Origin of the sequence: Arthrobacter sp. H5 (genome assembly GCF_000520595.1) — a bacterium.
GTDB lineage: Bacteria > Actinomycetota > Actinomycetes > Actinomycetales > Micrococcaceae > Arthrobacter_D.
Map to the genome: position 1 here is coordinate 55324 of NZ_KI914978.1, position 45752 is coordinate 101075.

Below are 45752 nucleotides of genomic sequence, written 5' to 3' on the forward strand. Positions count from 1 at the left end.
AAGTGCGGCTGCTGCCCGCTCCAGGCCCGCCTGCGTATCAATAACCAGCGGTACACCATCACGGGGTTCATCGAGAAGCGGCAGCGGGGCGGGGGCCTCCTCAATGGCCGGGCTGTCACCTGCGGTATCGACGTCGGGCTCAGGTTTCTGCGGGGTCATGATGGCTTCAGTCTATCCGGCCGCACGGCACACGCAGCGCTGCCGGTTTCGGCGGGTCAGTCCGTCGGGTTAGTTCCGTCGGGTTAGTTCCGGCGGCGGTTTGGCAGCGACGCAACCCCATCAGGAAGTGGTGGGAGCCCGGCAAAGGTGCACACCATGTCCGCCCACGCTTCCAAATGGTTCTGGATCCTGTCGGTGTCAGGTGTCCAGGACGCGCGAAGCTCGATGTCAATGGTGTCAACCCGGTCGGCCAGCGTGCCGTAGCTCTCAGAGAGGATTCGGGTGGCGGTGCCTCCGGCCGCCCGGTGTCCGGCGCCGTGGTTGGTCAGCGCTTCCACCAGCCAGGTCCAGGCGACTGAACCCAGCAGCGAGTCGTTGCCCATGTCGGGCTCCAGTTGGGCGCGAATGTACGTCACCACCCGGAAACTGCCGTCCCAGACTTCTGAACCATCCGGATCATAGAGGAGAATGAAGCGGCCTGTTGCCAGTTCCTCGGGCTCTTCCTGTGCGAAAGCCGCCATGGCGGGACCATGGACCGGCAACCGGCCGGGGCGTGCATCGCGAAAGACCTCGGCACCCAGAGCGACTGCGAAGGGTGCAAGACGCGATGGCGCCGGGATTTCGTCCAGCCGGATTTCGCTGCGGCACTTCGCACTGCGCAGCTCGGACAGTGCGTTCAGGAATTCAGGAGGAACCTGTGACAGGTCGCCTTTTGCGCTCACCTTGGAAGGCTATGCCACAAGATGCTTACGCCCCGGCAGGCACGCCGGGCCGGTCGGTTACGAGGCGGCCACCTCGCGCCTGATCGCGGCAGCGAAGTTATCAACGTCTTCACGCGTGGTGTCGAACGAGCACATCCAGCGGACCTCGCCGGTCTTTTGGTCCCAGTCATAGAACCGGAACGACTCCCTGACCCTGTCAGCCGCTCCGGGGGGAAGGACGGCGAACACGGCGTTTGCGGCGGTCTCCTGGGTCAGGCGGACGCCCTCGATGTCCTTGACCGCTGCTGTGAGGCGGGCAGCCATGGCGTTGGCATGTGCTGCGGATCGTAGCCATAGTCCGCCTTCCAGCAAGGCGATCAGCTGTGCCGAGACAAAACGCATCTTCGAGGCCAGCTGCATGTTCATCTTCCTGAGGTACTCAAGCCCCTGAGCGGCCTCCGGGTTCAGCACAACCACGCACTCACCGAACATGAGGCCGTTCTTGGTGCCGCCAAAAGACAGGACGTCGACGCCGGCGTCCCGGGTGAATGCGCGAAGAGGCAGGTCCAACGCTGCGGCAGCGTTAGCAACGCGTGCACCGTCCATGTGCAGGGACATTCCGCGTTCGTGGACATGATCGGCGATTGCACGGATCTCCGCAGCCGAGTAGAGAGTGCCAAGTTCAGTGGTCTGCGTGATGGACACGGCGAGCGGCTGCGCCCGATGCTCATCACCCCAGCCCCAGGCCTCTTGGTCAATCAGTTCCGGCGTGAGTTTTCCATCCGGAGTGGGGACCGGAAGGAGCTTGATGCCGCCCACACGCTCTGGTGCGCCGTTCTCATCCACGTTGATGTGGGCGCTCTGAGCACAAACCACGGCGCCCCACCGCGGCAGCAGGGATTGCAGGCTCAGGACATTGGCTCCGGTGCCGTTGAAGACCGGAAACGCCTGCGCGCCGTCGCCAAAGTGCCCGCGCATCAGTTCTTGAAGGCGCTGGGTGTAGACGTCGTCGCCATAGGCGGTTTGGTGGCCGCCGTTGGCAGCCGCGAGGGCCGCAAGCACCTCGGTGTGAACACCTGAGTAGTTGTCCGAGGCAAAACCCCGGAGGGTGGAGTCGTGGAGGGAGGTATGGGTGGAGATGGTTTCAGTCACGGTATCCAGTATCGCTTACGTGGTTGTCAGGGAAGATCGGCGAGCATCACGCGGCGACCGTTCAGCGCTGCGGCGTCCTCAGTGAACAGGCCGGCCATGGTTGTTGCTACGTGGCGCACATCGGTATGGCCGGGGAAGCGTCGTTCCGGGCTGCCTGCCCGCATCGCGTCGTCCACGAGGGCCTTGACCACCACAATGCAGGCCGCCGCAGTGGCTGGTGTGTCGTCGTCGTTCCCGCTGTGCCTCGGGCTGAACTGATCTGCAATGGCCCTTACCCAGGCCTCGGCAGCGGACTTGACGGCCGCATAGGACGCATTGCCCGCAGTGGGGCGGTCCACGGCGGTTGCCGAGACGATGGCGAGTCTTCCCCGCGTGGAGGCGGCGAGGTCCGGCAGGAACGCCCTGCTGGTATTGCGCAACGTCGTGACCACCTGACGGTGCAGGAAGTCGTAGTCTCCATCGGATTGGCCGGCAATTCCATCGCCTCCACGCCAGCCACCTACCAGATGGATTAGCCCATCAGGCATGAGCCGGTCCTCCCGCAGACCTGCCGCGAGCTTCTGGACGTCTTCGGCTTGGCTCAGGTCACACGTCTTCAAGACCACGCCGTCGACGTCGCTCAAGGCACCTTCCAACCGCCCCGCATTGGACCCGACGGCCACCACCCGTGCACCGGCTCCGGCAAACTGCCGGGCGCAGGCAATGCCAGCCGGACTGGATGCTCCGGCAATCACGATCGTGAGGCCCGAGAGGTCCTGCGCCGCATCGCTCATGCCGCGTCCCCGGTAATTCCAGCGGTGGACTCGATGACCGGCTTCAGTTTGCGGTTGAGCGCTTCAAAAAACATGGACAGCGGAAATTCATCATCAAGCACGGCATCGGTCAGCCCGCGCGGGGGACCGTCGAGCGGCAGCGACTCCGGGCCTTTCGCCCACACCGACGCAGGATTTGGTGTAACTGTCTCGGAGACGAGTTGATACGCAGCCAGCCAATGTGCTGTCTTAGGGCGGTCGATGGAGCGCCAGTACAGTTGCTCGATCCTCTCGCCAAGTGCAATGACGACGCCGGGAATTTCCGCCCAGTCAATGGTCAGCTTGGTGTCCGTCCAGTGCAGAACGTGGTTCTGGTGCAGCCAGGCGAAGAGCAGCTGCCCGCCCAGTCCGTCGTAATTGCGCACCCTGCTCCCGGTGATGGCAAAGCGGAAGATGCGGTCGAAGATCACCGCGTACTGGACCAGGCGCGCGTGGCGGCGGGCGTCGTCGGACGCATTCTCGTCCTTGGCGATGCGCACCGATTCACGGAAGGCGGTAAGGTCGCAGCGCAGTTCCTCCAGCGAGTAGAGAAAATACGGCATGCGCTGTTTGATCATGAAGGGGTCAAAAGGCAGGTCACCGCGCATGTGGGTGCGGTCATGGATAAGGTCCCACATGACGAACGTCTCCTGGGCCAGCGTCTGGTCCGCCAGCAGTTCGAGTGCCTCATCAGGCAGGTCGAGCTTGGTGGTATCCGCCGCGGCACGAACAACACGACGGAAACGCGCTGCCTCACGATCGGCGAAAATAGCGCCCCAAGTGAATTGCGGGGTCTCACGGACTGCGACCGTCTCCGGGAACAGGACCGCGGAGTTGGTGTTGTAGCCCTCGGTGAAGTCAAGGAAGCGGATGGGAACGAACAGCTTGTTGGAGTAGTCCCCGGCTTCGAGTTCGGCAATGAAATCCGGCCAGACGACCTCGAGCAACACGGCTTCCACCAGCCGGTTGCTGCTGCCGTTTTGGGTGTACATCGGAAAGACAACCAGATGACGTCGGCCGTCAACGCGGTCAACTTGTGGCTGGAATTTCAACAGCGAGTCCAGGAAGTCCGGCGTGCCCAGGCCGGCGTCTTTCCATCGCCCGAAGTCCACGATCAGCGCGGAGAGGTACTCCGAGTCGTGGGGAAAAGCGGGGGCCAGTTCGTGGATCGCTTCGATGATGGCCTTCACATGGGCCGTCGCCGCGTGATGATCAGCGCTTTCCGGAACCGAGCCGTCCTTGGCCTGCAGGGCCTGCATTGAGGAGGCGGCGTCCTTCAGGCTTAACCACGACCGGAGCTGTTCCGGAGCGTCAGTCCACACTGTTTGTACCAGCATACCTTGGATTGTCTGAGTCATGGGATGCCCCACCTGCTCTCTCTTCATCAGTTGACCGGCAGACCGACACGCGGCTGCCTCTACTGATTCGAGCGTAGCAATGGCTCAGTTATTCTTACTACTCAGACCACTGGGCATAAGATATTCTGGCGCTTAATGGGTGCTGTCGATGAGACAGCCCAAGCCGTGGTTGAGCTTCGCTCGACTACTCCTCGGGCACCAGCTTCATGGAGATTGAGTTGATGCAATACCGCTGGTCGGTAGGCGTGCCGTAGCCTTCACCCTCGAACACGTGTCCCAGGTGGGAGTTGCACCGGGCGCACCTTACTTCCACCCGTTCCATCCCCATTGCCCGGTCACGGATGTACCGGACGCGCTCTTCGGCCAGAGGCGACCAGAAGGAGGGCCAGCCGCAGTGGGAATCAAACTTTTCATTACTGGTGAACAACTCGTGGCCACACGCCCGGCACTGGTACACCCCTTTGGTGTGGGTGTCAGTGTATTCGCCGGTGTAGGGACGCTCGGTTCCAGCCTGGCGCAGCACGTGATACTCCGCCGGGCTCAGCTCCGCACGCCATTGATCCTCCGTTTTCTCCACTGCGTCCGCGGCAGCAGCGGTCTGGGTGGTCTCAGATGCATTCTCAGATGTGCTCATGGTTTCTTCAACGCCTAGGAGTCGCCGATAAATCCCGACCCCGAGTACAAATGGAGTACGGGGATACCAAGCTTGTCCTGGGCCTGGTTTGCCCAATCCGTGTGAAATGTGTCGGCTACTGCGTGCGGCCTGGTGACCACAACCGCCTGCCCAGCGGCTAGCTCCGAGACTGCATCCACCATTGCGGCAACGGCGTTGTCCCCTACTACCCGCCCGTGTGCAGTCAGTCCCGCGGAAGCGGCTGCCTCGAGTGATGCAGCGAGCGCCGCATCGGCCGATACCCTTGACTCCTCCGCGCTGGGCTGCCCGTGCGAGAGCTCCCGAAACGCATCGGCGAACTCAAAAAGGCTCAGATGGTGGAAAAACTCTCCGAGAATATTCTTATGCCGGTCCTCGGGTATCAGAACAAGGAACTGTGCAGACTGATCACCCGATAGTGACACCAGATTGCGCACGTCGGTTTCATTCAGGCTTTCTTCCGTCAACACCACAATTGTCTCGCCCATGTCTCACAGACTAGTGCGGGATGGGGCCCACACCTAGGGCCACGCGCCGACACTCCACAGCGCCAATGTCGACGACGCACCCGCTGCCGCGCAAGAATGGAGCATGCCGTTGAATCCCGATGCATCAGTTGCGCTCCGCAGCCCGGTCCCCTGGCTCAAGTGGACTGCGCTTGGGATCGGCGTCGGTGCCGCGGGTACCTCGGCGGTTGCCGCGGCTACTTCGGCACTCGCTGCGCATTTCGCACGCCAAGTGGTGATCCCTGCCCGCAAGCGGGACGAGAACCTGGAGATTCTGGCAGTGGTCGGTGCCGGTGACAGTATGCAGGTGATCCTTCCGGCCAATGACGACACGACGGTGGAGGGCACCTACAGTCTCTATTTCGACGGCGGCGCCGGACACGCGCGCATTGGCGCGATCCGCTCCTACGTACCCCGGGAGGGAACTGTTCAGCGTGAGGTCGAGGCTGTTTATACAGGAGAGCTGCGTCACGCCACCAGGGGATGGTGGAGCGGAGCCGTCTACCCCACGCCGTCCGCGCTTGGTTTTGCCAACGAGCAGGTGGAAATCCCCGTTCACGGAGGAGCGGCCCCGGCCTGGCTCATCCGCGCGGAGGCTCCGTCCACCACCTGGGCAATCATGGTTCACGGCAGGGGAGTGCAGCGCACCGAAGGCCTGCGGGCGGTTCGCACAGCCCGTTCGCTGGGCATGACCAGTCTGCTGGTTTCCTACCGGAACGACGGCGAAGCACCCTACGCGCCGGACGGCAGGTATGGACTCGGAATGACCGAGTGGCAGGACATCGAGGCGGCAGTGGACTACGCACTGGGTCATGGTGCGGAAGATATTGTGCTGTTCGGCTGGTCCATGGGGGGAGCCATCTGCCTGCAGACCGCCGACCTCTCCCGGCATCGCGGCCGGATTGGTGCGCTGGTGCTGGACGGCCCTGTAGTCAACTGGATTGAGGTCCTGGCCTACCATGCCCGGCTGAACCGTATTCCCGCTCCCGTCGGAAGGCTTGGACAGTGGTTGTTGTCCAACGACACCGGGCGGAAAGTGACCGGGCTCGCCGCACCCCTGGACCTCAAGAGTATGAACTGGGTTGCACGGGCGGACCAGCTGAGAATCCCCACCCTCATTGTGCACAGTGAGGACGATGAGTTTGTCCCGGTGGGTCCGTCAGCGGAGCTGGCCGAAAAGAATCCGGGATTTGTCAGCTTTGAGCGGTTTCACCGGGCCCGGCACACCAAGGAGTGGAATGTGGACCCGGTCCGATGGGAGCGAACGGTTGCGTCGTGGCTTTCACGCACACTGCTTGGCCGGGTGTCGCCGGGAAAGTGGACTCAGGCGGCGGGGGATTCACGGATCTGACGTTTGATCCGGCCTAGCATGGCTGCCATTCCACGCATGCGCAGCGGCGTGATGGCCCGGGTCAGCCCAAGCCGCTCCGGCACATCGTCCGGTACGGCCAGAATTTCCGCCGCAGGCAACCCGTTCAGGCCTTCGAGCAGTACGCCGGCAAATCCACGGGTTGTGGGAGCTTCCTGCGGTGCCGAAAAGTACAGCGATACAATCCGTTCCGGCAAAGGCGCAAACTCCAGTGTCAGGAACAGGGGGCTTTGGCACTCCACCACCTGCTCCAGGAGCTCCGGATGCTCCCGGAAACGCTCCGGGAGCTCCGGGAGTCCCCGCGAAAATTCAAGTAGCAACTGCAGCCTGTCGGGCTCGTCCAACGCCTGGAAATCGTCCACGATCTCCGCCAGCTGCTGAGGTATTGCGGTTGTCTCCACGGTTGTGATCCTTGAAAGTGTTTGTCGGATGGCTTGTGGTTAATGCTACGCCCGGGCTGGTACTTCGCCGGGTGCGTCGCCCTTGGCGATCGGGACCCGCACCGCGTTGCCCCACTCGGTCCAGGAGCCGTCGTAGTTGCGGACATGCTGGAACCCGAGGAGATGCTGGAGCACAAACCAGGTGTGGCTGGAACGTTCGCCGATCCGACAGTAGGCAACGACGTCGTCCCCGTCTTTCAAGCCGGCTTCGCCCCGGTAGATGGCGTCCAACTCGTCGCGACTGCGGAACGTTCCGTCCTCGGCGGCAGCACGCGCCCACGGCACGGAGGCCGCAGAGGGAATATGACCGCCACGCAGGGCGCCCTCCTCAGGGTAGGCAGGCATGTGGGTGCGTGCGCCGGTGTACTCGTCAACCGAGCGCACATCGATCAGTGGATTGCCGAAGTGCTGCAGAACGTCGGTCATATAGGCCCGAATGGGTGCGTCGTTGCGCTCGATGACTGGATAATCAGTTGCCGCAGGCTGTGGTGTGTCAGTGCTGACGCTCCGGCCCTCCGCAATCCACTTGTCGCGGCCGCCGTCCAGCAAGCGTATGTCCTCGTGTCCGAACAGGGTGAACACCCACAGCGCATAGGCGGCCCACCAGTTGCTCTTATCCCCGTAGATCACCACGGTTGAATCGCGGGAAATACCCTTCGCAGACATTAACCGCGCAAAACCTTCACCGTCAACGTAGTCCCGGGCCACCTCGTCATTGAGGTCCGTGTGCCAGTCAATCTTGACTGCACCGTCAATGTGCCCCGTCTCGTACAGTAGTACGTCCTCGTCGGACTCGACCACCACCAGTCCGGGGGTTCCAATGTTTTGCGCGAGCCAGTCGGTCGATACCAACCGCTCGGGGTGTGCGTAAGCGGCGAACTTCTTGTGGGGATCTGTTGCAACACTCATCCGTGGCGCCCTTTCAGCTAAGACAATAGTGACCATGGTCGTCCTCACCCAGCCTAACCATGCAGCCGATCGATTGCTTCCGGAAAGGTCACGGAAGGCCACAATGACCGTGTGCGGTGGGTCACTAGACGCCCTGGGGACCACCACGGTGGCGTATTCTTGCTTTGCTTAGCGGGCACAGCCGGGCGAGAGCAGGTCAACCCGCAACCTTCCACCAAGAGAGACGGCCTGAATCGTGGCAACTATCGAGCACTTGACGCAGCGCACGCCCAAGGTCTCTGTCGATGAGCTTCTCGATGGCTTTTTCCCATCTCCCCGGTTTGGCTCGGTGTCTTTTGACAGCTACCGGCCGGATCCCGGTCAGCCGTCTCAGGCACACGCGGTCAAGGCACTGCGGGCCTTTGCCGGAGAAGTCAATGTACCGGTCCCGTCCGGGTTTCGCAGGCTCTTCGGGGCCAAGCGGCCGACGGCCAAGGCCGGCATCTACCTTGACGGCGGCTTTGGAGTGGGGAAGACCCACCTGCTGGCATCGTTGTGGCACGCAACGGAGGGCAGAAAGGCCTTTGGAACCTTTGTCGAGTACACCAATCTGGTGGGCGCCCTGTCATTCCGCCGGACAGTGGAGGCACTCAGCGGCTACCAGCTGGTGTGCATTGATGAGTTTGAGCTTGACGACCCGGGAGACACCGTCCTGATGTCGCGCTTGATGCGGGAACTCGCCGACGCGGGGGTGAAGCTTGCAGCCACGTCCAATACCCTCCCCGGATCACTTGGCGATGGACGGTTCGCCGCGGTCGACTTCCAACGCGAGATCCAGGTTCTGTCAGACCAGTTCGAGGTAAGTCGCATTGACGGAGAGGACTTCCGGCACCGGGGACTCCCCGATGCGCCGGCGCCGCTGAGCGATCCGGAGCTTCGCCGGCGAATCAGGGCAGTGCCGCACGAGACCACCGTAGCCGAGGACCATTTTGATGATCTGGTTAACCATCTGGCGGGAGTGCACCCGAGCCGCTACCGCCAACTGATCGAGGGAGTGGAAATAGTTGCCTGGCACAATGTCGGGACCATTACCGAGCAGGCTGTTGCGTTGCGCTTTGTGGTGCTCGCTGACCGTCTGTATGACAGGGACGTGCCCGTCATAGCGAGCGGCGTGCCGTTCAGCGAGCTTTTTACCCCGGAGATGATGTCCGGCGGCTTCATGAAGAAGTACCACCGCGCCGTGTCCCGGCTGACCGCACTGGCCCGGCAGGGCGGTCCGGCTTCAAACTAGGCATTGGCCTGGAGCTACACCGCAGGCGGCACATTGGAAACTCGCGCATCACCTGGGCATACGACAAAGGTGCCGGCCCTGCCTCGCGGCAGGGCCGGCACCTCCTTGTCGTGCTAAAGGCTGCTAGGCGGAGGGCCTGTAGGGGTCAACCGGTCGGTTGTCTTCGTCACGGTCGACTTTGTCGACCAGATCGGAGGCCTTGGACTGCGCGGAGTCGATCTTGCCGGAATACTTGCCACCGGTCTTGCTGTCAACAAAATTGCCAGCGTGCCCGATGCCGTCCTTGATTTTCTCCGAATGCTCGCCCACCAGTCCGGCTGCCTTGCCCTTCAGGACTTCGGCCTTGCCTTTGAGCCCGTCAAATACAGACACAGGCACCTCCCTTCTTATCCGGGAACCTGTTGTTCCCTCCGCATTACATCTTAGGCGCCGGTGGTTACGAGTGGCCATGGTTTCACCTGTGATTCTGCCGAGAGCGCTGCCTGCGCCGCCGGATTGCCGCCCGCGCGCAGATGTGACAGCCTTAATGGAGCCAGAAGGCACCCGGACGAGGTGCGCCGTACCCGATCAGCGAAAAGACGGCGCTCAGGAGTGAGACTGTCATGGCATGGATTGTGCTTGTTGTATCTGGCGTACTCGAGGCCGTCTGGGCCACCGCGTTGGGGAAATCTGAGGGTTTTACCAAGCTGTGGCCCAGCGTGATCTTCGGTATCGGGTTGATTCTGAGCATGGCTGGTCTGGCCTGGTCGATGCGGACCCTGCCGGTTGGCACCTCTTACGCCGTGTGGGTGGGGATCGGAGCAGCATTGACCGTGGCCTACGCGATGATCTTCGACGGCGAGGCCGCTTCGCTGATTAAGGTGCTGCTGGTACTTGGGATTGTGGCATGCGTTGTGGGACTCAAGCTCATTCACTAGGAGCGGCCCACGGGCGGTGGATCATTTCCCGCAGCGGCTGATCTTTTTCGGAGCGGACGACGGGATTCGAACCCGCGACATCCACCTTGGCAAGGTGGTGCTCTAGCCAGCTGAGCTACGTCCGCGAAAAAGCGCCTCTTACGAGGCGCTTTGAGTGGGCGATACTGGGATCGAACCAGTGACCTCTTCCGTGTCAGGGAAGCGCGCTACCGCTGCGCCAATCGCCCGGAAACCGTGTGTCAAACCTCGGCTGCCTTCACCTTACTGGAGGTGGGGACGGGATTCGAACCCGCGTAAACGGCTTTGCAGGCCGCTGCCTCGCCTCTCGGCCACCCCACCGTGACCCCGATAATGCAGGACCGCTGGCCGATACCAGCTCATACAGTGACTTGCGAGCGGACGACGGGATTCGAACCCGCGACATCCACCTTGGCAAGGTGGTGCTCTAGCCAGCTGAGCTACGTCCGCAGAAGGAATGTTCACGCTGACGCCGCAATTTTTTGGCAAATTACGGCGCGGTTTCGCGCTCTCCAACGAGTAAAAACAATATAGGAGGATTTGGGGTTCGTCCAATCCGGGCAACCCCCGGCGCGCCTATTTGACCCTGCGAAACGCGCGGTGGAACTTTGTGCGATGAGACGGGCAGCCGTGACTGTCAGTGCGGGGTGACACACTGGACGGATGACTGAGCCTCTGCTTGCCCACGCCACCGAGCACGGGCGGATGTATTCCCGTTCCGTCACCGAGCCGCCTGCGGTGCCGTCCATCACCACGGTGATCTCGCAGGCGCCTTCACCGTCGTCACTCAACGGCTGGTTTGGCTATATGGCCGCGAACTCACTTGCGCAGGACACACGGCTGCCGGCATCCATCGGTGATCCAGCCAAGCTTCGAAGCGTCATTCAGGAAGCCTCGAGGGCAGCGGACCGTTACCGGGACAGCGCTGCGGAGCGCGGCACCCGGGTGCACTTCTACTGTGAGCAGGTGGCATTGCGGGCTTTGGACCGTGCGCACCTGGTCGAGGAGGCCAGGCTGGCCCTGTCCGAACACGGGGAAGAGGACTTCGCGTTTCGGTTCGACGAATGGTGGGACCTCTACCAGGTGCGGCCCATCGCGCCGGAGATCACAGTCTGGAACGCGGAACTGGGGTATGCGGGCACATTGGACCTCGTGGCAACCATCGGTGGGCGGCTGTGCATTCTGGACTTCAAGACTAAGGGCACCGATCGCGATGGCGGTGTCAAACAAATGGATGACAAGGTGGTCATGCAACTGGTGGCCGGCATGAAGGCACAGGAGAGTCTGGTTGACCCGCATGCGGGAACCTGGGAGCCCTGGCGCTCCGGAAATGATCTCATTCTGCTGGGTGTGGCTGTTGGCCAGACCGAAGTGCGGGCGATGAGGGCCAACCCCGAGGTCCTCAGGCACCACTGGTCCAGGTTCTGCGCGCTGAGGCGCTGCTGGGAAGCTGGCATTGCTGCTTCGGGCGCAGGGCGTGCCCTGCTTGCCGTGCCGCCCCCTCCGCCGCCTGTGGGTACTCATTCCGCCGGACCGGTAACCGCGCACAGCAGCTGAGCCGGGTCCGGCTGCGCACTTCCCGCGCCTAGAATGGCTGGGGGCGCATTCCGCCCCAACGGCACGAGTTTAAGGATTCCTCCCGGCATGACCGTATTAAGCATCAGGATCATCGGCGACCCCGTCCTGCGCACGAGGGCCGCTGAGGTGACAGAGTTTGGTCCTGGCACTGCACGGCTTGTTGAGGACATGGTCGAGACCATGCAGGATGTTCAGGGGGCTGGGTTAGCGGCGCCGCAGGTGGGTGTGGGGCTGAGGATCTTTACCTACAATGTCGACGGCGTATTGGGCCACGTGGTGAACCCGGTTCTTGAGATGGGTGCGGAGCAGCAAACGGACCATGACGAGGGTTGTCTGTCTGTTCCGGGTCTTGGGTTTCCTCTTGACCGGGCCCGGGAAGCAGTGGTGCGGGGTGTTGATTGTTTTGGCGTGCCGCTTGAAATTCCGGCAACCGGCGTCCTCGCGCGGTGCTTCCAACACGAAACAGACCATCTGGACGGGCGTCTCTACATCGACCGGCTGGATGGTGATCACCGCAGGGCGGCCATGCGTGCCATCCGAAGTGCGGAATACAGCAGCGTAGCGTTCCGCACGGCAGCTGAGCGGGCGCAGTCCACGGGATCCAGCTTCACCTCAAGTGCCGGGCCATCGTCTGCCGGCCCGGGCCGGCGGCATCAGCAAGTCCGTACGGGCGGGAACTTCCAATGAAACTAATCTTCGCAGGTACGCCGCAGGTGGCTGTTCCATCCCTGGAAGAGCTTCTGCGCGCAGGCTTTACGGTGTGCGCCGTGCTGACCCGTGAGGACGCTCCGGTCGGCCGAAAGAAAGTTCTCACGCCCAGCCCGGTCGCCGCGGCGGCCGAACGGCTGGGAATCCCCGTTATTAAGGGAAACCGGATCGATGTCCGCGTGATCGATCTCATCGCTTCCTACACGCCCGACGTTGCGGCCATCGTTGCCTATGGCGGGATTGTCCCCGGGAAAGCGCTGGATCTCCCGATCCATGGCTGGGTCAACCTGCATTTTTCGCTCCTTCCGTCATGGCGTGGCGCAGCACCTGTCCAGCACGCGCTCATGTCCGGCGATGACATCACCGGTGCGTCGACGTTCCTGCTCGAAGAAGGTTTGGACACCGGGCCGGTATTTGGATCCGTCACCGAAACGGTTCTGCCGACCGATACCAGCGGCGTGCTCCTGGAGAGACTGTCCCACAGTGGAGCCGTTCTCCTTGCGCAGACGCTCGATGCCATCGGCCAGGGGCGCGCACATCCCGTGACCCAACAGGGCGCCGTGTCTCTTGCGCCGAAGCTCACACTTGAGGACGGACGGATCCGTTGGCAGGAGCCCGCTGTGGCTGTGCGACGGCGCATCAACGGTGTCACTCCCGAACCCGGCGCATGGACACTGCTCGACGGCGAGCGGGTCAAGCTGGGACCCGTGACACCGCGGCCCGAGATCACGGAGCTACGGCCCGGAGCAGTGGAAACCAGTGGAAGGCGCGTTGTGGTGGGCACGGGATCCGGCGCGGTCGAACTGGGTTTGATCCAGCCCTCAGGGCGCAGGATGATGGACGCTGCGGATTGGATTCGAGGCGCCGCAAATCAGGAGTTGATATTCACGTGACATCGGATAAAGGACAGCGCGGCGGTCGCCGGCGAAACGAGCAGGGCCGTGAGCGCAACCGCACGGGAGCGCGTCAGTTCTCCGCCGCGGCACCGGCACAACGGACGCGCCGGGCTGATCCCGCGAGGCTTGTGGCCTTCGAAGTTCTTCGCGCCGTCGCCGAAGATGACGCCTATGCAAACCTTGTGCTTCCCAGCAGCATCCGAAAGCACCGGCTGCAGAAGCAGGACGCAGGGTTTGCAACGGAACTGGCGTACGGCGCCCTTCGTGGTCAGGGCACATATGACGCCATTCTGACCCGCTGTGTGGACCGGCCGCTCGATCAACTTGACCCGGCGATTCTCGATGCGCTCCGGATCGGCACACACCAACTGCTCGCTATGCGGGTGCCTCCCCACGCAGCCTTGGACCAGACGGTCGGATTGGCGCGGGCTGTGATCGGCGCCGGACCGTCGTCGCTTATCAATGCGGTGTTGCGGAAAGTATCTGTCCGGTCGCTCGCCGAGTGGACCGCCGAACTGACCGGTGGCCTGTCGGATGCGACCCGGATCAGTTCGCTGACGCACAGCCACCCTGAGTGGATTGTGCGTGCCCTTCGACAGGGCCTTGTGACACATGGCCGCAGCGCGGACGAGATCGACAGTCTGCTCGCCGCGGACAACGCCGCCCCGATAGTCAACCTCGTTGCGCTGCCGGGCATTGGATCCCTGGACGAGGCATTCGCGACGGGGGCGAAACCAGGCACCCTGGCCCCGGAATCGGCACTGTTCGCGTCCGGCGACGTTGGCCGTTTAGAGGGTATCCGAACCGGTACCACCAGGGTCCAGGACGCCGGGTCCCAACTTGTGGCGCGGGCACTGGCTTTGGTGGAGGTCGACGGCGGCGGAAGCGGCGGCCAGACCTGGCTGGACATGTGTGCCGGGCCGGGCGGCAAAGCGGCCTTGCTCGCGGCCATTGCTGCGCAGCAGGGTAACGTCCTGGTGGCCAATGAGCCGGCCGCCCATCGCGCGCAGCTGGTGCGGCAGGCGCTCCGTCCGGTTGACCCGGCAGCGTGGTCGGTCCGCGTCGGTGATGGACAGGATATTGCCGAGGACTATCCGGACGGATTTGACCGGGTCCTGGTGGATGCACCCTGCACGGGACTTGGCGCACTTCGCCGCCGCCCTGAATCGCGCTGGCGCCGGCAGCCCTCCGACCTTGCACTGCTCGGTCCGCTGCAGCGGAGCCTACTGCAGGCGGCCCTTGACACAGTCAAACCAGGCGGTGTGGTCGCGTACGTGACGTGTTCGCCGCATCCCGCCGAAACCACCGCTGTGGTCCAGGACTGCCTGCGCGGCCGGGATGACTTCCGGCTGCTCGACGCCGGTGCGGCTCTGGACAAGGCAAGCCTCGACGGCGGTCTGGCTGCCGGAAACGGCTCCACAGCCCAGCTGTGGCCGCACGTCCACGGCACGGACGCCATGTTCCTTGCGCTCATCCACCGCCAGCGCTGAACCCGACAACCCCGATAGTCCCAAGGAGTGCCTGATGACGTGCTGTATCAACCCCAGCATCCTTTCCGCCGACTTCGTCAACCTTGAATCCGAGCTGGGCCGGATCCGGACAGCGGATGCCGTTCACGTTGATGTCATGGACAACAGTTTTGTCCCCAACCTGACGCTCGGTCTTCCGGTGGTCAAGAGAATCCTGGCGGTCAGTCCCGTTGCAGTTGATATTCACCTCATGATCGACGACGCCGACCGCTGGGCTCCCGCCTATGCGGAAGCAGGCGCTTCCTCCGTGACCTTCCATGCCGAAGCGGCAGCGGCACCCGTCCGGCTTGCGCGCGAGCTTCGCAGCAACGGCGCAAAAGCCGGAATGGCGCTGCGTCCTGCCACCCCGGTGGAACCCTACCTCGACATGCTGCCTGAGTTGGATCTCCTCCTGATCATGACAGTGGAGCCCGGATTCGGTGGCCAGTCCTTCCTGGAAATGACGCTGCCAAAGATCCGGCGGGCCGCAGATGCTGTCCGTGGCTCAGGCCTTTCCGTTGCCATTCAGGTGGATGGGGGAATCACCGAAGAAACGATTGTGCGTGCTGCGGAAGCGGGCGCAACGGTATTCGTGGCCGGATCGGCTGTCTACGGGGATGCCGACCCTGAAGCGGCCATCGCGCGGCTCCGAAAGGCCGCAGCAGGCGCTTAGGTTCCGCTGGACGCTCTCAGCTCACCGGTATCCCCGTGATGTCGACGCGGATGGACCGCGCATCCACCGCGGCCTGCCGGAGCACGGCCAGACGGGGATCCGGCACCACCAGGAAAGGCAGTTTCGTGACCTGCGCGTAGTTGGCCAGCAGGTCCGACCCGAGCGCGTTGGTGGTCAGCGTGCGGTCGCCGCCCAACTGGATGCTGTCGATGGAATGGCCCGCGAAGATCTCTGCCGCCTTGCTGACGGCAGCATCCACCAGTGCGTCAGCCTGGTTGGACCGTCGGCGGGCGAAGCGTTGCTGGGACCATCCGCCGGCGGCCGTGCGGGACTGTACGTATTTGGTGCCCGTCTTCGACGCAGTCAGCGTGCCACCTGCTGCCACTCCGACGGCGTAGCCACCGCGCCTGATCAGCAGCAGTCCGATGACGCGGGGTGCGGCGGCGTTACTCAGGAGCGCTCCAAGGGGATCGGATACGGGCCCATCGTCACCCGGCCACGGCGGCGTGAGCATGGCGGTACAGCCGTTCTCTGCCGTGAGGGTCACGCCGTCGGGCCCGTTTTCAACGTCAAACGGGCCATTGCGTTCACCGAACCGGCGAACCCAGCCCTCCAGCCGCTCCGGCGGCACCAGAACCTGTCGGTTGTCTGCCACCGGTTCCTCCTTGCCGTGAGCGCCCAACGGGCAGTACCTCGTACGTCAGAGGTTCACAGTAGCCTTGGCTGTGTGAATGACCTATTCAGCGTGAGCAGTGACGAGTGGGATGACGACGACGCCGCGCCCGGCGGCACCCCGGGCCGGCCCCGGAGTCCACTTGCGGTCCGAATGCGGCCTCGGTCTGTGGAGGAGGTGGTTGGGCAACAGCATCTCCTCGGTCCTGGTTCACCCCTGCGGACGCTCGCCGGCGGCGCTGACGTGCCCCCGGGATCCGCGCCCACCTCGGTAATTCTGTGGGGTCCCCCTGGAACTGGGAAGACCACACTGGCGCATGTGATTGCCCGCGGTTCGGGACGCAAATTTGTGGAGCTGTCCGCCATCACCGCGGGTGTCAAGGACGTGCGGAGGGTGATGGATGAGGCGTTGACCTCGCGGGACCTGCACCGCACCACCACGGTGCTCTTTCTCGACGAGATCCATCGCTTTAATAAGGCGCAACAGGATGCGTTGCTCCCAGGCGTGGAGAACGGCTGGGTGGTGCTGATCGCCGCCACCACAGAGAATCCTTCCTTCTCAGTGGTGTCACCCCTCCTGTCGCGCTCCCTGCTGCAGACGCTGAAGCCGCTGACCGCTGAAGACATCGCGGACCTGCTGCGCCGCGCTGTCCGGGATGATCGTGGACTGGCCGGGGCAGTTGAGTTGGACGAGGCCGCGCTGGAGCATCTGGTTCGGCTTGCGGCAGGAGACGCACGGCGCGGGCTGACAGCCCTGGAGGCTGCCGCGGGTGTGGCGCAGTCTGGAACAGGCGTAGACGGCGGACCCGTGCGGGTCGAGCTTGTTCATGCGGAGAAGGCCGTGGACGTTGCGGCCTTGCGTTACGATCGGGCCGGTGACCAGCACTATGACGTGGCGAGTGCCTTTATCAAGTCTCTCCGGGGATCGGATGTGGACGCTGCACTGCATTACCTCGCCAGGATGCTGGAAGCGGGGGAAGACCCGCGATTTGTGGCGAGGCGGTTAATGATTTCAGCGTCTGAGGACGTGGGAATGGCGGACCCAACCGCGCTGCAGACAGCGGTGGCCGCGGCGCAGGCCGTCCAACTGGTGGGGATGCCCGAAGGCCGCATCATCCTTGCACAGGCTGTTGTCCACCTTGCCACCGCACCAAAGTCCAACGCGGCGTACAACGGAATAAATGCAGCCGTTGCCGACGTCAGGGCGGGCCGCGGGCAGGGGATACCTGCGCACCTGAGGGACGCGCACTATCCAGGCGCGGGACAGCTGGGCCACGGCAAGGGATACCTGTATTCGCACGATGCACCGCACGGTGTGGCCGCTCAGCAGTATGCGCCGGACGACCTCGTCAACACTGACTACTATGAACCCACGGAGTACGGCGCGGAGCGGGCAATTGCCGTACGGCTTGAGCGGCTGCGCGGCATTATCCGCAACGGCTGATTCCTGCTAGCATTGTGGGTTGACTGGCAAGTCGTATCGAATGCGCCTCCAACCCGCATGCCGTGACGGTATTCACGTGACTGTATTTCAGATCAATGATGCTGTAACGGATATTCGCTGGAGAAGTGTGTGTGTCGACTACGTACTGTAGTACCGGAAAGCGGCCCCTTCCGGCTCTCCGAACGTGGAGGCCAGCAACACAAAGAAAGTGCCTTTGCGCCGATGGCGCCAAGAGCTGCTTTGCCGCAGAAATCACAGTGAAAGGTTAACGTGGCTAACAACACACGTGCCCGCCGGAAGGTCCGCATTTCGCGTGCCCTCGGTATTGCCCTGACCCCTAAGGCCGAGAAGTACCTGGAGCGCCGCCCGTACGCTCCCGGACAGCACGGTCGTGCACGCCGCAAGCAAGACAGCGACTACGCGGTACGCCTCCGCGAAAAGCAGCGTTTGCGCGCCCAGTACGGCATCCGTGAAGCGCAGATGACCCGCGTCTTCGAGGAAGCCCGCCGCACCAAGGGCCTGACCGGTGAAAACCTCATCGAACTTCTCGAAATGCGTTTGGACGCACTGGTGCTGCGTGCAGGGTTCGCCCGCACAAGTGCGCAGGCGCGTCAGCTCGTAGTGCACCGCCACATCATGGTGGACGGCGCCCGCGTTGACCGTCCGTCCTTCAGGGTTGCCGAAGGGCAGCTCATCCACGTACACAGCCGCAGCGAAAAGATGGATCCCCTGCAGGTTGCCGCGGCCGGTGCACACCGCGACGTCCTGCCTGCCGTTCCCGGTTACCTCGAGGTTCAGCTGGACAAGCTCCAGGCACGCCTTATTCGCCGGCCCAAGCGTTCCGAGGTTCCCGTAACCTGCGAAGAGCAGCTTGTGGTGGAATACTACGCACGCTAAAGAAGCCACTGCCGACCACGGCGGTGCTGCATAACTGAAGCGTTCCTCGACAGAGCCCGTGGCACACGCCGCGGGCTCTTTCGAGTAGGTAAGGTACATAGGGAACCAGCGCGGCGGATGCTGCGCAAGCGAACAAACATACAATCCGTTCAGAGGAGATACCGTCCATGTCAGGTGGAGATATCGCCGGGCTCATTGCCGCCGGTGTATTTGCCGTACTGGTGGCTCTGCTGGCCATTCCGGTGTGGAAGCTCGGTAAGGTCTTTGACGAGTTGCGCCAGGCCATCCGATCCGTGAGTGATGAGACGACGCCGCTCATCGAAGAGGTAACGAGCACCGTCAGCACAACACACCAACAGCTAAAAAACGTTGACGGAATCACGTCGAACGTCTCGGATGCGTCAGCCAACATTTCAGCATTGTCCTCTCTGGTCGCCGCGACCGTCGGCGCCCCACTGATCAAGGTGGCTGCTTTTTCCTACGGCGTGAGGACCGCGATTGCCAGCCGGCAAAAGCCCGCCCGCCGCCGACGCAGCCGCTGACCTGTCGTAAGCCCCACATCACCGCCAGTACTACAACCTGAGGAAATCCATGATTAAGCGAGTTCTCTGGATGGCAGCCGGTGTTGCCATTGGTGTCATTGCAGTCCGCAGGGTGACCGAAGCGAAATCAGCATTGGGTCCGGCCGGCTTGAACCGGGCCGTCGCCCAGGTTTCCGACAGCATCGCCGATTTCGCCGACGCATTACGTTCGGGGATGCAGGAGCGCGAGACCGACCTCCGCTCGGCACTCGGCGTTGACGCTGACAACATCCGATAGCCCCTGCACGCCGCGAGCCCATTCCGCGCTGCGCCACGCACCACACGAAGGATCACACCCATGAAGTCCCAGGAGATCGCCCGCCGCTGGCTCGACTTTTTCGAACGCCGTGGTCACACCGTGGTGCCGTCCGCGTCGCTTGTTTCGAATGACCCGTCGCTGCTGTTCACGGTGGCAGGGATGGTCCCCTTCATTCCGTACCTCACTGCCCGCGAGGTTGCTCCCTGGGACCGGGCAACCAGCATCCAGAAGTGCATCAGGACCGGTGACATCGAGGAAGTGGGCAGGACCGCCCGCCATGGAACGTTCTTCCAGATGTGCGGCAACTTCTCCTTCGGGGACTACTTCAAGGAAGACGCCATCCGGATGGCGTGGGAACTGCTGACCACGGACGTGGAGGGTGGCGGCTTTGGGCTTCCCCCGGAGAAACTCTGGGTAACGGTTTACCAGGACGACGACGAAGCCCTCGCCCTATGGCGCGACGCCGTCGGCTTCCCGGTGGAACGCATCCAGAAGTTTGGAAACAAAGACAACTACTGGAACACGGGTCAACCCGGCCCCGGCGGTCCCTGCTCGGAGATCTTCTACGACCGCGGACCGGCCTACGGCGTGGAAGGTGGCCCTGCCGCCGATGAAGACCGGTACGTGGAAATCTGGAATCTTGTCTTCATGCAGTACCAGTTGTCTGCAGTGCGCAGCAAGGAAGACTTCGACGTCGCGGGCGAGCTGCCCAAGCGGAACATCGACACCGGCCTGGGGCTGGAACGGCTCGCGATGGTGCTTCAGGGCGTCGAGAACATGTATGAGACCGACCAGGTTCGCCCGGTCCTTGACAAAGCCGCCGAACTCTCCGGCAAGGAATACACCAGCGCCGAATCAAACGAAGACCTGCACCATGTGAACGACGTCAGGATGCGTGTGGTCGCCGACCACATCCGTTCCTCCCTCATGCTGATGTCCGACGGTGTGAGCCCCTCCAACGAGGGCCGCGGCTACGTGCTGCGCCGCCTGATCCGCCGTGCCGTGCGCGCCATGCGGCTGCTCGGAGTGGAGAGGGCATGCCTGCCCGACCTTCTGCCGGTTTCCCGCGACGCCATGAAGGGCGTTTACCCAGAGGTCGAACGGGACTTCGAGCGCATCAGCCGCATCGCCTATGCGGAGGAAAAGTCATTCCTGCGCACCATCGCCTCCGGGACCGCCCGACTCGAGGAAGCAGTGAAGGAGTCCAAGGCCGGGGGACACCCCCTTTCGGGCGAGGACGCCTTTGCTCTCCACGACACGTTCGGGTTCCCCATCGACCTCACCCTGGAGATGGCGGGAGAGGCTGGGCTTCACGTGGATGCCGAGGGTTTCCGTGCGCTCATGCTGGAGCAACGGCAGCGGGCACAGGCTGATGCCAAGGGAAAGAAGGCGGGCGGGCATGCGGACCTGTCGGTCTTCAATGAGCTGCTCGCGTCCGGCCAGACAGTGTTCACCGGCTATGACGAACTGACCAGCGACGCTGTGCTGAGTGGCATCGTTCGTGACGGCGTGTCGGTGCCCGTTGCGGGCCAGGGCGAGGAGATTGAACTCATCCTCGACCGAACGCCGTTCTATGCCGAGTCAGGCGGCCAGGCTGCAGACGTCGGACTGATCACCGGCAACGGTTTTGTTGTCGAGGTGCTCGATGTCCAGCGCCCGGTCAAGGGCTTAAGCGTCCACCACGCCAAAGTCCGCGAGGGGGAAGTTCCCAGCGGTGCAGCTGTGACCGCATCGGTCGACCGGCAGCGCAGGCACGCCGGGGAGCAGGCACACTCCGGTACACATATCGTCCACGCGGCGCTGCACCAGATCCTCGGTCCCGAAGCGCTGCAGCGTGGATCATTCAATAAGGCGGGATACCTCCGGTTCGACTTCGCGTGGGGCGAAGGAATCAGCACAGCAGCGAAGTCCGAGATCGAAGAAGTGTCCAATCTCGCGATCCGCAGCAACCACAGTGTTGAAACCAAGGTCATGCCGTTGAGCGAAGCCAAAGCCCTCGGCGCGACGGCCCTGTTCGGCGAAGCGTACGGTGACTCCGTCCGGGTGGTGGAAATCGATGGCGAATGGTCCCGCGAGCTGTGCGGAGGAACGCACGTTGAATCGACGTCGTTGATTGGCAGCCTGACCCTGCTCGGCGAGCAGTCCGTCGGCTCGGGTAACCGGCGCGTCGAGGCGTTTGTTGGCATGGACGCCTTCCGGCATCTGGCAGCGGAGCGTGCATTGGTCACCGAACTCTCCGAAATGCTCAAGGTGCCGTCGGCGCAGCTGCCTGAGCGTCTGTCGGCCACGTTGAACAAGCTGAAGACTGCTGAGAAAGAGCTCGACCGGCTGCGGAAAGAGCAACTCACAGCCGCCGCGGGCGCACTTGTGGGAACCGCCGTGGATATTGATGGGGTCAGGTTGATTGCGCACGACGCCGGCGCCGTGGGTGGTGCGGATGAGCTTAGAACACTCGCCTTGGACCTGCGCGGCCGCCTGGGCGCGGGTGCCTCGGTGGTGGTTGCCGCCGGTGTGAGCAACGACCGGCCGGTGGTCCTCGTGGTGGTGAACGACGCCGCCAGGCAGGCAGGCGTGAAGGCCGGAGCACTTGTTCGGCTGGCCGCCGGTGTGCTGGGCGGAGGCGGGGGCGGCAAGGATGACATGGCTCAGGGCGGCGGATCGGACGCCGCCCAGGTTCCAGCGGCGCTTGAAGCCATCCGCTCTGCACTGGCAACCCGCTGAACGGCAAGGAAGCGGTCAACGGATCCGGCACCACCTTGCCTCGGGGTGTCAAGGTCGGAGTGGACGTTGGAATGGTGCGGGTGGGGGTGGCGGCAAGTGATGCGGATGGGCTGATGGCCATGCCCGTGCACACCGTCCGCCGGGATCCGAAGAAGAATTCCGACCTCCGCCTGCTTGTCCGGGATATCCGGGATCGCGCCGCGGTGGAAGTGTTTGTTGGTCTGCCCCGCAACCTGAGCGGCTCCGAGTCCGCGTCGAGCCGGATGGCCCGGGATTATGCTTTTCTCCTGGCCGATGCCTTGGCCAAAGCCGGGATGGATGTGCCCGTTCGCCTGGTGGATGAGCGGCTTTCCACGGTTTCTGCTCACCGGAGTTTGCGGCAGGCTGGCTTGAATACCCGTGAACATCGTAAGGTGGTAGATCAGGTGGCAGCTGTCGAAATACTCCAACATGCCATTGACATGCAACGTTCGCGCGGACGGGACGTGGGGGAGCCGGTCGTCGTCCGAAGGCAGGAACGCTCACAAGGTGTTCCGCCCACCGCTATGGAGGAGCCAGACATTTCGCAGATTCAACGAGCCGGAGAGGACGGGGCACCGTGAGCCATCGACATCCACCGTCCCCGGCTGCCGGACACGGAGCCGACCAGCACCCCGATGATTTCCTCGACGACCACTATTCAACCCATCCGGTGCCGGTAGAGCAGTTCTTCGAAGAAGACCTGCCGTCCCGCCGCACCCGTAGGCCGTCAAAGATCCGTCAGCGCCGCCGGCGCCGCCGCACCATAGTGATGCTCGTCGTCGTCCTTGGATTTATCGGTGTAGTTGTGGCGATTTCCTTGTTCCTGCGGGACCTGCTCGGTGTGGGCGAGATTACCGACTATGCGGGGCCAGGCAATGGCTCCGTGGTGTTCACCGTTGAGGAAGGTGCTGGTCCGCTGCTGATCGGCAACCAGCTTGCCGAGCAGGACATCGTGGCCGATTCCGGTGAGTTCCTGGCTGCACTGTCCGCGGTGGCCGACGGGCGGGAGATACAACCCGGCGACTATGACATGTTGAACCAAATGACTTCCGAGGATGCTGCACTGGCGCTGCTGAACACGGAGGATTCCCAAGTGCATTACGCCGCGGTGGCACGCGACCTGCGGCAGGGTGAAGTCCTGGACATCCTTGCCGAATCAACGGGCATCCCGCGGGAGGAGTTCGAATCGCTCACCGAGGATCCAACGCAGTTCGGTATTCCGGCGAAAGCGCCAAGCCTGGAGGGTTACCTCTATCCCGGGGAATACCGTTTTGACCTGGATGTGTCAGCGGCCCAAGTCATCCAGCAGATGGTGGACAACACCATGGCGCAACTGGAAGAGGCCGGGGTCACCGAGCCGGCGGAGCAGTACCGCATCCTGACCATCGCGAGCATAGTTCAGGCGGAGGCGGGGCAGGCCGACTATCCGCAGGTGGCGGGTGCCATCATGAACCGTCTTGGCCCCGACAACACTGAGACGAACGGGCTCATCCAGTCGGATGCCACGGTGACTTACGGGCTGGGACGCAAGAGCTATAACCTCACCGACGAGGAGAAGGCCGACGAATCAAACCTGTACAACACTTATGCCATTCCGGGTCTCCCGGTTGGTCCCATCGGTTCGCCAAGCGCGGAGGCCATCGACGCCGCGGTCAACCCCGCTGATGTGCCTTTCTACTATTGGGTGACTGTAGACCTGGACACTGGGGAGACCGTGTTCACCGAAACACTGGCGGAGCACAGCCGTTACGTGGCTGAGTATCAGGCGTGGTGTGCTGACAATCCCGGCAGGTGCGAATAGATTGGCTTTGTCCCAACCGTCCGCCCGGTTCAGGGCGGGCGTAACAGGACACCCGATCTCCCATTCCAAATCCCCCGCTCTGCACCGGGCTGCCTACCGCGAGCTGGGATTCGACTGCGGCTATGATGCCTTCGATGTGCCGCCGGGCCACCTCGGGGGACTGATGGCTGAAATTCGCTCCGACCCAACCTGGTGCGGACTGTCGGTAACCATGCCGCACAAGGCCGCGGCCATCCCGTACGTGGACGGGATGCTGGGCAGCGCAGCGGACATCGGCGTGATCAATACCGTGACGGCTGGCTGGAATGCCGAAGGCGAACGCCGACTGGCAGGCCACAACACCGACGTCGCGGGTATTGTCAACGCGGTCAGGCATGCAGGCGCCACCCTGATCTCCCGGGGAGTCATCCTGGGCGGGGGCGGCACCGCGGCCGCGGCTATGGCGGCGATGCAGGCGCTCGGCGCGAATTTTGTCGATGTGTGTATGCGCTCCACCTCGCGCGCGGGTGGCCTCACCGCGGTGGCGGACCGGCTGGGCCTTGAGGTTTCGCTCCATTCCTGGGAGCAGGCAGCGGCGCTGCTGTCTACGGCTGACCTCGTTATTTCAACGCTCCCGCCCAACGGCGCCGATGAGCTCGCAGCGCACTTCATGGGAGACTTATTCGACCGACAGATACTGCTCGACGTCGCATATGAACCGTGGCCCAGCGCACTTGCGTCTGGATGGGAAGACCGGGGTGGAATCATTGTTCCCGGGCTGGAGATGTTGATCTATCAAGCAGTGGAGCAGGTCCGGCTCTTCGCCGGGGACGCTTTCACCTCCGAATCCGCCGTCATAAATGTGATGTGTGACGCTGTGGGTGCTCCCCGGCGCTGAACGGCCACGCCCGTCGTGGCAGGATTGGACGTATGTTGCGTTGGTTGACGGCCGGAGAATCCCATGGCCCTGCATTGGTTGGAATCATTGAAGGCATGCCCGCCGGCGTCGGTATAGACAGCGGGATGATCCAGTCTGCCCTTGCTCGCCGCCGTCTGGGCTACGGCCGCGGTGCGCGCATGAAGTTTGAGCAGGATCAGGTGCGCATCATCGGTGGTGTGCGCCATGGAATCACGCAGGGTGGTCCTGTGGCGATCGAAGTTGGAAACACCGAGTGGCCCAAATGGGAACAGGTGATGTCCGCCGATCCGGTCGACCGCGGCGAACTGGACGATCTTGCCCGCAACGCTCCCTTGACCAGACCGCGCCCCGGGCATGCCGATTTCACCGGTATGCAGAAGTACGGCTTTGACGAGGCCCGCCCGGTGTTGGAGCGCGCCAGCGCGCGCGAAACAGCTACCCGTGTGGCACTCGGTACGGTGGCCGCCAAGTTCCTTGACGCGCTGGGCATTACCTTGGTGAGCCACACGGTTGCTGTGGCCTCTGTGGCAGTGCCCGAAGGTTCCCGGCTGCCGGTTCCCACAGACGTCCTCGCCCTGGATCAGGATCCCTTGCGGTGCTTCGACCGGGAAACCTCCGACGCTATGGTCGCCGAGGTGGATGCCGCCCACAAGGAGGGTGAAACCCTGGGTGGAGTGGTGGAAGTTCTCGCCTACGGGCTGCCGCCCGGACTGGGAAGTTACGTGCACTGGGACCGGCGGCTCGACGCACGGCTGGCCGCGGCACTCATGGGGATCCAGGCGATCAAGGGCGTGGAGATCGGTGACGGCTTCGAAACCGCGGGACGGCGGGGATCCGCGGCACACGACGAAATCGTCCGCGATCCCTCCGGACGCATAGCACGCACTAGCAACCGGGCGGGCGGAATCGAGGGCGGAATGAGCATCGGCGACGTCCTGCGGGTACGGGCGGCGATGAAACCGATCGCCACCGTGCCGCGCGCGCTGAGGACCATTGATGTCAGCACCGGGGATGCCGCCAGAGCGCATCATCAGCGCTCCGATGTCTGTGCTGTGCCGGCGGCAGGAGTGGTGGCTGAGGCGATGGTTGCGCTGGTGCTGGCTGAAGCAGTGACTGAGAAATTCGGCGGCGATTCGGTTGCCGAGACGCTGCGGAACCTCACGGCCTACCTCGACAATATCCCTGCATCCCTCGATACGGTCGGGCGCTGATGCCCGTTGCCGGCAACCGCCCGGTGGTGCTGATTGGAATGATGGGATCCGGTAAATCCGCCGTTGGCAGGGCCTATGCCGCAATGAAGGGTCTCGACTTTGTAGACGCGGATCAACTGATTGTTGACCGGCACGGAGCCATCACGGAGATCTTCGCCTCCCGGGGTGAGGAGTATTTCAGGAAGATTGAAGCACAGGTCATAGCCGAGGCAGTTGGAGCGGCGGACCGGACCGTGGTTGTTTCCCTCGGAGGCGGAGCCGTACTCCACGCGGCCACTCAACGGGTCCTCCGGAACTGCTGTGTGGTCTACCTCGACGCCGACCTTCAGACGGTTCTTCCCCGGATAATCGGGGACGCGGCGCGGCCGCTGTTGGCGGGCGATCCAGCCGTCCGGTGGTCGGGCCTGCACGCCGAGCGTCATGCACTCTACGAACGTCTCGCCGACATCATCCTTCAGACGGGCGGCCAAAGCATCGGGAACCTGGCGGAAGTCCTGGCTCAGCGTCTGGAAATTACCACCACAAACAATGAAGGGACCACGGCCAATGGCAAGTGAACCGACTACCATCAGGGTTACCGGGCGGGAACCTGCCGACAACTATGACGTGGTTGTGGGCAACGGATTGCTTGACCGCCTGGCTCCTCTACTGGGGGAACGGGTCCGGCGCGTCCTGGTGGTCCATCCCCGGGCGCTGAGGACAACCGGTGACACCGTGCGCGAACAACTTGGCGGCGCCGGCTTCACGGCGGTGACGGCCGAGATACCAGATGCCGAAGAGGGCAAGCACATCCAGGTGGCTGCCTTCTGCTGGCAGGTGCTGGGCCAGAATGACTTCACCCGGTCTGATGCCATCGTGGCTGTGGGCGGCGGCGCTGTGACGGACCTGGCGGGATTTGTCGCTGCGACCTGGCTCCGTGGCGTCAAGGTGGTGCACATCCCCACCACACTCCTCGGGATGGTGGATGCAGCGGTGGGGGGAAAGACGGGTATCAACACCGCTGAGGGCAAGAACCTGGTGGGCGCCTTCCATCCACCGGCCGGAGTCCTGGCCGATATGGACGCCCTCGCCACCCTGCCCAAAAATGAGCTCATCGCAGGAATGGCCGAGGTGGTCAAATGCGGTTTCATCTCCGATCCTCAGATCCTGACCCTGATCGAATCCCACACGGACGAGGTGGGCGATGCGTCATCACCCGTTCTCCGGGAACTGGTGGAGCGCGCCATCTCTGTGAAGGCTGCTGTCGTTTCGGAGGATCTGCGGGAGACCGGGAACCGGGAGTACCTCAATTACGGGCACACCCTTGCCCACGCCATTGAGCTTGCTGAGCGCTACTCCTGGCGGCACGGCGCTGCGGTGTCGGTCGGTTTGGTCTTCGCGGCAGAGCTCTCCCGAATGGTCGGTCGGCTCAGCGATGACACTGCGGACCGGCACCGCCGCATTCTCGAGTCGCTGGGACTGCCGGTGACTTACCGGCGGGACCGCTGGTCTGCACTGTTGGATGGTATGCGGAGAGACAAGAAATCGCGGGGTGACCTGCTGCGCTTTGTAGTGCTCGACGACGTCGCCAAGCCTGGAATCCTCGAGGTGCCGGATACTTCGCTCCTGTTCGCCGCATATCAGGAAATTGCCGGCTAAGGGACCGGTTGCCGGGTCAGGGTAGACTGATCACTGGTCTTTTGCCCTCAGGCCCAAGCGGACAATGCCCGCGTCCTGCGGCAATCAGTCAATCGACGAAAGAGAATCCGTGGCCACCACGAATGACATCAAGAACGGCACTGTCCTGAAGCTCGAGGGCAACCTGTGGAACGTCCTGGAGTTCCAGCACGTCAAGCCGGGCAAGGGTGGCGCCTTTGTACGCACCAAGCTTCGCAACATCCTGTCCGGCAAAGTAGTCGACAAGACCTTCAACGCCGGTTTGAAAATCGAGACCGCGACCGTTGACCGCAGGGACTACCAGTACCTGTACAAGGATGGCGAAGACTTCGTCTTCATGGACACCACGGATTATGACCAGATCACCGTCCCCGGCAACACAGTGGGAGCCGCCCAGAACTTTATGCTGGAAAGCCAGATGGCAACCATTGCAATGCATGAGGGTTCCGCTCTCTACCTTGAGCTGCCGCCGTCGGTGGTCCTTGAGATCACCTACACGGAGCCCGGATTGCAGGGCGATCGCTCCACCGGCGGCACCAAGCCGGCCACGGTCGAAACCGGCTATGAAATCCAGGTTCCGTTGTTCCTTGAGACCGGAACCAAGGTCAAAGTCGACACCCGCACAGGCGACTACCTGGGACGCGTCAACGAGTGAGTGCCCGCAGTAAGGCCCGACGGCGCGCGCTAGACATCCTGTTCGAAGCCGAGCAGCGCTCTGTGACAGCGGTGGAAGCGCTCCAGGGCCGCCGTGAGAAGACGGATATGATCATCGCCTCATACTCCGTGGAGATCATTGAAGGCGTGGTTGCCCAGTCGGAGCAGATAGACGAGTTCCTGACCACATACTCCCAGGGGTGGAGCCTGGAACGGATGCCGGCCGTTGACCGGATGATCCTCAGGGTGGGCGCCTGGGAACTGCTCTATAACGACGACGTCCCCGACTCCGTGGCCGTCAGCGAAGCCGTGCAACTGGCCACCATGCTGTCCACCGATGAGTCGCCGGCCTTCATCAATGGGCTGCTGGGACGGCTGCAGCAACTGAAGCCCACGCTGCTGGCCTGAGAGCACACGCCCTTGCGCGTGCTCTTACACCCGCTTCCGGATGTCCGCCGGGTGCATCGCCGCGAGCAGATGCTGCCGGGTGCCGGTCAACCCCCAGAGCAGTTTCTGTTCGACAGCGCTGTTCAGCTCAACGTGGTGCCCTGACACGATGCGCTGGCGGGTGAACGCGAGGCGTGTCGCAGACCGGATGAAGTCGCGCATGACCGGGCGGGTCCCGCAGCGGCCCGCCCAGTCCAGTCCCTGTGACCGCCCTGCGGCCGTGGCGAGCATGCCGACCTCCTGCGGAGTCAGCCACCCCGCGGCAGCGTACTCGCCGAGCCGGTGCTCGGTGAGCCGCCGTTCGGCGCGGCGCAGAAGGAGCACACCCGCCACGGCCGCCCCGAACAACGGGACCTGGATCAGGAAATAGAACACAAAGAAGTCGGTGAACAGAACCACGAGGCCGCCGTTCCAGAGCATGTGGCCGGCAATGGCCGGAACCAGCCCCAACAGGAAAGCGGGAATGATCCGACGGCCCCCGCCCTTCGCCGCGGCTATTCCAACCACCAGCCCCAACGCCGCTGTGAACATCACATGGGCAAACGGCGAGAAGAGTCCCCGCATGACAAATACGGTCAGCAGGCTGCCCAGACTGCCCAGGCCGCCCGAATCGGCCACCGCGGAACCGAAGTAGAGAATATTCTCGGTGAAGGCGAATCCAGCGCCGACCGCCCCGGCATAGACAATGCCGTCCACCGGGCCGTCAAAGTGGCTGCGGCGGGAGTACACGAGAATCAGGACGCCCAGGCCCTTGGCGATTTCCTCCACGAGGGGCGCCTGGAACACCGGGCCGATAACGTCGGGAGCTGTTGTTGCCAGGGCCAGCCCCAGCAGATCCGTGACCCACATTCCAAGCAGCAGCGTCACGGCCACGGAGACTCCGGCGCCCCAGAGGAAAGCGAAGAGCAGGGCGCCCCGCGGTTCGGGATCCCAACGGTCAATCCAGAGGATGCCGAGGACGCAGATGGTCAGCGGAACCAAGGCCAGCACACCGCAAAGCAGCAGCGCTCCGGGACCCAGCATCATGGCTAGCAGCAGTGCCACGGCAACCACCACCAGCGCGGCGCCGATCATCAGGAGTGCATTCAGCACGCCCGGGCCCCGGCGCACCGGCCGCTCCCAGACCGGTTGGATGGGCAGCGCGCCGTCCCATTGTGGAGTTGGCCGATTGCCTGACCCTTCTGCCCACAGCCCGCCGCCTCCGTGTGTCTGAGGGCGGTCCTGGTGGGGACTGTTCATAGTCATGCACACAGGATAAGGGTCGGCGACTGCTGTGGTAGCTTGGACAGCGCAGCCAACCTTTAAATGCCGTCCTGTGAGGCGGGGAAGGAGGAAGCGTCACATGATTGTGCCCACCGTCCAGTCAGGCCAGATGGCCTCACGCGTGGTACTCACTGATGCCGATATCGAACGGGTATTGACCCGCATCGCCCATGAAATCCTCGAGGCGAACAAAGGCACCGAAGACCTGGTGCTGCTGGGCATTCCGAGACGCGGCTTCCCGCTCGCGCAGCGGCTCGCCCACAGGATCGCCCAGACCGATTCCTCGGTCGATCCCTCCTCAATCGTTGGCCAGCTTGACGTCACGATGTTCCGCGATGACCTGAGGCGGCACCCCACCCGTCCCCCCGGACCAACCCAACTGCCGCCGTCGGGCATTGACAACAAGGTTGTTGTCCTCGTGGACGACGTGTTGTATTCCGGCCGGACCATCAGGGCCGCGCTGGACGCAATCGTGGATCTGGGGCGCCCGCGTATCGTCAGGCTGGCGGTTCTGGTGGACCGCGGCCACCGCGAGCTGCCCATCCGGGCTGATCACGTTGGCAAGAACCTTCCCACATCATCCGCCGAGAAAGTTCGCGTGCGGATCGGTGAAGTCGATTCAATGGACGGGCGCCCGGTGAACGAGGTTGTCATCGAGGGCCCAGCATGAAGCACCTGCTCTCGACGACCGACCTGAGCCGCGGCGATGCCATCCTGATCCTCGACACCGCGGAAGAGATGGCCGCCGTTGGCGAACGGGAGGTGAAGAAGCTGCCCGCCCTGCGCGGACGCACGGTGGTGAACCTTTTTTTCGAGGATTCCACCCGCACCCGGATATCCTTCGAGGCAGCGGCCAAGAGGCTGTCTGCGGATGTGATTAACTTCGCGGCCAAGGGATCCTCCGTGTCAAAGGGGGAGTCACTCAAGGACACCGCCCAGACTCTGGAGGCCATGAGCGCGGACGCAGTGGTCATCCGTCACTGGGCCTCAGGGGCGCCGGCGCGGCTCGCGTCGTCGGACTGGATAGACGCCGCGGTCATCAATGCCGGAGACGGCACCCATGAACACCCCACACAGGCGCTGCTGGACGCCTTTACCCTCCGTCGTCACTGGGCCGCACTGGCCGGAACCAGTCCCGGAGGAAGTGACCTGCGCGGAATGTCGGTCGCCATCGTGGGGGATGTGCTCCACTCCCGGGTGGCCCGCTCCAACCTGTGGTTACTGAAAACACTGGGGGCGGACGTGACGCTCGTGGCGCCACCCACCCTCCTGCCCGTGGGCGTGGACTCGTGGCCGTGCCGCGTCAACTACAACCTCGATGAGGTGCTGCAATCCGGACCGGACGCCGTGATGATGCTCCGGCTCCAGGGGGAGCGGATGAACGCCGCGTTCTTCCCCTCGACCCGTGAGTACTCGCGCCGTTGGGGGTTCGACGACGCCCGGCTCGCCACCTTGGACGCAGCGGGGGGGCGCAGCACCGTCATCATGCACCCGGGACCGATGAACCGCGGGCTGGAGATTTCCTCCGCAGCGGCTGATTCACCGCGGTCAACCATTCTGGCGCAGGTGCGCAACGGTGTATCAGTGCGCATGGCGGTGCTTTACCTGCTGTTGTCCGGCGACAGCAGCGGCGAGCCCGGCCGGATACCCACCCCAATTCTTCAGGAGAACCCAGCATGAGCGTGAAGTACATCATCAAGGATGCGGCAATGGCGGACGGCAGCCACGCGGATCTGCTGGTGGCTGATGGCCGCATTATGGAAACCGGCGCTTCGCTGAGCGCGGCCGGAGCGACAATTCTTGACGCTGACGGACTGCTGGCACTTCCCGGCATGGTGGACCTTCACACCCACCTGCGGGAACCCGGACGTGAAGACGCCGAGACAGTGGAAACCGGAACGCGGGCTGCGGCGCTCGGTGGCTTCACTGCCGTCCATGCGATGGCCAACAGCATGCCCGTGGCGGATACGGCAGGTGTCGTGGAGCAGGTATTCAGCCTGGGCCGGCGGGCCGGCTGGGTGGAGGTTCGTCCGGTGGGCGCTGTCACAGTGGGGCTCGCGGGAGAACGACTCGCCGAGCTGGGAGCCATGGCAGACTCCCGCGCCCAGGTCCGTGTCTTTTCCGATGACGGGCTCTGCGTCCACGATCCCGTCCTGATGCGGCGGGCACTTGAGTACGTCAAGGCATTCGACGGCGTAGTGGCGCAGCACGCACAGGAGCCACGGCTGACCGCCGGCGCACAGATGAACGAAGGGGCCGTGTCCGCCGTCCTCGGACTCACTGGATGGCCGGCCGTGGCAGAGGAGAGCATCATCGCCCGCGACGTGCTGCTGGCACAGCACGTGGGTTCCCGGCTGCACGTCTGCCATGTATCCACCGCCGGGTCGGTGGAGATCATCCGCTGGGCCAAAGGACGTGGAATCAATGTCACGGCAGAAGTCACGCCGCACCATTTGCTGTTGACCGATGACCTGGTCCACAGCTGGAATCCGGTCTACAAGGTGAACCCGCCGCTTCGGACGGCCGAGGACGTGACAGCGCTGCGGGAGGCGCTGGCGGACGGCACTATTGACATAGTCGGGACGGACCACGCGCCGCATCCATCCGAACACAAGGAATGCGAATGGGCGCAGGCGGCGATGGGTATGACCGGGCTTGAAACGGCGCTCTCGGTGGTGCAGCACTCAATGATCGAAACCGGGTTGATGAACTGGGCTGACTTCGCCCGGGTGACGTCCAGCCGTGCAGCGGAAATTGGGCGCGTGGGCGGCCAGGGCAGGCCGCTGGCCGCCGGTGAACCGGCGAATATCACGCTGGTCGACCCTGCCGCACGGTGGACCGTGGCTCCGGATAAAATGGCAACCAAGGGCCGTAACAGTCCCTTCGCCGGGCTGGAGCTTCCAGGTGCGGTACAGGCAACCTTTTTTCGTGGGCACCCCACCGTCCTTGACGGCATGCTGAATACGCCCCACCCGAGCGCAGTGGAGGATTCCGCATGGATGTGATCGTCGCCGTCGTGCTCTCCGTACTGGCCATCCTCCTGCTGGTGGGCCTCATGGCGCTGGGATGGAGGAACCGTCTCCGTCGGCAGGGACCGCTCGCTGAGCCCGTGGGCAGCCCGGCGAATCCCGGAGTGCCGCTGTACGCAGCCGAGGGCCAGTACGTGGTCACCACAACGGCGGGGGACTGGCTTGACCGGATCACCGTGCATGGGCTCGGCGTCAAGGCCGTGGCAACAGCGGCGGTCTACGACCATGGACTACTGTTTGACCGCACCGCGGGTCCCGACACCTATATTCCCGGCGTAGACCTCCGCCGGGTCAGGGTGGAGCGCGGCATGGCCGGGAAGTTTGTCGAGAAGGATGGCCTGGTGGTGGTGACCTGGGAACTGGACGGCACGCTGCTCGACACCGGTTTCCGGACCCGGTATGCAGCAGAGGCGGCCCCCCTGCTCGCCGCCCTCGGCACATTGATCCAGCAGCGAGACCCATCAGATCCAGCAGACCCTACAACCAAGGAATCACAGTGACCCGGAACCCGTCTAATACAGCTAATTCAGCGGTGCTTGTCCTCGAGGACGGACGCCTGTTCCGTGGCAGGAGCTACGGGGCTCGGGGGACCGCCCTGGGCGAGGCGGTATTCGCCACCGGCATGACCGGTTACCAGGAGACAATCACCGATCCTTCCTACGCCCGCCAGTTGGTGGTTCAGACAGCGCCCCACATCGGCAACACAGGCGTCAACAAGGACGACGCCGAGTCCCGGCGCATCTGGGTGGCCGGGTACATTGTGCGCGAGGCCGCCCGCCGGCCGTCCAACTGGCGTTCGGAAATGAGTCTCGACGCCCAGCTGGTCGAACAATCAGTGGTGGGAATCGAAGGTGTGGACACGCGCGCCATCACCCGCCACCTGCGCGAACGCGGAACCATGAAAGCCGGGATCTTCTCAGGAGAGGCCGCGGCCAGATCAGACGCCGAGCTGCTCTCCGAGGTGCAGTCCCAGCGCTCCATGGAGGGATCGCGGCTGGCCGAGGAGGTCAGCATCGACGTCCAGTACGCCGTGGAGCCGTCGGATCACGGCTGGGAGGGTGAGCCGCGGTTCACGGTGGCCGCACTGGATCTCGGGATTAAGACAATGACGCCCAAACACTTTGCGCAGCGCGGCGTGCGCACCGTGGTGCTGCCGGCAAACGCAACGTACGACGACGTCACCGCCACCGGCGCACACGGCGTCTTCATGTCCAACGGACCAGGCGATCCGTCCACCGCCGATACCCAGGTTGCGCTGCTGCGCAAGGTACTTGACGCAGGAATCCCGTTCTTCGGGATCTGTTTCGGCAACCAGATCCTGGGCCGCGCGCTCGGTTTTGGAACCTACAAGCTGCGCTACGGCCACCGCGGGATCAACCAGCCGGTGATGGATCGGCGCACCGGCAAGGTGGAAATCACCTCCCAGAACCACGGTTTCGCGGTGGATGCTCCACTGGACGGCCCGGTGCAGGCGCCTGAGTCCCGTTTCGGCAGGGTGGAAGTAAGCCATGTCAGCCTCAACGACGACGTCGTTGAGGGTCTTGCCTGCCTGGACATTCCCGCGTTTTCGGTCCAGTACCATCCGGAGGCGGCAGCGGGCCCCCATGATTCGGCCTATCTTTTTGACAGGTTCATCGACCTGATGGCGGCAGTCGCCGCCGCACCGGCCGCGGACCTGAACACGAGCATAAACGATGAGGAAAACAATTAGATGCCCCGCAGAACCGACCTCAAGAGTGTCCTCGTCATCGGATCGGGACCCATTGTCATAGGCCAGGCCGCCGAGTTTGACTACTCCGGCACCCAGGCCTTGCGCGTCCTGAAGGAGGAAGGCCTGAGGGTCATCCTCGTCAACTCCAATCCGGCCACGATCATGACCGACCCCGAGTTTGCCGACGCCACCTACGTGGAGCCGATCACCCCCGAGGTGGTCGCCAAGATCATCGAGAAGGAGCGTCCCGACGCCCTCCTTCCGACTCTGGGCGGGCAGACCGCGTTGAACACCGCAATTGCCCTGGACAAGAACGGTGTGCTGGACAAGTACGGTGTTGAACTAATCGGCGCCAACATCGCCGCCATCGAGCTCGGTGAAGACCGCGAGAAGTTCAAGGGCGTGGTGGCACGGTGCGGCGCCGAATCGGCCCGATCGAAAATCATCCACACCATTGACGAAGCTCTGGCTGCCGCCGAGGACCTTGGCTACCCCATGGTGGTTCGTCCTTCCTTCACGATGGGTGGACTCGGATCCGGGCTCGCCTATACGGAGCCGGACCTCCGCCGCATTGTGGGCCAGGGACTGCAGTACAGCCCCACCACCGAGGTGCTCCTCGAGGAAAGCATCCTCGGGTGGAAAGAATACGAGCTTGAGATGATGCGGGACAAAAAGGACAACGTGGTGGTTGTCTGCTCCATTGAGAACGTGGATCCGGTGGGCGTGCATACCGGCGACTCGATCACGGTGGCGCCGGCCCTTACTCTCACCGACCGTGAGTACCAGCGGCTGCGCGACATCTCCATCGCGGTGATCCGCGAAGTCGGCGTTGACACCGGCGGGTGTAACATCCAGTTCGCGGTGGAGCCGGACACCGGCCGCGTCGTCGTCATCGAAATGAACCCGCGCGTTTCCCGCTCCTCCGCACTCGCCTCCAAGGCAACCGGCTTTGCGATCGCCAAGATCGCCACGAAGCTCTCACTTGGGTACACGCTGGACGAGATCCCCAACGACATTACGCGGCAGACCCCGGCGTCGTTTGAACCGACCCTGGACTACGTGGTGGTGAAGGTCCCGCGGTTCGCTTTCGAGAAATTCCCGGCCGCGGATCCCACGCTGACCACCACCATGAAATCGGTCGGCGAGGCCATGGCAATGGGCAGGAACTTCACCGAAGCCCTCCAGAAGGCGCTGCGCTCCCTGGAGCAAAAGGGCTCGCAGCTGACCTTTCCCAGCGTGAACGATTTCGACGTGCCTGAACTGATCCAGGCCGCGAGGCGGCCCACCACGGAACGTCTGTCCCAGGTGCAGCGCGCGCTCCTGGGCGGCGCGTCCATTGAGGAACTGTACGAGGCAACCGGAATTGACCCCTGGTTCCTCGACCAGCTGGTACTGCTCAACGAAGTGTCTGCGGAAATCCGCAAGGCGCCGGCGTTAACGCCTGAAATACTCCGCCTGGCCAAACGCCACGGGTTTTCGGACGAGCAGATCGGCGCCCTGACCCACACGCAGGAGGCCGTGGTCAGGGGTGTGCGCCACGCCCTCGGAATCAGGCCGGTCTTCAAGACGGTCGACACGTGTGCCGCGGAGTTTGCCGCGTACACGCCCTATCACTACTCCTCGTATGACGAAGAGGACGAAGTGGGGCTGCACGCCAAACCATCCATCATCATCCTGGGCTCAGGTCCCAACCGGATTGGCCAGGGAATCGAGTTCGACTACTCCTGCGTCCATGCCACCATGGCCCTGCGGAAAGCCGGCTATGAGACGGTGATGATCAACTGCAACCCGGAAACCGTGTCAACGGATTATGACGTCTCCACCCGGCTCTACTTTGAACCGCTCACCCTGGAGGATGTGCTCGAGGTTATTGCAGCCGAGGAGCGCACCGGTGGGGTCATGGGAGTCTTCGTACAGCTCGGCGGGCAGACCCCGCTGAAGCTCGCGCAGGAACTGGCCGACGCCGGTATCCCCATCCTTGGAACCTCACCGGCCGCGATTGACCTGGCCGAGCATCGCGGTGCTTTCAGCCTGGTGCTCGACCGCGCGGGGTTGATATCCCCAAAGAACGGCACCGCTGTCTCGTTCGAGGATGCCAAGAAGATCGCCGACGAGATCGGCTATCCCGTCCTGGTCCGTCCATCCTATGTACTGGGCGGCCGGGGGATGGAGATCGTCTATGACGAGCCGAACCTCTCCCGCTACATCGCCAATGCAACGGAGATCACCCCTGACCATCCGGTCCTGATCGATCGCTTTCTGGAGGACGCCATCGAGATCGACGTGGATGCGCTGTACGACGGCAAGGACATGTACCTCGGTGGCATCATGGAGCACATCGAGGAGGCTGGAATCCATTCCGGCGACTCCGCCTGTGTGCTCCCGCCAATTACCCTGGGTGCCGATGTGCTGGAGCGGGTCCGCACCGCCACCTTCGCCATCGCTGAGGGGGTTGGGGTTCGGGGCCTGATCAACATCCAGTTCGCGTTGGCATCCGACGTGCTGTACGTGTTGGAGGCGAATCCCCGGGCCTCGCGCACCGTGCCATTCGTGTCCAAGGCCACGGGCGTGCAACTCGCCAAAGCCGCTGCCCTGATAGGCACCGGCGTCAGCGTTGCGCACCTGCGCAGCGTGCACCACATCCTGCCGGAGACAGGCGACGGCGGCACCCTGCCGTTGGATGCACCGGTGTCAGTCAAGGAGGCGGTACTGCCGTTCAGCCGGTTCCGTACACCCGAGGGACAGGTTGTTGATTCCCTGTTGGGTCCGGAGATGCGTTCCACCGGTGAGGTGATGGGTATCGACAAGTATTTTGATACTGCGTTCGCCAAGAGTCAGGCGGCCGCCAATGCCGCGCTGCCCACAGAGGGCCGCGTTTTCGTGTCGGTGGCCAACAGGGACAAGCGCTCAATCATCATGCCCGTAAAGCGGCTGGTGGACCTCGGATTCGAAATTCTTTCCACCGGGGGTACTGCGGATGTGCTTCGAAGGAACGGCATTCACGCCACCACTGTTCGCAAGGTAGCCGAAGGCGCCGGTGAACACGGGGAGGGGACAGTGGTGGACCTCATCACCGATGGCACCATCGACATGATTATCAACACACCGTCCGGAGGCCAGGCCCGCGGTGACGGCTATGAGATTCGGGCCGCGGCTACCTCTTATGGCCTGCCGGTCATCACCACAGTGCCGGAGGTCGGGGCAGCGGTCCAGGCCATTGAGGCCATGCGCTCCTTTGAATGGTCGGTGACCAGTCTTCAGGACCATGCCGCCAATCTCAGGCAGGCCACCGAGGCCCGCGATGCCGCAGGCTAGACGGGGATTCGGGGAGCGGCTCGCCGCGGCAGTCCGACGCAACGGGAGCCTTTGCGTAGGCGTCGACCCGCACCCATCACTGCTGAGCGCTTGGGGTCTGAATGACGATGAAGCCGGGCTGGAACGGTTCTCCCTCACCGTACTCGAAGCCGTTGCCGGGCTTGTGCCCGTGATCAAACCGCAGGTGGCACTTTTTGAGCGTCACGGTTCGCGGGGCTTCGCGGTGCTCGAGCGGCTGCTCTTGACAGCGGCGGACAGCGGCCTCCTGACCATCGCGGATGCCAAGCGGGGGGATATTGGATCCACCATGCAGGGCTATGCGGAGGCCTGGCTGCGGGACGGTTCCCAGTTGGCGGCGGACGCGGTGACACTCAGCCCGTACCTGGGGTTTGAGTCGCTGCGGCCGGCGCTGACCGTCGCCGCCGAGAACGCCCGTGGAGTGTTTGTCCTTGCACTGACGTCCAACCCGGAAGGGGCGGCAGTGCAGCACGTGGGCGGCGAAGAGTCGGTAGCCCGGATCATCGCCGACGCCGCGGCGGCGGAGAACAGGGACCTGCACACGCTGGGTTCGGTGGGGCTTGTTATAGGCGCGACTGTTGGCACCGCCGTCCGTCGGCTCGGTCTGAACCTGGAATCACTCAATGGGCCTATCCTGGCGCCCGGCCTCGGCGCGCAGGGGGCCGGGCGGGCTGAGTTGCAGCAAACGTTCGGCGCAGCGGCACCGTTGGTGCTCCCCAGCTCCAGCCGGGGCATCCTTGCTGCCGGGCCAACGGTCAATGGCCTGCGGCGCGCGGTAGCAGAGACTCAGCAGGAACTTCAGCCTGCTGAGTGAACGGCGCACCATTGGATTGATTTTTCGCAGTCCCAGCAGATAGGTTCAGTGGAAGCCCATTCCACAAGATCCGCGACTGCCGGTGCATTGCCGACCGTTTTCAACTGCAAGGGGAGCACTTGTGAGCCTGAAGCCTCTCACCGAAAGTGAACGCACCCAAGCGCGGGAGAAAGCAACCGCGGCCCGTGCGATTAGGGCGGAGCTGAAATCCCGGCTCAAATCCGGTGATATTACCATTGGCGAGGTCATCAACGGCCGCTCCAGCAATGAGGCGGTAGGGAGGCTGAGGGTTGTGGATCTTCTGAAGGCCCTGCCGGGAGTTGGAGACAAACGGGCCGCGGGCATCATGGACACGGTGGGTATAGCCCCAACGCGCCGGGTCCGTGGGCTTGGTGTGCACCAGCGCCGGGCACTGATCGAGCATTTGACACAAGAGAATCCTGGCCGAAGCCAGTAGTGAGGACACACACGTGCGCCAGCCCCGGCTGACAGTGCTTGCCGGCCCAACGGCTGTGGGCAAGGGAACTGTATCCACCTTTATTCGGGACAACTATCCGGAGGTGTGGTTGTCCGTTTCAGCGACCACCAGGCCACCACGGCCGGGCGAGGTGGAGGGCGTCCACTACTTTTTTGTGTCCGCGTCTGACTTCGACCAGTTGGTCGAATCAGGTGAAATGCTTGAATGGGCAGTGGTTCATGGCAGGAATCGGTACGGCACGCTGCGGAGTGCTGTCAATGCGGCAATGGCAGAGGGCAAGTCGGTCCTGCTGGAGATTGATCTGCAGGGAGCACGGCAGGTCAAGGAGAGCATGCCGGAGGCGAATTTTGTCTTTCTGGCCCCTCCCAGCTGGGATGAAATGGTGCGGCGGTTGGTGGGCCGCGGCACCGAAACAGAGCATGAGCAGCAGCAGCGGCTGGAAACCGCTAAACTGGAACTTGCTGCCGAACCGGAATTCGACCACACAGTGGTCAATGACAACGTTCAACGTGCAGCAGATGAGCTAGTTTCACTGATGGGACTTGCCGCGCGCAGGCGCTGAAAGCTTCAGTTCCTCACGATATTTTGGAGATTTTGTGTCAACTCAGCCCGAAGGCATCATCAACCCGCCGATCGATTCCCTCTTGGAAGCATCGGATTCGAAGTATGCCCTGGTGATCTATGGTGCCAAGCGCGCGCGCCAGATCAATGCCTATTACTCGCAGCTGCATGAGGGACTGTTCGAGTATGTTGGTCCGCTGGTGGACACCCGGCTCAACGAGAAGCCGCTGTCGATAGCGCTGCGTGAAATCAATGAGGGCATGCTCGTTTCCGCACCCATGGAAGCCTCCGAGTAAACAGCCGGGGCACCACAACGTGCGCATAGTCCTTGGTATCGGAGGAGGGATTGCCGCCTATAAGGTGGCGTCCCTCCTTCGTTTGTTTACCGAAGCCGGACACAATGTCACTGTCATCCCCACAGAGGCAGCAGCCAGGTTCGTGGGAAACGCCACCTGGGAGGCGCTTTCGGGAAACCCCGTGAGCACCAGCGTGTTTGACGCCGTCGACCAGGTGAACCACGTCCGCCTGGGTCAGGAAGCGGACGTCGTTGTGGTGGCACCGGCCACCGCAGACTTGCTTGCGCGGTCCGCAGCCGGAATGGCCAACGACCTTCTGACAGGAACACTCCTGGTGGCACGCGGACCGGTGCTTTTCGCGCCGGCCATGCATACGGAGATGTGGTCGCATCCCGCCACCATGGCAAACGTCACCACGCTGCGGAGCCGGGGCGCCGTGGTGATGGAGCCGGCCACCGGCAGGCTCACGGGGGCGGACAGCGGTCCTGGGCGGCTGCCCGAACCCGAAGACATCTTCGCGGCGGTAATGGCTGCCTGCCCTCGGGCGGGTTCTCCGCTGGAGGGCCGCACCGTGACGATCACTGCCGGAGGCACCCGCGAACCGCTGGATCCGGTGCGCTTCCTCGGCAACCGGTCATCGGGAAAGCAGGGGATGGCCCTGGCCACCGCGGCGCTCTCCGCCGGTGCACGCGTGCGCTTGATCACAGCCCACGTCGAGGTGCCGGCGCCAGCCGGCGTTGAACGCATCACCGTGGAGACTGCCGCGGAGCTGCGTCAGGCTACGCTGGCCGCCGCAGTCGACTCGGACATGCTGGTCATGGCTGCCGCGGTGGCGGACTTCCGTCCCGCGGACGTATCGGGCCACAAGATCAAGAAGCGCGATGACGGCAGTGACCCCGTGATCCGGCTGGTCCGCAATCCCGACATCCTGCGGGAAGCCGTCGGCCAGCGCACCGGCGGTGCCAGGCCGATGGTGATCGTTGGATTTGCCGCCGAGACCGGCGATGACGACGGAGACCCACTGGAGCACGCCATGCAAAAACTTGCCCGTAAGGGATGCGATCTGTTGGTCCTCAACACCGTCGGAAATTCCCTGGTGTTCGGAAAGGACAGCAGCGCCGTGACCATCCTTGCGGCCGGCGGCGCCGAACCAGAACAGGTAAGCGGCAGCAAGCTGGCCATTGCGGAGGCAGTCCTTGCGAGGGCTGCCGCTGAATTGTCCGGGCATAGTTGATCCGCTGCGACCGGACGCGTAGCGCACGGTCATGGAACCAGCCAGCCCTCCCGCCGAAGCAAGTAGAGTGATCACGTGAATTCAGCCAACACCTCCAGTTCCCCTCTCCGCCTGTTCACCTCGGAGTCCGTGACCGAAGGACACCCGGACAAGATCTGTGACCAGATCAGCGACGCCATCCTGGATGCCCTCATTGCGGCCGATCCCAACTCGCGGGTGGCGGTGGAAACCCTGGTCACCACCGGGCTGGTCCACGTCGTCGGAGAGGTGACAACCGAGGCGTACGTGGAAATCCCGGAAATTGTCCGGGAGACCATTCTGGGCATCGGCTATGACTCATCAGCCAACGGGTTCGACGGCGCACGCTGCGGCGTTTCAGTATCCATCGGACAGCAATCCCCCGAGATCGCCTCCGGTGTGTTCACCTCCCTGGAAACCCGGCAGGGCACGGGTCAGGACCCCTATGACGCCCAGGGGGCCGGAGACCAGGGCATCATGTTTGGCTACGCCAGCGATGAAACGGCAGTTCTCATGCCCACCCCCATCTGGCTTGCACACCGCCTCTCCGAACAACTGACCAACGTGCGAAAAGACGGCACGTTGGCCTACCTGCGCCCGGACGGCAAGACGCAGGTCACCATCGGGTACGACGGCGACATTCCCGTATCGGTTGATTCGGTGGTGATTTCCTCCCAGCATGAAGAAGGAATCGGGTTGGACCGGCTGCGGGCGGACCTGGTGACGCACGTGATCGATCCGGTCCTGCGGTCCTCACCTCTTGATGTGTCCAACGTGCGGCACATCCTCAACCCCGGCGGCGAGTTTGTGATTGGCGGCCCCGTGGGAGATGCCGGGCTGACCGGGCGGAAGATCATTGTGGACACCTACGGCGGCATGGCCCGTCATGGAGGTGGCGCGTTCAGTGGCAAGGACCCGTCAAAGGTTGACCGCTCAGCCGCGTATGCTATGCGCTGGGTTGCCAAAAATGTTGTGGCGGCGGGTCTTGCACGGCGTGCGGAAATACAGATCGCCTATGCCATTGGCATGGCGCAGCCGGTGGGCATCTATGTTGAGACTTTTGGTACTGAGAGGGTGGATCCCGTGTCGATCGGCACCGCGATCAGTGAGATCTTTGACCTTCGGCCGCTGGGGATCATCAACGCGCTCGACCTCCTGCGCCCGATCTACCAGAAGACGGCCGCACACGGTCACTTCGGGCGCGAGGGGGAGGGCTTCAACTGGGAGCTGACGGACCGTGTCGAGGCGTTGAAAAGTTACTTCAACGCGTAGGGAGCGGACAGGCAGCGTGCGGCACTGCGAGGGCTGCGCCCTTTCCACTGCCGAATACGGGAGATGACGTGGACGGCGGGCGACAGATGAAGGGCATTCAACAGTCGTTGCTGCAGGGTTTCCCTGAGGCCCGGCGCCCGGCGGACGCACTGTCAGCCGCTGCGGACAATCCCATTGCCCGGGTTCTGATTGATTCGCCGCTGCCCCACCTTGACCGGGCGTTTGATTACGTAGTTCCCGTTGAGATGGAGCACCAGGCGGTTCCGGGTGCTCGGGTCAAGGTACGCTTCGCGGGCAAGGAGCACGCCGCTTTCATCACGGCACGCACAGACTCCTCGGACAGCTCCGCACGGTTAATTCCGCTGTCGAAAGTGATCTCCAGCCAGCCAGTCCTCACAGCGCAGATTCTTGAACTGGCCCGGGCCGTGGCCAACCGGTACGCAGGATGCGTCAGCGACGTCCTGAGAGTGGCTGTACCGCCGCGCGTTGCGAGGGTGGAGAAAGAATTTCCGTGTGGCGGCGGCCCGTCTCTTGCTATCCCACCAACGGCTCCCGGCAAACCCGCAGCGGACCCCGCGGTCAGCAGCTTTGCCCGCTACGGGCACGGTGAGGATTTTCTCCGGCATCTGGGTACCGGGCGCAACCCGCGCGCCGTCCTCACCAGTCTGGGCGGCTACGGTACGGCAGCCTGGCCGGAGGAGGTTGCCGATGCGGTGGGTGCCGTGTGGCACGCGGGACGCGGCGCCGTCGTCGTTGTTCCCGATCAACGCGATTTGTTGCGCGTTGAAGCGGCACTTGAGCGCCGGATTGGTCCTGAGAACTTTGTCCGGCTGACGGCCGAGGATGGCCCGACGCCGCGCTATCGCAGTTTCCTGCGGCTGGTGCACGGAGACGTGCGCGTGGCCATTGGAACGCGTTCGGCCGCCTTTGCTCCGGTCAGGGACCTTGGCCTGGTGTGTCTCTGGGATGACGGCGATGACCTCCATCAGGAACAGCGCGCTCCCTATCAGCATGTCCGGGAGGTGCTGTTGCTCCGTGCAGAGCTGCAGGGCTGTGCCGCCCTGGTCGCGTCGGTGTCGCGCAGCACCGAGTCGCAGCGGCTGGTCGAGTCAGGTTGGGCGCAGCCGCTGCAGGCCCACCGGTCAGCAGTGCGGACACTTGTCCCACGGGTTATTCACACTGCCGATTCGTTCCATCTGGCCCGCGACCCGCTGGCCAACCAGGCGCGGATTCCGCATGCGGCGTGGGCTGCGGCACGCGAGGGACTGACGCGCGGTCCCGTTTTGCTGCAGGTTGCCCGGACCGGCTATTCGCCGGCCCTGGCGTGCCAGGATTGCCGTGAGCCCGCCCGGTGCTCCGAGTGCGCAGGACCACTCGCGCAGCAGGGCAGGGGCGCCGCGCCCGCGTGTAGGTGGTGCGGGCGCCCCGAACATGCTTGGCACTGCCTCAACTGCGGCAGTGCCCGCCTGCGGGGACCGGTGTCGGGAGCCATGAGGACGGCTGAAGAGCTCGGCCGGGCTTTTCCCGGAGCGGTGGTGATTTCCTCGGCGGGTGACCACGTTGTGGATTCCGTGGATGATTCGCCGCGCGTAGTGGTGTCCACTCCGGGAGCCGAACCGGTGGCGCAGGACGGCTATGCCGCGGTGATCCTGCTGGACGGGAATGCCATGCTCAGCAGGGAGTCGCTTCGAGCGGGGGAAGACACACTGCGGCGATGGTTCAATGCCGCAGTCCTGGCGCGGCCGGCGTCCGAGGGCGGGGTGGTGGTCATTACAGCCGATGACGATGCCGCCGCAGGACACCTGGTGCGGTGGGATCCCCCCGGTGCCGCCAGCCGCGAGCTCACTACCCGGCAGGAACTGGGACTGCCCCCCGCCGTGAGGTTTGCCGCGCTGACCGGTTCGGCCGAAGCTCTCGACGCCTTCATGGCCGGGATCGAGGCCAGCCGGTTTCAGCGCATCGTGGGACCCGTTCCGGTGCCCCCAGCATACGGACAGCCGGTGCAGCAGCCGGGGCAGCAGGCCGAAGGGCTCATGCGGAAGCGGATACTCCTGTTCTTTGCCTATCGGGATGCCGCCAACGTGGTGGAAGCGCTGAGTGGCCGGAAAGCAGCACTGTCCGCCAAACGCACCACCGAACCCGTGCACGTACGCTGTGATCTTGCAGGTTTGATCTAGCGGGTGTGATCTGGCATGTCCCACCGGCGGCGGGAATTCCCTATTATGTTGGAATGACCATGAGGCGGCGCGCGGTGCCCGGCACGACGGCTTAGGCGAGACTGATGCCTCACAGCCGGGCAGGCAAGGACGACGGCGCTGGACTGCCGGACGGTTGGGTGCGCTACCGCGGGCCGCTGCTGGCACTGTGGCGGATCAGACACGAAGCGCAGTTTGGGCCTGCGGCAACCTCCCACCACGCGGATGGAATTTTTGTCCGCGACCACCGCCGTCCGCTTGCCCAGTGGGTCAACGTCTCCCTGCACGCGGCGGTGCTCGTGGCGCCCACGTCGCCCGCCGAATGGCCGGTGCAGCGCTTCTCCATCTACTACGCGCCGCCAGCCACCGGCTTTGTCACCGTCCACTCCAGTCCGCATGAGTGGCGGCCCCGGTCCCCGAGGGGCTCGAGGACCGATGAGGACGCGTTCGTTGAAGCAGTAGCGGCAGCTGAGGAATTCCTCCGCGCTGAGACGTTGTTCAGCGAAGAATAGACCTCACCGGTTGGCCGGACGTCGCATCCCATGGATGTCAACTGCCTGCTCAAGGGCGTCCAGGAGCTGCCGGGCCGAGGCGTTCCAGGAGTACGTTGATGCCTGCCGCACCCCTGCCTGGGACGCCTCCCGCCAGCGCGCCGGGTCACTCAGCTCCTTGACGGCAGCC

At 63.6% G+C, this 45752-nt stretch carries 46 protein-coding genes, 4 tRNA genes and 1 riboswitch; of the genes, 35 read left to right on the forward strand and 15 right to left on the reverse strand.

Annotated features, from left to right (window positions below; translation table 11 throughout):
- Window positions 1-242: 242 nt before the first annotated feature.
- The 6 genes from Y708_RS0102020 to Y708_RS0102045 all read right to left on the reverse strand — a co-directional run bounded on the left by Y708_RS0102020 (window position 243) and on the right by Y708_RS0102045 (window position 5301).
- The gene (locus tag Y708_RS0102020) at window positions 243-881 is read right to left on the reverse strand and encodes a DUF3000 domain-containing protein (RefSeq protein WP_028278618.1); all 639 of its coding nucleotides are present in this window, start codon (window positions 879-881) and stop codon (window positions 243-245) included.
- A 57-nt stretch (window positions 882-938) separates the two neighbouring features.
- Window positions 939-2012 carry a threonine aldolase family protein gene (locus Y708_RS0102025; RefSeq protein WP_028278619.1) on the reverse strand — a complete coding sequence of 358 codons (1074 nt, stop codon included), beginning with the start codon at window positions 2010-2012 and terminating at the stop codon, window positions 939-941.
- Between the two features lie 26 nt (window positions 2013-2038).
- A complete protein-coding gene (locus tag Y708_RS0102030; protein WP_028278620.1) occupies window positions 2039-2785 on the reverse strand; it encodes an SDR family NAD(P)-dependent oxidoreductase in 747 nt (248 codons plus the stop codon).
- Window positions 2782-4140 carry a DUF6421 family protein gene (locus tag Y708_RS0102035; RefSeq protein ID WP_155853645.1) on the reverse strand — a complete coding sequence of 453 codons (1359 nt, stop codon included), beginning with the start codon at window positions 4138-4140 and terminating at the stop codon, window positions 2782-2784. Before Y708_RS0102035 ends, Y708_RS0102030 begins: the two co-directional genes overlap by 4 nt.
- 205 nt (window positions 4141-4345) lie before the next feature.
- Window positions 4346-4795: a peptide-methionine (R)-S-oxide reductase MsrB gene (gene msrB, locus Y708_RS0102040; protein WP_028278622.1), complete on the reverse strand. Its 450-nt coding sequence runs from the start codon at window positions 4793-4795 to the stop codon at window positions 4346-4348.
- A 14-nt stretch (window positions 4796-4809) separates the two neighbouring features.
- Entirely contained in the window at window positions 4810-5301 is a 492-nt protein-coding gene (locus Y708_RS0102045) for a hypothetical protein (RefSeq protein ID WP_028278623.1), read from the reverse strand.
- Between the two features lie 103 nt (window positions 5302-5404).
- On the opposite strand from Y708_RS0102045, the gene Y708_RS0102050 reads away from it, so the two are divergent.
- On the forward strand, window positions 5405-6670 hold the full coding sequence (locus Y708_RS0102050; RefSeq protein ID WP_028278624.1) for an alpha/beta hydrolase family protein: 1266 nt from the start codon (window positions 5405-5407) through the stop codon (window positions 6668-6670).
- On the opposite strand, the gene Y708_RS0102055 is transcribed toward Y708_RS0102050, so the two are convergent.
- Together Y708_RS0102055 and Y708_RS0102060 are read right to left on the reverse strand one after the other, a co-directional pair.
- Window positions 6643-7089, reverse strand: coding sequence for a SufE family protein (locus Y708_RS0102055; RefSeq protein ID WP_028278625.1), 447 nt, complete (start codon window positions 7087-7089; stop codon window positions 6643-6645). The two genes, Y708_RS0102050 and Y708_RS0102055, sit on opposite strands and share 28 nt — an antisense overlap.
- A gap of 45 nt (window positions 7090-7134) precedes the next feature.
- Window positions 7135-8037, reverse strand: coding sequence for a sulfurtransferase (locus Y708_RS0102060; protein WP_028278626.1), 903 nt, complete (start codon window positions 8035-8037; stop codon window positions 7135-7137).
- A 235-nt stretch (window positions 8038-8272) separates the two neighbouring features.
- Here Y708_RS0102060 and zapE point away from each other — a divergent pair, with 235 nt between their 5' ends.
- On the forward strand, window positions 8273-9307 hold the full coding sequence (gene zapE / locus Y708_RS0102065) for a cell division protein ZapE (RefSeq protein WP_028278627.1): 1035 nt from the start codon (window positions 8273-8275) through the stop codon (window positions 9305-9307).
- Between the two features lie 123 nt (window positions 9308-9430).
- Here zapE and Y708_RS0102070 read toward each other — a convergent pair whose 3' ends face one another.
- The gene (locus Y708_RS0102070) at window positions 9431-9679 is read right to left on the reverse strand and encodes an antitoxin (protein ID WP_028278628.1); all 249 of its coding nucleotides are present in this window, start codon (window positions 9677-9679) and stop codon (window positions 9431-9433) included.
- Between the two features lie 143 nt (window positions 9680-9822).
- Window positions 9823-9895, forward strand: a riboswitch (guanidine-III (ykkC-III) riboswitch).
- Between the two features lie 14 nt (window positions 9896-9909).
- On the opposite strand from Y708_RS0102070, the gene Y708_RS0102075 reads away from it, so the two are divergent.
- Complete coding sequence (locus Y708_RS0102075; protein ID WP_028278629.1) at window positions 9910-10224, forward strand: DMT family transporter; 315 nt, start codon at window positions 9910-9912, stop codon at window positions 10222-10224.
- Window positions 10225-10275: 51 nt separating this feature from the next.
- Here the strand turns inward: Y708_RS0102075 and Y708_RS0102080 are convergent.
- The 4 genes from Y708_RS0102080 to Y708_RS0102095 form a co-directional block, all read right to left on the reverse strand.
- Window positions 10276-10349 (reverse strand) — tRNA-Gly (locus Y708_RS0102080).
- A 30-nt stretch (window positions 10350-10379) separates the two neighbouring features.
- Window positions 10380-10451: transfer RNA gene (locus tag Y708_RS0102085), tRNA-Val, on the reverse strand.
- Between the two features lie 38 nt (window positions 10452-10489).
- A tRNA-Cys gene (locus Y708_RS0102090) sits at window positions 10490-10563 on the reverse strand.
- Window positions 10564-10618: 55 nt separating this feature from the next.
- Window positions 10619-10692, reverse strand: a tRNA-Gly gene (locus Y708_RS0102095).
- Between the two features lie 213 nt (window positions 10693-10905).
- On the opposite strand from Y708_RS0102095, the gene Y708_RS0102100 reads away from it, so the two are divergent.
- The 5 genes from Y708_RS0102100 to rpe all read left to right on the forward strand — a co-directional run bounded on the left by Y708_RS0102100 (window position 10906) and on the right by rpe (window position 15605).
- Complete coding sequence (locus tag Y708_RS0102100) at window positions 10906-11799, forward strand: hypothetical protein (protein ID WP_028278630.1); 894 nt, start codon at window positions 10906-10908, stop codon at window positions 11797-11799.
- Between the two features lie 87 nt (window positions 11800-11886).
- The gene (gene def, locus Y708_RS22340; RefSeq protein ID WP_051478448.1) at window positions 11887-12507 is read left to right on the forward strand and encodes a peptide deformylase; all 621 of its coding nucleotides are present in this window, start codon (window positions 11887-11889) and stop codon (window positions 12505-12507) included.
- Complete coding sequence (gene fmt / locus Y708_RS0102110) at window positions 12504-13421, forward strand: methionyl-tRNA formyltransferase (RefSeq protein ID WP_028278631.1); 918 nt, start codon at window positions 12504-12506, stop codon at window positions 13419-13421. Before def ends, fmt begins: the two co-directional genes overlap by 4 nt.
- Window positions 13418-14914 carry an RsmB/NOP family class I SAM-dependent RNA methyltransferase gene (locus tag Y708_RS0102115; RefSeq protein ID WP_035774995.1) on the forward strand — a complete coding sequence of 499 codons (1497 nt, stop codon included), beginning with the start codon at window positions 13418-13420 and terminating at the stop codon, window positions 14912-14914. The genes fmt and Y708_RS0102115 overlap by 4 nt, the downstream gene beginning before the upstream one ends.
- Before the next feature lie 31 nt (window positions 14915-14945).
- Window positions 14946-15605, forward strand: coding sequence for a ribulose-phosphate 3-epimerase (rpe, locus tag Y708_RS0102120; protein WP_028278633.1), 660 nt, complete (start codon window positions 14946-14948; stop codon window positions 15603-15605).
- 16 nt (window positions 15606-15621) lie between these two features.
- Here rpe and Y708_RS0102125 read toward each other — a convergent pair whose 3' ends face one another.
- Window positions 15622-16260, reverse strand: a complete 639-nt coding sequence (locus Y708_RS0102125) for an acVLRF1 family peptidyl-tRNA hydrolase (protein WP_028278634.1) — start codon at window positions 16258-16260, stop codon at window positions 15622-15624.
- 72 nt (window positions 16261-16332) lie between these two features.
- Here Y708_RS0102125 and Y708_RS0102130 point away from each other — a divergent pair, with 72 nt between their 5' ends.
- The 13 genes from Y708_RS0102130 (at window position 16333) to nusB (ending at window position 28828) form a co-directional block, all read left to right on the forward strand.
- Window positions 16333-17721 carry a replication-associated recombination protein A gene (locus Y708_RS0102130; protein WP_028278635.1) on the forward strand — a complete coding sequence of 463 codons (1389 nt, stop codon included), beginning with the start codon at window positions 16333-16335 and terminating at the stop codon, window positions 17719-17721.
- A 270-nt stretch (window positions 17722-17991) separates the two neighbouring features.
- Entirely contained in the window at window positions 17992-18618 is a 627-nt protein-coding gene (gene rpsD / locus Y708_RS0102135) for a 30S ribosomal protein S4 (RefSeq protein ID WP_028278636.1), read from the forward strand.
- A 167-nt stretch (window positions 18619-18785) separates the two neighbouring features.
- A complete protein-coding gene (locus Y708_RS0102140) occupies window positions 18786-19160 on the forward strand; it encodes a DUF948 domain-containing protein (RefSeq protein ID WP_028278637.1) in 375 nt (124 codons plus the stop codon).
- A 49-nt stretch (window positions 19161-19209) separates the two neighbouring features.
- Window positions 19210-19437: a DUF6167 family protein gene (locus Y708_RS0102145; RefSeq protein ID WP_253905659.1), complete on the forward strand. Its 228-nt coding sequence runs from the start codon at window positions 19210-19212 to the stop codon at window positions 19435-19437.
- A 60-nt stretch (window positions 19438-19497) separates the two neighbouring features.
- The gene (gene alaS, locus Y708_RS0102150; RefSeq protein ID WP_028278639.1) at window positions 19498-22179 is read left to right on the forward strand and encodes an alanine--tRNA ligase; all 2682 of its coding nucleotides are present in this window, start codon (window positions 19498-19500) and stop codon (window positions 22177-22179) included.
- A 59-nt stretch (window positions 22180-22238) separates the two neighbouring features.
- Complete coding sequence (gene ruvX, locus Y708_RS0102155; protein ID WP_275451096.1) at window positions 22239-22781, forward strand: Holliday junction resolvase RuvX; 543 nt, start codon at window positions 22239-22241, stop codon at window positions 22779-22781.
- On the forward strand, window positions 22778-24001 hold the full coding sequence (gene mltG, locus Y708_RS0102160; protein ID WP_028278641.1) for an endolytic transglycosylase MltG: 1224 nt from the start codon (window positions 22778-22780) through the stop codon (window positions 23999-24001). Before ruvX ends, mltG begins: the two co-directional genes overlap by 4 nt.
- Window position 24002: 1 nt before the next feature.
- Entirely contained in the window at window positions 24003-24878 is an 876-nt protein-coding gene (locus Y708_RS0102165; RefSeq protein ID WP_028278642.1) for a shikimate dehydrogenase, read from the forward strand.
- Window positions 24879-24910: 32 nt separating this feature from the next.
- Window positions 24911-26110 carry a chorismate synthase gene (gene aroC / locus Y708_RS0102170; RefSeq protein WP_028278643.1) on the forward strand — a complete coding sequence of 400 codons (1200 nt, stop codon included), beginning with the start codon at window positions 24911-24913 and terminating at the stop codon, window positions 26108-26110.
- Complete coding sequence (locus Y708_RS22345; protein ID WP_035774997.1) at window positions 26110-26667, forward strand: shikimate kinase; 558 nt, start codon at window positions 26110-26112, stop codon at window positions 26665-26667. The genes aroC and Y708_RS22345 overlap by 1 nt, the downstream gene beginning before the upstream one ends.
- Complete coding sequence (aroB, locus tag Y708_RS0102180) at window positions 26657-27748, forward strand: 3-dehydroquinate synthase (protein ID WP_028278644.1); 1092 nt, start codon at window positions 26657-26659, stop codon at window positions 27746-27748. Before Y708_RS22345 ends, aroB begins: the two co-directional genes overlap by 11 nt.
- A gap of 109 nt (window positions 27749-27857) precedes the next feature.
- The gene (gene efp / locus Y708_RS0102185; protein WP_028278645.1) at window positions 27858-28421 is read left to right on the forward strand and encodes an elongation factor P; all 564 of its coding nucleotides are present in this window, start codon (window positions 27858-27860) and stop codon (window positions 28419-28421) included.
- Entirely contained in the window at window positions 28418-28828 is a 411-nt protein-coding gene (nusB, locus tag Y708_RS0102190) for a transcription antitermination factor NusB (protein WP_028278646.1), read from the forward strand. The genes efp and nusB overlap by 4 nt, the downstream gene beginning before the upstream one ends.
- A gap of 24 nt (window positions 28829-28852) precedes the next feature.
- On the opposite strand, the gene Y708_RS22350 is transcribed toward nusB, so the two are convergent.
- On the reverse strand, window positions 28853-30112 hold the full coding sequence (locus Y708_RS22350) for a PrsW family intramembrane metalloprotease (protein ID WP_081746430.1): 1260 nt from the start codon (window positions 30110-30112) through the stop codon (window positions 28853-28855).
- 97 nt (window positions 30113-30209) lie between these two features.
- Between Y708_RS22350 and pyrR the strand changes: the two genes are divergently transcribed.
- From pyrR to Y708_RS0102265, 14 genes are all read left to right on the forward strand, one after another.
- On the forward strand, window positions 30210-30800 hold the full coding sequence (gene pyrR / locus Y708_RS0102200; RefSeq protein ID WP_155853634.1) for a bifunctional pyr operon transcriptional regulator/uracil phosphoribosyltransferase PyrR: 591 nt from the start codon (window positions 30210-30212) through the stop codon (window positions 30798-30800).
- A complete protein-coding gene (locus Y708_RS0102205; protein WP_028278648.1) occupies window positions 30797-31810 on the forward strand; it encodes an aspartate carbamoyltransferase catalytic subunit in 1014 nt (337 codons plus the stop codon). The genes pyrR and Y708_RS0102205 overlap by 4 nt, the downstream gene beginning before the upstream one ends.
- The gene (locus Y708_RS0102210; protein ID WP_028278649.1) at window positions 31807-33135 is read left to right on the forward strand and encodes a dihydroorotase; all 1329 of its coding nucleotides are present in this window, start codon (window positions 31807-31809) and stop codon (window positions 33133-33135) included. The genes Y708_RS0102205 and Y708_RS0102210 overlap by 4 nt, the downstream gene beginning before the upstream one ends.
- Entirely contained in the window at window positions 33126-33659 is a 534-nt protein-coding gene (locus tag Y708_RS0102215; RefSeq protein WP_028278650.1) for a PH-like domain-containing protein, read from the forward strand. Before Y708_RS0102210 ends, Y708_RS0102215 begins: the two co-directional genes overlap by 10 nt.
- Window positions 33650-34870, forward strand: coding sequence for a glutamine-hydrolyzing carbamoyl-phosphate synthase small subunit (carA, locus tag Y708_RS0102220; protein ID WP_028278651.1), 1221 nt, complete (start codon window positions 33650-33652; stop codon window positions 34868-34870). Before Y708_RS0102215 ends, carA begins: the two co-directional genes overlap by 10 nt.
- Window positions 34871-38185, forward strand: coding sequence for a carbamoyl-phosphate synthase large subunit (carB, locus tag Y708_RS0102225; protein ID WP_028278652.1), 3315 nt, complete (start codon window positions 34871-34873; stop codon window positions 38183-38185). It begins immediately after the preceding gene.
- The gene (gene pyrF / locus Y708_RS0102230; protein ID WP_028278653.1) at window positions 38172-39017 is read left to right on the forward strand and encodes an orotidine-5'-phosphate decarboxylase; all 846 of its coding nucleotides are present in this window, start codon (window positions 38172-38174) and stop codon (window positions 39015-39017) included. The genes carB and pyrF overlap by 14 nt, the downstream gene beginning before the upstream one ends.
- Window positions 39018-39138: 121 nt before the next feature.
- A complete protein-coding gene (gene mihF, locus Y708_RS0102235) occupies window positions 39139-39474 on the forward strand; it encodes an integration host factor, actinobacterial type (protein ID WP_028278654.1) in 336 nt (111 codons plus the stop codon).
- Between the two features lie 13 nt (window positions 39475-39487).
- Window positions 39488-40057, forward strand: a complete 570-nt coding sequence (gene gmk / locus Y708_RS0102240; RefSeq protein WP_028278655.1) for a guanylate kinase — start codon at window positions 39488-39490, stop codon at window positions 40055-40057.
- A 34-nt stretch (window positions 40058-40091) separates the two neighbouring features.
- Entirely contained in the window at window positions 40092-40352 is a 261-nt protein-coding gene (gene rpoZ / locus Y708_RS0102245; protein ID WP_028278656.1) for a DNA-directed RNA polymerase subunit omega, read from the forward strand.
- A gap of 19 nt (window positions 40353-40371) precedes the next feature.
- Entirely contained in the window at window positions 40372-41586 is a 1215-nt protein-coding gene (gene coaBC, locus Y708_RS0102250) for a bifunctional phosphopantothenoylcysteine decarboxylase/phosphopantothenate--cysteine ligase CoaBC (protein ID WP_028278657.1), read from the forward strand.
- A 75-nt stretch (window positions 41587-41661) separates the two neighbouring features.
- A complete protein-coding gene (gene metK, locus Y708_RS0102255) occupies window positions 41662-42876 on the forward strand; it encodes a methionine adenosyltransferase (RefSeq protein ID WP_028278658.1) in 1215 nt (404 codons plus the stop codon).
- Window positions 42877-42944: 68 nt separating this feature from the next.
- A complete protein-coding gene (locus tag Y708_RS0102260) occupies window positions 42945-45053 on the forward strand; it encodes a primosomal protein N' (RefSeq protein ID WP_343212945.1) in 2109 nt (702 codons plus the stop codon).
- Window positions 45054-45157: 104 nt separating this feature from the next.
- Window positions 45158-45583 (forward strand): hypothetical protein, encoded by a 426-nt coding sequence (locus tag Y708_RS0102265; RefSeq protein WP_028278660.1) that lies wholly within the window; start codon window positions 45158-45160, stop codon window positions 45581-45583.
- The last annotated feature ends 169 nt before the right edge of the window (window positions 45584-45752 follow it).

Bases quoted from the DNA above. Each gene is read 5' to 3' on its own strand.
- Y708_RS0102030 (WP_028278620.1), bottom strand. From the start codon at position 2,785: ATGAGCGATGCGGCGCAGGACCTCTCGGGCCTCACGATCGTGATTGCC.
- Y708_RS0102035 (WP_155853645.1), bottom strand. From the start codon at position 4,140: ATGCTGGTACAAACAGTGTGGACTGACGCTCCGGAACAGCTCCGGTCG.
- msrB (WP_028278622.1), bottom strand. From the start codon at position 4,795: ATGAGCACATCTGAGAATGCATCTGAGACCACCCAGACCGCTGCTGCC.
- Y708_RS0102045 (WP_028278623.1), bottom strand. From the start codon at position 5,301: ATGGGCGAGACAATTGTGGTGTTGACGGAAGAAAGCCTGAATGAAACC.
- Y708_RS0102050 (WP_028278624.1), top strand. From the start codon at position 5,405: ATGCCGTTGAATCCCGATGCATCAGTTGCGCTCCGCAGCCCGGTCCCC.
- Y708_RS0102060 (WP_028278626.1), bottom strand. From the start codon at position 8,037: ATGAGTGTTGCAACAGATCCCCACAAGAAGTTCGCCGCTTACGCACAC.
- Y708_RS0102075 (WP_028278629.1), top strand. From the start codon at position 9,910: ATGGCATGGATTGTGCTTGTTGTATCTGGCGTACTCGAGGCCGTCTGG.
- Y708_RS0102100 (WP_028278630.1), top strand. From the start codon at position 10,906: ATGACTGAGCCTCTGCTTGCCCACGCCACCGAGCACGGGCGGATGTAT.
- def (WP_051478448.1), top strand. From the start codon at position 11,887: ATGACCGTATTAAGCATCAGGATCATCGGCGACCCCGTCCTGCGCACG.
- fmt (WP_028278631.1), top strand. From the start codon at position 12,504: ATGAAACTAATCTTCGCAGGTACGCCGCAGGTGGCTGTTCCATCCCTG.
- Y708_RS0102140 (WP_028278637.1), top strand. From the start codon at position 18,786: ATGTCAGGTGGAGATATCGCCGGGCTCATTGCCGCCGGTGTATTTGCC.
- Y708_RS0102145 (WP_253905659.1), top strand. From the start codon at position 19,210: ATGATTAAGCGAGTTCTCTGGATGGCAGCCGGTGTTGCCATTGGTGTC.
- alaS (WP_028278639.1), top strand. From the start codon at position 19,498: ATGAAGTCCCAGGAGATCGCCCGCCGCTGGCTCGACTTTTTCGAACGC.
- aroC (WP_028278643.1), top strand. From the start codon at position 24,911: ATGTTGCGTTGGTTGACGGCCGGAGAATCCCATGGCCCTGCATTGGTT.
- Y708_RS22345 (WP_035774997.1), top strand. From the start codon at position 26,110: ATGCCCGTTGCCGGCAACCGCCCGGTGGTGCTGATTGGAATGATGGGA.
- aroB (WP_028278644.1), top strand. From the start codon at position 26,657: ATGGCAAGTGAACCGACTACCATCAGGGTTACCGGGCGGGAACCTGCC.
- Y708_RS22350 (WP_081746430.1), bottom strand. From the start codon at position 30,112: ATGACTATGAACAGTCCCCACCAGGACCGCCCTCAGACACACGGAGGC.
- pyrR (WP_155853634.1), top strand. From the start codon at position 30,210: ATGATTGTGCCCACCGTCCAGTCAGGCCAGATGGCCTCACGCGTGGTA.
- Y708_RS0102205 (WP_028278648.1), top strand. From the start codon at position 30,797: ATGAAGCACCTGCTCTCGACGACCGACCTGAGCCGCGGCGATGCCATC.
- Y708_RS0102210 (WP_028278649.1), top strand. From the start codon at position 31,807: ATGAGCGTGAAGTACATCATCAAGGATGCGGCAATGGCGGACGGCAGC.
- Y708_RS0102215 (WP_028278650.1), top strand. From the start codon at position 33,126: ATGGATGTGATCGTCGCCGTCGTGCTCTCCGTACTGGCCATCCTCCTG.
- carB (WP_028278652.1), top strand. From the start codon at position 34,871: ATGCCCCGCAGAACCGACCTCAAGAGTGTCCTCGTCATCGGATCGGGA.
- pyrF (WP_028278653.1), top strand. From the start codon at position 38,172: ATGCCGCAGGCTAGACGGGGATTCGGGGAGCGGCTCGCCGCGGCAGTC.
- Y708_RS0102265 (WP_028278660.1), top strand. From the start codon at position 45,158: ATGCCTCACAGCCGGGCAGGCAAGGACGACGGCGCTGGACTGCCGGAC.